Annotated in this window: 31 protein-coding genes and 1 pseudogene (3 of these 32 only partly in view); 23 read left to right on the top strand and 9 right to left on the bottom strand. The window is 71.8% G+C overall.

Annotation, left to right across the window (positions count from 1 at the left end):
- A protein-coding gene (locus CW359_RS00735; protein ID WP_105967695.1) for a cytochrome P450 crosses the window boundary here: on the bottom strand, window positions 1–9 show its beginning. Its footprint begins 1,245 nt before the window's first position; 9 of the gene's 1,254 nt are visible here — the first part of the coding sequence; the start codon lies at window positions 7–9; its stop codon lies beyond the left edge, outside the window.
- Window positions 1–1,528: the 5' portion of an FAD-dependent oxidoreductase gene (locus CW359_RS00740; protein WP_105967696.1), read on the bottom strand. The gene continues 2 nt to the left of window position 1, outside the view; the window shows 1,528 of its 1,530 coding nt (coding positions 1–1,528); the start codon lies at window positions 1,526–1,528; the stop codon is cut by the window's left edge — 1 of its three bases falls inside, at window position 1. The genes CW359_RS00735 and CW359_RS00740 overlap by 11 nt, the downstream gene beginning before the upstream one ends.
- 166 nt (window positions 1,529–1,694) lie before the next feature.
- Window positions 1,695–5,384 (bottom strand): annotated as a pseudogene (locus CW359_RS00745) (type I polyketide synthase); the annotation flags it as partial.
- 722 nt (window positions 5,385–6,106) lie between these two features.
- Between CW359_RS00745 and CW359_RS00750 the strand changes: the two are divergent.
- The gene (locus CW359_RS00750; RefSeq protein ID WP_105967698.1) at window positions 6,107–6,772 is read left to right on the top strand and encodes an O-methyltransferase; all 666 of its coding nucleotides are present in this window, start codon (window positions 6,107–6,109) and stop codon (window positions 6,770–6,772) included.
- Window positions 6,773–7,434: 662 nt separating this feature from the next.
- The gene (locus CW359_RS45070; RefSeq protein ID WP_157968445.1) at window positions 7,435–7,593 is read left to right on the top strand and encodes a hypothetical protein; all 159 of its coding nucleotides are present in this window, start codon (window positions 7,435–7,437) and stop codon (window positions 7,591–7,593) included.
- A 451-nt stretch (window positions 7,594–8,044) separates the two neighbouring features.
- Here the strand turns inward: CW359_RS45070 and CW359_RS00760 are convergent, their stop codons facing one another.
- The gene (locus tag CW359_RS00760; protein WP_105967700.1) at window positions 8,045–9,322 is read right to left on the bottom strand and encodes an MFS transporter; all 1,278 of its coding nucleotides are present in this window, start codon (window positions 9,320–9,322) and stop codon (window positions 8,045–8,047) included.
- 688 nt (window positions 9,323–10,010) lie between these two features.
- Here CW359_RS00760 and CW359_RS00765 point away from each other — a divergent pair.
- From CW359_RS00765 to CW359_RS00800, 8 genes are all read left to right on the top strand, one after another.
- Window positions 10,011–14,873 carry an SDR family NAD(P)-dependent oxidoreductase gene (locus tag CW359_RS00765; RefSeq protein ID WP_157968446.1) on the top strand — a complete coding sequence of 1,621 codons (4,863 nt, stop codon included), beginning with the start codon at window positions 10,011–10,013 and terminating at the stop codon, window positions 14,871–14,873.
- A gap of 24 nt (window positions 14,874–14,897) precedes the next feature.
- Complete coding sequence (locus CW359_RS00770) at window positions 14,898–15,752, top strand: 3-hydroxyacyl-CoA dehydrogenase family protein (RefSeq protein WP_105967702.1); 855 nt, start codon at window positions 14,898–14,900, stop codon at window positions 15,750–15,752.
- Window positions 15,753–15,797: 45 nt separating this feature from the next.
- Window positions 15,798–16,073, top strand: a complete 276-nt coding sequence (locus CW359_RS00775) for an acyl carrier protein (protein ID WP_105967703.1) — start codon at window positions 15,798–15,800, stop codon at window positions 16,071–16,073.
- Window positions 16,070–17,179, top strand: a complete 1,110-nt coding sequence (locus CW359_RS00780) for an acyl-CoA dehydrogenase family protein (protein WP_105967704.1) — start codon at window positions 16,070–16,072, stop codon at window positions 17,177–17,179. The genes CW359_RS00775 and CW359_RS00780 overlap by 4 nt, the downstream gene beginning before the upstream one ends.
- 13 nt (window positions 17,180–17,192) lie before the next feature.
- A complete protein-coding gene (locus tag CW359_RS00785) occupies window positions 17,193–18,266 on the top strand; it encodes an HAD-IIIC family phosphatase (RefSeq protein WP_105967705.1) in 1,074 nt (357 codons plus the stop codon).
- Between the two features lie 864 nt (window positions 18,267–19,130).
- Window positions 19,131–20,864 (top strand): 2-isopropylmalate synthase, encoded by a 1,734-nt coding sequence (locus CW359_RS00790; RefSeq protein WP_105967706.1) that lies wholly within the window; start codon window positions 19,131–19,133, stop codon window positions 20,862–20,864.
- Between the two features lie 52 nt (window positions 20,865–20,916).
- A complete protein-coding gene (locus tag CW359_RS00795; RefSeq protein WP_105967707.1) occupies window positions 20,917–23,700 on the top strand; it encodes a helix-turn-helix transcriptional regulator in 2,784 nt (927 codons plus the stop codon).
- A gap of 170 nt (window positions 23,701–23,870) precedes the next feature.
- Complete coding sequence (locus CW359_RS00800) at window positions 23,871–24,134, top strand: hypothetical protein (RefSeq protein ID WP_105967708.1); 264 nt, start codon at window positions 23,871–23,873, stop codon at window positions 24,132–24,134.
- Here CW359_RS00800 and CW359_RS00805 read toward each other — a convergent pair.
- Window positions 24,131–24,967: an endonuclease/exonuclease/phosphatase family protein gene (locus CW359_RS00805; RefSeq protein ID WP_105967709.1), complete on the bottom strand. Its 837-nt coding sequence runs from the start codon at window positions 24,965–24,967 to the stop codon at window positions 24,131–24,133. The two genes, CW359_RS00800 and CW359_RS00805, sit on opposite strands and share 4 nt — an antisense overlap.
- Window positions 24,968–26,034: 1,067 nt before the next feature.
- On the opposite strand from CW359_RS00805, the gene CW359_RS00810 reads away from it, so the two are divergent.
- Complete coding sequence (locus CW359_RS00810) at window positions 26,035–26,403, top strand: effector-associated constant component EACC1 (RefSeq protein WP_232838143.1); 369 nt, start codon at window positions 26,035–26,037, stop codon at window positions 26,401–26,403.
- A 2-nt stretch (window positions 26,404–26,405) separates the two neighbouring features.
- Window positions 26,406–28,805 (top strand): caspase, EACC1-associated type, encoded by a 2,400-nt coding sequence (locus tag CW359_RS00815; RefSeq protein WP_105967711.1) that lies wholly within the window; start codon window positions 26,406–26,408, stop codon window positions 28,803–28,805.
- Window positions 28,806–29,330: 525 nt separating this feature from the next.
- Here CW359_RS00815 and CW359_RS00825 read toward each other — a convergent pair.
- Window positions 29,331–29,855 carry an SRPBCC family protein gene (locus CW359_RS00825; RefSeq protein WP_105967713.1) on the bottom strand — a complete coding sequence of 175 codons (525 nt, stop codon included), beginning with the start codon at window positions 29,853–29,855 and terminating at the stop codon, window positions 29,331–29,333.
- A gap of 137 nt (window positions 29,856–29,992) precedes the next feature.
- On the opposite strand from CW359_RS00825, the gene CW359_RS00830 reads away from it, so the two are divergent.
- Entirely contained in the window at window positions 29,993–30,892 is a 900-nt protein-coding gene (locus CW359_RS00830; protein ID WP_105968180.1) for a helix-turn-helix domain-containing protein, read from the top strand.
- 167 nt (window positions 30,893–31,059) lie between these two features.
- On the top strand, window positions 31,060–32,034 hold the full coding sequence (locus CW359_RS00835; protein WP_198655024.1) for an SMP-30/gluconolactonase/LRE family protein: 975 nt from the start codon (window positions 31,060–31,062) through the stop codon (window positions 32,032–32,034).
- Window positions 32,035–32,039: 5 nt separating this feature from the next.
- On the opposite strand, the gene CW359_RS45075 is transcribed toward CW359_RS00835, so the two are convergent.
- The 3 genes from CW359_RS45075 to CW359_RS46190 form a co-directional block, all read right to left on the bottom strand.
- Window positions 32,040–32,357 carry a hypothetical protein gene (locus CW359_RS45075; RefSeq protein WP_157968447.1) on the bottom strand — a complete coding sequence of 106 codons (318 nt, stop codon included), beginning with the start codon at window positions 32,355–32,357 and terminating at the stop codon, window positions 32,040–32,042.
- Window positions 32,358–32,617: 260 nt separating this feature from the next.
- Entirely contained in the window at window positions 32,618–34,513 is a 1,896-nt protein-coding gene (locus CW359_RS00850; protein WP_105967716.1) for a ThiF family adenylyltransferase, read from the bottom strand.
- Between the two features lie 105 nt (window positions 34,514–34,618).
- Window positions 34,619–35,473, bottom strand: a complete 855-nt coding sequence (locus CW359_RS46190) for a helix-turn-helix transcriptional regulator (protein WP_232838144.1) — start codon at window positions 35,471–35,473, stop codon at window positions 34,619–34,621.
- A 782-nt stretch (window positions 35,474–36,255) separates the two neighbouring features.
- Between CW359_RS46190 and CW359_RS46195 the strand changes: the two genes are divergently transcribed.
- The 9 genes from CW359_RS46195 to CW359_RS00900 all read left to right on the top strand — a co-directional run.
- Entirely contained in the window at window positions 36,256–36,528 is a 273-nt protein-coding gene (locus CW359_RS46195; RefSeq protein WP_232838145.1) for an acyl carrier protein, read from the top strand.
- Window positions 36,525–37,019, top strand: a complete 495-nt coding sequence (locus CW359_RS00865; RefSeq protein ID WP_105967718.1) for a 3-hydroxyacyl-ACP dehydratase FabZ family protein — start codon at window positions 36,525–36,527, stop codon at window positions 37,017–37,019. The genes CW359_RS46195 and CW359_RS00865 overlap by 4 nt, the downstream gene beginning before the upstream one ends.
- Window positions 37,016–38,158 carry a beta-ketoacyl synthase N-terminal-like domain-containing protein gene (locus CW359_RS00870; RefSeq protein WP_105968182.1) on the top strand — a complete coding sequence of 381 codons (1,143 nt, stop codon included), beginning with the start codon at window positions 37,016–37,018 and terminating at the stop codon, window positions 38,156–38,158. Before CW359_RS00865 ends, CW359_RS00870 begins: the two co-directional genes overlap by 4 nt.
- Window positions 38,155–38,694 (top strand): beta-ketoacyl synthase N-terminal-like domain-containing protein, encoded by a 540-nt coding sequence (locus CW359_RS00875; protein ID WP_105967719.1) that lies wholly within the window; start codon window positions 38,155–38,157, stop codon window positions 38,692–38,694. Before CW359_RS00870 ends, CW359_RS00875 begins: the two co-directional genes overlap by 4 nt.
- Complete coding sequence (locus CW359_RS00880) at window positions 38,691–40,127, top strand: class I adenylate-forming enzyme family protein (RefSeq protein ID WP_105967720.1); 1,437 nt, start codon at window positions 38,691–38,693, stop codon at window positions 40,125–40,127. Before CW359_RS00875 ends, CW359_RS00880 begins: the two co-directional genes overlap by 4 nt.
- A gap of 12 nt (window positions 40,128–40,139) precedes the next feature.
- A complete protein-coding gene (locus tag CW359_RS00885; RefSeq protein WP_105967721.1) occupies window positions 40,140–48,275 on the top strand; it encodes a type I polyketide synthase in 8,136 nt (2,711 codons plus the stop codon).
- Window positions 48,272–55,795, top strand: coding sequence for a type I polyketide synthase (locus CW359_RS00890; protein WP_105967722.1), 7,524 nt, complete (start codon window positions 48,272–48,274; stop codon window positions 55,793–55,795). The genes CW359_RS00885 and CW359_RS00890 overlap by 4 nt, the downstream gene beginning before the upstream one ends.
- Before the next feature lie 74 nt (window positions 55,796–55,869).
- A complete protein-coding gene (locus CW359_RS00895) occupies window positions 55,870–57,429 on the top strand; it encodes a class I adenylate-forming enzyme family protein (protein ID WP_105967723.1) in 1,560 nt (519 codons plus the stop codon).
- A 16-nt stretch (window positions 57,430–57,445) separates the two neighbouring features.
- On the top strand, window positions 57,446–57,671 hold the start of the coding sequence (locus CW359_RS00900) for an LLM class F420-dependent oxidoreductase (RefSeq protein ID WP_105967724.1). The gene runs 605 nt beyond the window's last position; only the first 226 of its 831 coding nucleotides appear in the window; the start codon lies at window positions 57,446–57,448; its stop codon lies off the right edge, out of view.

The following is a 57,671-nucleotide window of genomic DNA, read 5'->3' on the forward strand; positions in this document are numbered from 1 at the left end:
AGAACGCATGACTTTCACCTTTGCCTCCGGGAATCAGTCGGGCTTCCAGCACTCGCTCGAGACGATCGAGTTCAGCCGCGGTCCTGCCGGTCGCGGCGACGTAGCCGTCCGGGCGCAGCAGCATGAATCCGGTCCTGCCGCGCGGCCGGTGCTCATGGGTGAGCACGGACGGTTTCCGACGTGCCGTCTCCCGCGCCCTGGTCGCCAGCGCCGTCGTCGCGGCACCGGTGGTCAGCAACCGGAGTCCGCCGGTGACCGCGGACCGCTGTGCGAGCACGTCGTGCGGCGTCCGCGTACCCGGCCGCGGCAGCCGGCGGAGCGAGACACGGCGTCGCGAACCACGGGCGCCGATCGGGTCCGGGCCGAGCAGCACGTCCGGGTAGCTGGTGCGCCAGCCCGCGAGCCGAGGGATGAGCCGGCGCCGCAGTGTGCCCGTGGCCTGCAGCGCGTCGCACACCACATTGCGTACGCGAGCGACGAGCGGGCCGACGGTGAGGAGCGCGGCCCCCTGATGGATCATGCGCACGATCTGCCCGGCCGCCTGGCGGCGTTCGGCGTCGTAGGTGTCGAGGACGCGTGGGTCGAGCCGTCCTTCGATGACTCCGGCGAGCTTCCACGCGAGGTTGTGCACATCCTGGAGGCCGAGGCTGAGTCCTTGACTGCCCAACGGCACATGGGTGTGGGCCGCGTCGCCGACGAGAAAGCATCGGCCCTCCCTGAAGGTCGCCGCGACGCGCTCCGAGCTGCCGAAGGTGGTCACCAGGTCCAGCTCCTCCACGCGGAGCGCACCCGGCCCGCGCTCGTCGAGGATTTCCTGGACGGTCTCCCTGTTCAGCGAGGTGTCTCGGGGTATGGCGCAGGCGATGCGGACCGTGTCGCCGGGCATCGGCACGAACACCGCCGAGCCGGTCCGGCCGAGGAAGAAATGGGCACTCGCACGGTCGTACCGCCCGGCCACCCGGCCTTCGGCGATCATGAGGGTCATCGGTACGCGCTCGCCGGGGAATTCGATGCCCAGTTGTTCGCGCACCACGCTGTGCACGCCGTCGGCGCCGATCAGCCACTCCGCCTCGATCAGCTCCACTCCGTCGGGTCCGTGCGCCTTGACGGAGACGGAGCCGGGGCCGGATTCGAGGGCGATGACTCTCATGGAGCGCTCGACGCGACCGCCCAGCCGCTCCAGTGCCTCTTCCAGCAGCAGGCTGGTCTGCTCCTGCGGGAGGATGAGCGGTTCGTTCTCGTCGCCGAGCACGATGCGCAGCCGACGTCCTCCGGCGAGGTGGTACTCGTTGGCCTTGATGCGCACACCTCGTCGACGTGCCTCGGCGAGCACGCCGACCCGGTCGAGGACCTCCAGGGCCGGGGGCCACAGCTGGATCGCGCGTGTTCCGGCGGCCGGCTCCGACTCCTTCTCGAGCACCCGCACGGGGACGCCCAGTTGAAGCAGTTCGCAGGCCGCCGCCAGGCCGCACGGCCCGGCTCCGACGATCACCACGGGTTTCTTCTCGTTCGATGTCACAGGGTCCATGGACGTGTCCTCAGAAGTCGTGCGGCTCGGGGGCGTTCGCGGGGTGAAGCCGCTCGTACGGGCAGAAGGTTGGGCCGAGGTCGGCCGGCGAGCCGGCGGCATCGACAGCCGCGGGCGGGTCCTTCATGGCGGAGAACGGGTGCGAGACGAGTACGCGCCGGGTCGGTCAGCTCGACGGCACGCTCGGCCGGGGAAGGAGGGAGAGCCGAGCCGCCGGGTCGTGTTCATTCGGGACCGGGCGATGAGGGGCACCCGCGATGGTCCGGGCGGGGGGCCGGGAAAATGTCGCACCGGGAGTAGGGAGGGCTTCGGTGGAGAGGGGTCGGTGAGCGAAGGAGCCGATAGTGATCACCGTCTGTCCGAACTCGTCCGTCGCGGCGAGAGCGAAGCCACCACGGTCGTCGGGCGTGAGGCGAACCCGCAGTGTCCTCGCCCCCGTGGCGTGAAGGGTGATTGCCGACCACTCGGTCACCAGCGGAGGGTGGCCGAGCCCTGCCGACGGCCCGGTCGCGAGGCGCGCGGTGTTCAACGCGGCGTCCAGCAGGGCCGGATGCAGTCCGAAGGAGGAATGCTCGTCGGCGGTGTCGCGCAGGGCGACTTCGGCATACACGTCCTGCCCGCAGCGCCACGCCGCGCGCAATACCGCGTATCCGCCGACGGGACCCGCGAGGACCGGCCGGAGTTCCTGTGCGGTCACCGGTGTCGCCGCCGGCGGCGGCCAGTCGGCCGGTTCGTGTTCGAGCCGGTCGGCGGATCCGTCCGATCGCCCGTGCTGTACGGATCCGTCCGATCGCCCGTGCTGTCGCGACCCGAGGACTCCGGTGGCGTGGCACGTCCAGGTCGCGGTTCCGTCGGGCCGGGAATGTATCGCCAACCGCCGCCCGGTCTCCCCCATCGGCCCGATGGAGATCTGCAGGGCCGCCGTGCCTCGGTAGGGAACGGCGAGCGGTGCGTGCAGCGTGAGTTCCTCCACGCCGGCGCAGCCGACTCCGTCGCCCGCCTGCATCGCCAGTTCCGCCAACACCCCGGCCGGGACAGTGTGCGTTCCGGCGACACGCGGACCGAGCAGCCACGGATGGACGGCGGGCGCGAGCAGGCCGGCCTGGAGCGTGCCACCGGTCTCCACCAAGGACACGGTGGCACCCAGCAGGGGATGACCCACCGGGTCGAGGCCCGTCGACGCGACCGCGCTGTCGCCCGCCGATGCTCGAAGCCAGTAGCGGCGACGCTGAAACGCGTAGGTCGGCAGGTCGACGCGGCGGGCGCCACGTTCCTCGAAATCGGCCTTCCAGTCGATGGGGGCGCCGTAGGCGAACGCATCGGCCATCGAGAGGCCGAACCTCCGCATGCCGCCGTCGTCCTTGCGGAGGGAAGCCACGGCCGCCACCCGAATGCCGGCTGTCCCGCCCGTCTGCTCGACAGCCGCGGTCAGGACGGGGTGCGGGCTGCATTCGACGAAGAGCCGCTGCCCCTGCCGCAGCAGTTCGCCGGTTCCCTGTTCGAACAGGACGGTCTGCCGGAGGTTGGTGTACCAGTACTCCGCGTCCAGGGCGCGGGTGTCCAGCGCCTGCCCGGTCACCGTCGATATGAAGGGGATCTTCGCGGTGCGCGGGCGGATGTCCGCGAGGTCCTTGAGAAGACGTTCCCTGAGCTTCTCGACATGGGCTGAATGGGAGGCGTAGTCGACAGGGATCCGCCTGTACCGGATCCTCTCCGCTCGCAGCTCTCCGCCGAGTCGGTCCAGCGCGTCCGCGTCGCCGGAGAGCACCACCGACGAGGTGCCGTTCACGGCGGCCAGCGACAGTCTGCCTTCCCACGGCACGAGCAGTTCTGCCGCCTTGTCCGGCGACAGTTCGACGGCCAGCATGCCGCCTCCGCCGACCAGTTCGTCCGCGATGGCGCGGCTGCGCAGCGCCACGACTCGTGCGGCGTCCTCCAGCGACAGCGCGCCGGCGACGCACGCCGCGGCGATCTCGCCCTGTGAATGGCCGATCACCGCCGAGGGTTCCAGCCCGTGGTGACGCCACAGCTCCGCCAGGGAGACCATGACGGCCCACAACACGGGCTGGACGACGTCGACCCGATCCAGCGCCGGGGCGCCGGGCGCTCCCCCGGCGGTCTCCAGCAGGTCCCAGTCCGTGAAAGGGGCCAGCGCCTGCGCGCACTCCTCCATACGGCGGGCGAACACGGGCGAGGACTCGAGCAGGCCGCGCGCCATACCGGGCCACTGCGAACCCTGCCCCGGGAAGACGAACACCGCGCCGGAGGCACGCGATGCCGCGCTCTCGACCAGGTGCTCCGCGGCGCCGCCCGCAGCCAGCGCGTTCAATCCGGCCAGGAGTTCCGTCCGGGTCTCGCCCACCACGACGGCGCGGTTCTCCATGAGCGCACGGGAGGAGACGAGCGAGTAGCCGATGTCCAGCGGTTCGAGCTCCGGGATGGCGGCCACGTGCGACACGAGCGCCGCTGCCTGGGCGCGGAGCGCTTCGCGGGTCTTGGCCGAGAGCAGCCAGGGAACGGCGGTGCCGTCGGCTCGGCGGGTGTTCTGCTCGGTCTCCGGCTCCTCGGCCACGGGGGCCTCCTCGATGATGACGTGCGCGTTGGTGCCGCTCATACCGAAGGCGGACACTCCCGCGCGGCGTGGCCGGTCTCCGGCGGGCCAGGCGACCGGTTCCGTGACCAGTTCCAGCGCGCCCGCCGACCAGTCGACGTGCGGTGTGGGCTCGTCGACGTGCAAGGTGGCGGGCACGGTGTCGTGGCTCAGCGCGAGCACCATTTTGATCATTCCGGCGGCGCCCGCCGCGGCCTGCGTGTGGCCGATGTTCGACTTCAGCGAGCCGAGCCGCAGGGGGCGGTCGGCGGATCGGCCGCGGCCGTAGGCGGCGATCAGTGCCTGCGCCTCGATGGGGTCACCGAGGGGGGTGCCGGTTCCGTGGGCCTCCACCACGTCCACCTGATCGGCTGTCAGCCGCGCGTTCTCCAGCGCCTCGGCGATGACCCGCTGCTGGGCGAGCCCGTTGGGCGCCGTCATTCGGCCGCTCGCGCCGTCCTGGTTGACGGCTGTGCCACGCACCACGGCCAGTACGGGATGGCCGAGGCGCCGGGCGTCCGACAACCGCTCCAGCGCCAGCACCGCGACGCCCTCGGCGAACCCGGTGCCGTCGGCCGCGGCCGAGAACGCCCGGCACCGGCCGTCCGGCGACAGGGCTCGCTGGGTGCTGAATTCCAGGAAGGCCTCGGGCGAGTGCATCACGGTCGCGCCACCCGCCAGGGCCATCGAACACTCCCCACGGCGCAGTGACTGGACAGCCAGATGCACCGTCACCAGCGAGGAGGAGCAGGCGGTGTCGACAGTGAGCGCGGGCCCCTGCAGACCGAGAATGTAGGAGATACGGCCGGAGGCGATGCAGTTCGAGGTGCCGATACTGAGGTAGCCGGCCACCTCCTGGGGGATGCCGTTGAGGCGGCTGCTGTAGTCGTTGTACACGATCCCGAGGAAGACGCCGGTCCTGCTTCCCCGCAACGAGGTCGGGGCGATACCCGCGCGTTCGAGTGCCTCCCACGAGGTCTCCAGCGCCAGCCGGTGTTGCGTGTCCATCGCGAGAGCCTCGCGCGGGCTGATCCCGAACACGGAGGAGTCGAAGTCCGCCGCGTCGTGCAGGAACCCGCCCTTGTGCGTGCAGCTCTTCCCCGGCCTGCCCGGCTCCGGATCGTAGAGGTCGACGGGCCAGTCGCGGTCCGTGGGAAAGTCCGAGATCTCCTCCCCGCCCGCCTCGATCACCCGCCACAGATCCTCAGGACTCGCGACACCTCCGGGAAGCCTGCAACCCATCCCGACGATCGCGATCGGCTCAGCCTCCCGCCGCTCGACCTCGGCCAGCTGCTGCCGGGCCTCACGGAGTCCCTCCGTGGCCTTCCTGAGGTAGGTCAGCAACTTCTCTTCGTTGTCCATGGGGTGTCACCTCGACGGGTTCCTCGATGTTCCAGGCGGGCAGGAGGGCGCAGACGTCCCAAGACGTACGTCGGCGTCGAGCCGCGGATGCGATCGTCGGCGACAGGATCCGTTCACCGCCTCGCACTGATCACACCGAGGATTGTTTGTGAACCACACCCACGCGACAACCCCTCAATGAGATCGCGGGACCCCTAGAAATGAGGGGTTGCCGACGGGCAGGTCCGCCACCCACTGTTGTCACGTTCTCTGACGGCTCCTCCGCCGCGGTCTCGGCATATGGGTGCCCTCCGTCCCGAGTGCCTGGTGAACCCCGTATGACGGAATTACGGCGCTCATGTCGCCGCGCCAAGAATGCTCGCCAGCCCATTCTCCCGAGCGGCACGCCTGATTTGTCACAGGCAATTCTGGTAAGCCGACTCGGCACTGTCGAAACGGTATTTTCCGCTGCCAAAATTGGCTGAGCCGTCCTTTGGCAATTTCTGGGACCACGACGGCGCCCGCGGACATCAGCGTGTGGTGCGGCAGCACACGGACGTCGCGCCGCCGAGCCCTGGCCACGACCTCGGCGAGGTCCTGACCGACACTCCCGCCCGACCCGACCCGACCCGACCCGAAGGAGCACCGTGGCTGACCAGATCGACGTCACCCCCCGCCTCGCCGAGTACGTCCGCGAGGTGTCCCTGCGCGAGGACGACATCCTGCGCGAACTTCGCGAGGAGACCGCCGGCCTGCCCGCCGGTGTGGCCATGCAGGTACTCGCCGAGGAAGGCCAGTTGCTCGGGCTGCTCGCCGGTCTCGTCGGCGCCCGCTCGGTTCTGGAGATCGGTACGTTCACCGGCTACAGCACCTTGTGCCTGGCCCGGGCACTGCCCACGGGCGGGCGTGTGGTCACTTGCGACATCACCGACCGGTGGCCGTCGATCGGTGCCGAGTACTGGGCGCGGGCCGGTGTGGCGGACCGCATCGACCTGCGAGTCGGCGACGCCCGGGAGACGCTGGCGCAGTTGCTGGCGGAGGAGGGCCCGGACGGCTTCGATCTCGTCTTCATCGACGCGGACAAGGCCGGCTACCCGTCGTACTACGAGCTGAGTCTCCCGCTGGTGCGGCCGGGCGGACTGATCGTCGTGGACAACACGCTCTTCTTCGGCCGGGTGGCCGACCCGGCGGCCCAGGACCCCGACACCCAGGCGATCCGGGAGCTCAACGCCTGGCTGCACACCGACGAGCGGGTGGACATCAGCATGCTCGCCGCGGCCGACGGCATCACGCTGCTGCGCCGCAGGCCCTGATACCGGCAGCCGACGCGCCGCGGCAAAGTGCATGCCGGTCAGGACACCCGGTCGGCGACCGCCAGGAGCCGCCGACGGCTCGCGGCCGGACGCGGTGATCGGTGATCGGTGATCGGTGATCGGTGATCATGCCAAGGCAGCGCAGAACGGTGCGCCAGTCGGTGCTGTCGGGGCCGCGGCCGGCCGGGTCGTCGTGCGCGCGGCCCCGGGCCGCGCGCACGGCCAAGCCGCCGAAGCGCAGTTCGTCGAGGACTCGCTGGGGACTCGCCGGAGATCCGCCGGCCGACGTGCGACAGCGTCGAGCCGGTGGTTCGGCCTGTGCGTCAACCGCGATTCCACGACGCGCAGCGCCAGCAGCAGCCGGGCGCACGCAGGCACGCGCGGCCTCGGGCTCCGCATCGGTGCGATCACGGCCGATGACACGCGCGAGCAGCTCAGGGCACGCCACGGCGTCGAGTGTGCCGAGCCGGGTCGTGCGCGACCGTTCCAGGCCGACGAACTGGTATCGGCTGCTGACCAGGACCGACTCCCACCGCTGCCGGGCATCAGCGGGGCGACCCGCGACCCGCATGTGACGTCGTCGAGGACGACAAGCACGCGACGCTGGGCGTTGACGGAGCGGTACTTGGCGAACCGATCCGCGTGCTGCCGCTCGGGATGGCATGCTCCAGTACATCGAGCCCGGCGAGGAACCGGTCGGCGGCCTCGGCGAGTTGGGTGTGCCCGATGCCGTCGTAGAGCTGACCGTCCGGGAAGTCGGGGCGCGGCATGGGCGACGCGCGGCAGCAGGCTCGTCATGCTGGCTCCTGGCCCACCGGTGATGACGGCGGCGGGTGCGGTGCGGGATGCGCTCCGGCCGCGCGGGGCGAGGCCGACGGCACCAGGAGCTCCCGGGTTTCCGCGTCGCGGGCCGCAAAGTCGTGCACCGTGGGCGGCGACTGCGCCGGCAGCGGCACCTGCGTCTCCTCCCGGGACGGGCAGGCGTCCGCGCTGCCGGTCCGTGATGTGCGTGTGCCGTCGGGTCTACGTCACGCGCAGTGTGCGTGTACCGGGCGGTATGTCGTCCCGCCGCTGCCGGCTTCGGTGATGGCCTGGCCGGTCCCCGCACTGCGGACGGCTGGCGAACTGTCACGTCCCGGGTTTCCCGTGCTTTCCGGCTCGATCTGTTCGGCGCCGGGGCACACTGCCCGAACAACGTCCCGACAACCGTGCCGCACCTTCAACGGATCGGGTCGGACGTGGACTTGTCCCGTTGCTGGCTGTCGTCGCCCGTCACGCCGGAACGTCGAACGCGATGTCGCGCCGCGTGTCGGACGCCCGCCCCGGATGGTCGGTCAGGTCACGCAGGCCTCTGACGGGCGAGAAGGCCAGGATGAGCGTGGCCGCCACGACGGCGACGCCCGAGGTCAGCAGGGCGACCTCGCTGCCGTAGAAGCCGGCGAGTGCGCCGAAGGCCAGGCCTCCCACCGTCACAGCGCCCCAGGTGACGAACCGGACCGTCGCCATCACCCGGGACAGCAGCTCGGGTGGGCTGGCGACCTGGCGGTAGGTGCGGGTGACGATGCTCAGCAGAACCAGACCCCCGTTGAAGAGCGCGCTGCCGACGGCGAAAGACAGGTAACCCGTTACGCCGCTGCCCAGTGGCAACAGGACGGCGCCGACGATGCACAGGGCGCCGGAAACCAGCAGCACCCGCGCCGAACCGAACCGGCCGGTGAGCCGCGGCGTCATCGCCGCGCCGACCAGCGAGCCGACGCCCTCGACGGCGAGCAGGACGCCCACCAGTCCCAGCGGAGCGTGCAGGGTACGCACCAGGTGCAGCGGAACGAGCGCGATCTGGGCGCCGCAGGCCACGCAGAGTGCCGTCGCCGACCATGTGCACGGCGCCATGACCGGGTGCCGGGACACAAAGCGCCAGCCCTCGCGGATCATGGCACGGACCGGCGGCCGGCTTTCTGGCTTGCCGGTGGCGACGGCGGGGAGAGATCGCACCAGCAGGGCCGATCCCAGATAGCTGAAGGCGTCGACCAGAAGCGTCGGCACCGCACCGAGAAGCTGGACGGCCACGCCACCCATCGGCGGGCCGCTGACCTGTGTGACGGCCAAGGTGGCGGAGTGGATGCTGTTGCGCGACTCCAACTGGTCGCGCTCGACCACGTTCGGCAGGAAGGTCTCGCTCGCGACGTCGAAGAGCACCGTGCCGAAGCTGATCACCAGGGCGACGACAACCAGATGAACGAGGGTCAGACGACCCCACCACCAGGTGAGTGGAACAGAGATCAGAGCGACGGCACGGACCAGGTCGGTGATCACCTGAATCTCGCGCAGCGGCAGGCGCTGCACGATGACACCGGCAGGCAGCCCGATCACGAGCCAGGCGACGCTGCCGGCGGCCGAGATCACTCCCATCTCGAACGCGTTGGCATTGAGCGCGATCAGCGCGGTCAGCGGAAGCGCGATCGCGGTGACGGCGGAGCCGGTCGCGCTCACCGCGCTGGCAGCCCACCATCTCCAGAAAACTCCGGCGCTGTGTCCCTGTCCCTGAGTCATGACTGGCAACAGTGAGTGCCGGACCCGCCCGTCGACAACCCCTCATTTCTAGGGGTCCCGCAATCTCATTGAGGGGTTGTCGCGTGGGTGTGGTTCACAAACAATCCTCGGTGTGATCAGTGCGAGGCGGTGAATGGATCCTGTCGCCGACGATCGCATCCGCGGCTCGACGCCGACGTACGTCTTGGGACGTCTGCGCCCTCCTGCCCGCCTGGAACATCGAGGAACCCGTCGAGGTGACACCCCATGGACAACATGGACAACGAAGACACGTTGCGGCGCACCGCTGGGACTCGGCCGCGGTGGCGGGCATCGCCGCCCGCCACGGCTGCGCTGGATCCGCGAACGCGTTCCCGAACGCGTTAGCCGCGGGCGGGCCCAGGGCCTGCCCGGCCGGTCGCTCGCGTGAGGGCTGCGCGAACGGCGCAGCGAGAGGACTGGGTGCCTCGCCGACCCGGCCCGGCACCGGCTGACCCGAGGCGGGCCGGCGGCGTTCTCCGCCAAGAAGTCGGCACTACCGGCGGCCGGCCACGGTATCCCCGCAGCGCCTGCGGGCCGCGGGCCTGCTCAGTGCGCTGCTCCGGCTGTACGAGCCGGAGCCCGCAAGCCGTTCCCGTCGCCACGGCCGCGACGGCGTCCAGCACCGTGAACGTGAACGACCTGGTCCACATGGCACTTGGTGACGGCCGTGACCGACCAGTCCGACGAGGAGAGGACCGCCATGGCGGCAGATCAGGTTGTCGAGGCACTACGCGCCGCACTTCCGGACAACCAGCGGTTGCGGCAGGAGACCGGAGTGCGCACCGACGGCCCGGTCGCGTGGGTGCTGTCCGCGCACACCCGTGCCGCGCTGCGCGAGCGGGCCGCCCGGCTGCACACCCACGTGAACGCCGATCCCGGCCTGCACCCGGCCGACATCGGGCTGTCCCTGGTACAGGGCAGCTCCCGCTTCGCCGAGCGGGCCGTCGTCGTCGGCGCCGACCGCGACGAGCTGCTCGCCACGCTCGCCGCCGTGTCCCGCGACGAGGTCATGCCTCCCGACAGCGCGGGCACCGCGGTCGTGCTCGGCACCGCCCCGGCGAAGCCCGGCAAGGCCGTGTTCGTCTTCCCCGGCCTGGGCGCCGAATGGCCCGGCATGGCCCGTGAACTACTGGACAGCTCACCGGCGTTCGCCGCGCGGATGGCCGACTGTGAGCGTGTCCTCACCGCGCACCTCGACTGGTCCCCGGTCGCCGTGGTGCGGCAGGACCCCGGAGCGCCCTCGATCGAGGACGTGCGGGTCCTGCAGCCAGTTCTCTTCTCCGTGCTGGTGTCACTGGCCGCGGTGTGGCAGGCCCACGGGATCGAGCCGGCCGCCGTCGTCGGGCACAGCCAGGGCGAGGTCGCCGCCGCCTGTGTCGCCGGGATCCTGTCGCTGGAGGACGCCGCCACGATCGCCGTATGCCGCAGTCGCGCCCTCGCCACTCTGGCCGGGAACGGCGGCATGGCCACCGTGATGCTCGCCGCCGACGAGGCCGAGGAGATGATCGCCCCATACGACGGCCGGCTCTCCGTCGCCGCCGTCAACGGGCCTCGTACCGTGGTCCTCGCCGGTCAGGCCCCGGCGCTCGACGACTTTCTCGCCGAGTCGGGCGTGATGGCGTTCCGGACCTCGGTCGACTACGCCCCGCACAGCGCCGACATCGACGCGGTCCGCGAGTCCCTGCTGGCTGGGCTCGCCGGTGTGCGGCCCCGCCAGGGCACCGTCCCGATGGTGTCCACCGTGAACGGCGCATGGGTGGAGCCGGCCGCGCTCGACGCCGGGTACTGGTTCCGCAACCTGCGGCAGACCGTGCTGTTCCACGACGCCACGCGGCTGCTGTTCGACGCCGGCCACCGCACGTTCGTCGAGGTCAGCCCACACCCCACGCTCACCTTCAACATGCAGGACGCGGCGGCCGACGCCGGTTTCGCCGACCTCGCGCTCATCGAGACGCTGCGCCGCGACGACGGTGGCGGCGTCCGCTTGCTCGCCTCGCTCGGGCAGGCGTACGTGGCCGGGCTGAGCGTCGACTGGCGCCCGGCGTACGAGGGCACCGGCGCCCGCAGTGTCGACCTGCCCACGTACGCGGCCCGGGCCGGGGGCGACCCCGCGTCCATGGGCCAGAGTGACCCCGGCCACCCGCTGCTGAGCGCCGCCGTCGAGCTGCCGGGCACCGGCGGCACCGTGTTCACCGGTCGGCTGTCGGTCGCCGGACAGCCGTGGCTCGCCGACCACACGATCCATGGCGCCGTCCTGTTGCCCGGTGTTGCGTTCGTCGAGATGGCCGCGCACGCCGGCGGGCAGCTCGGCTGCGCCCTCGTCGAAGAGCTGACCCTCGCCGCCCCGTTGCCGCTGCCCGGCGGTGACGACGGCGTGCAGCTGCGCCTGACCGTGGGCGTCCCGGACCACACGGGACGTCGTACCGTCGAGATCCATTCCCGGGCCGAGCAGGGCGGCCCCCACGCCGAGTGGACCGGTCACGGCCTCGGCGTGCTGGCTCCGTCCGCGGCGCAGCCGCCCGTCCCGGAAGCCACCGCGTGGCCGCCGGACGACGCGCGCCAGATGCGCGTCGGCGAGCTGTACCGCCTGCTGCGGGAGCGCGGGGTGGAGTACGGCCCTGTGTTCCGCGGTCTGCGCACGGCCTGGTCGCGCGGCGACGAGATCTTCGCCGAGGCGGTGCTGCCGGAGACAGGCGAAGACGGTTTTGCGGTGCATCCGGCGCTGATCGACGCGTTCGTGCAGACCGTCATGCTGCGGGACGTCGGCGAATGGGGTGACACCGGGCAGCGGGCCGGCGCGACCGGGTTGCCGCTGCCGTATGCCTGGGAGCGGGTGCGCCTGTGGACCGGCGCCCGGGCCGGCCAGGTACTGCGCGTCGTGCTGCGCCCGACCGGCCCGGACGCCGTCTCGCTGCGTGTCACCGACGGGGACGGCCGCGCCGTGCTCACCGTCGGCACGCTCACCATGCGCACCGCGTCGTTCGACTCGCTGCGCCCCGCCACCGACTCGCTGTACCGGATCGAATGGGACACGCTCGACGGCGCCGCGGGGATCCCCGGGTACGGGTTGTGGGACCGGCTCGGCCCGGACGACCCTCGTCTGATCCCGGCCGATACCCCGGAAGCCGCCGGTGAGGTCGCCGGCCTGGACGCGGTGCTGCTGGCCTGCCCGCCGGCCGCCGACACCACCGCCGCGTCGGTGCACGCGAGCACCACCGCCGTCCTGCGACACCTGCGGGCATGGCTGGAGCGCCCGGCCGACTCCACGCCGCCGCTCGTCGTGCTCACCCGCGGCGCGACGGGCCTCGGCGACGAGCCCCTCGACGTGGCCGGTGCGGCCGTGCACGGCCTGGTCCGCTCCGTGCAGCGGGAGTATCCGGGCCGCATCGTGCTGGTCGACTCCGACGACCCGGCCGCCACCGCGGATCTGCTGCCCACCCTGCTCGCCGACGACGAACCCGAGGCGGCGCTGCGGGCGGGCCGGATCCTCGTGCCCCGGCTGCGCCAGGCACCGCCCCCCACCGACGGCGACCGCGACCCCGCGTTCGACGGCAGCGGCACCGTGCTGATCACCGGCGGCGTGCTCGGCGGCGTCATCGCCCAGCACCTGGTGCACGAGCACGGCGTCCGTCACCTGCTGCTGCTCAGCCGCCGAGGACCGGCCGCGCCCGGGGTCGGCGAGCTGATCGCCGAACTCACCGCCGCCGGGGCGCAGGTCATCGCCGAGCCGTGCGACGTGACCGACCGGGCCGCGCTCGACGCGGTTCTGGCGGGCGTCCCCGCCGAGCACCCGGTGACCGCGGTCGTGCACACCGCCGGTGTGATCGACGACGCGCTGTTCGCCGACGTCACCCCGCAGCGACTCGGCGGCGTGCTGGCGCCCAAGGTGGACGGCATCTGGAATCTGCACGAGGCGACCCAGGGGCTGCCGTTGCGTGCCTTCGTCGTCTGCACGTCGGCGGCCGGGCTGTTCGGCGGGCACGGCCAGGCGGCGCACGGAGCCGCGAACGGTGCCGTCGACGCGCTGATGAGCGTCCGGCAGCGCGCCGGGTTGCCCGGCACGTCGCTCGCCTGGGGACCGTGGGAGCAACGCGGCGGCCCGGCCGAGGCGCTGGCCGACGTCAACGGGACGACCCGCGGTGGTGTCCTGCCGCTGACCGCCGCGTCCGGAACCGCGCTGTTCGACGCGGCGATGAACCGCACCGACCCGGCCCTCGCCCCGGTCGCGCTGGACCTGGCCGCGTTCAGCGACGCGCCGGTGCCGCAACTGCTGCGTGCACTGGCGCGCAACGCCGACGCCGACACGACCACCGATGCCGGCACGACCACCGTGGACCCTCAGCTGCGCGAGCGGCTCGCCACCGCGAACTCCGACGAACAGCTCGACATCCTGCTCGAAGCCGTCCGCACCCACTCCGCCCATGTGCTCGGACACGTCGACGCCACCGTGGTCGGCGCCGACGACGTGTTCCTGTCGGTCGGCTTCGACTCGCTCACCGCGCTCGAACTACGCCACCGCCTCGCCGCGGTCACCGGGCTGAACCTGAGCCCGGCCGTCGTACTCTCCAGTGGCACACCCGCGAAGCTCGCCGAACTGGTCCGTACGGAATGGGCGTTGACCGCCGCCACCGAACGGCCGGCCGCCATACAGCCCGGCATCCAGCCGGCGGCTCCGGCGCCGGCCGCTTCCGACGGCGACCCGGTCAGCACGCTGTTCCGGCAGCTCACCCGGCACGGCAAGCCGGACGAGGCGATCGACCTGCTCAAGAACGCCTCCGCCCTGCGTACCGAATTCCGCGACGCCGCCCAGCTGCGCGACTCGGCGCAGCCGCCGCAACTGCTGCGCGTCGCCGTGCACGACGACGCTCCGGAACTGGTCTGCTTCGGCTCGCTGGTCGCGCTCGGCGGCGGCCACCAGTACGCCCGGTTCCTCGCGCCGTTCCGCGGCACCTACGGCGCCAGCGCGGTCTTCGCCCCCGGGTTCACCCCCGGCCAGCTGGTGCCGGCGAGCATGGCGGCGCTGCTCGAGTACCAGGCCGAGGAGATCGTCGCGCGGCTCGGCAAGGACCGGCGGCTGGTGCTGCTCGGCTCGTCCTCCGGTGGCATCGCCGCCCACGGTGTCGCCGCGGAACTGGAGAAGCGCGGCATACGGCCGGCCGGCGTGGTGCTGCTCGACACGTACCTGGCCACCGACAAGGCGACGACCCGGTTCAACAGCGCCCTGCTGGGCGGCATGTTCGACCGTGAGGAACAGGCCGTGCCGATGGACGGCGCCCGGCTCACCGCGATGGGCAAGTACTTCCGCATCCTCGACGCCTACCGGCCGCCCACCGTCGCGGCACCCACCCTGCTGGTCCGCGCGTCGAGCCCGCCCGGAGAGGCCGCGCCGTCGTTCGGCGACTGGCAGTCGCGCTGGCCCGGCGCGACCACGGTCGTCGACGTGCCCGGCGACCACTTCTCGATGCTCGAGCAGCACGCCGGCACGACCGGCGACGCGGTCTCCGCGTGGCTCGACCAGATCCTGTCCTGACCATCACTGAGAGGCTGACGCGACATGAACACAGAACCCGGTGAGCGGATCACCGTGGTCGGCGCGGGCGTCATGGGGGTCGGCATCGCCACCCTCGCGCTCTCCCGCGGCCTGCCCGTGCTGCTGATCGACGTGGACCACGTTCGGCTCAAGGACGCCCGCACCCGCATCGAGGGCGAGCTGCGGATAGCCCAGCTTCTGGGCGGACTGCCCGAGAACGCGGTGACCGGCCCACTGGAGACGGCCACCACGACCGACGGCGCCCGCGACGCCACTGTCGTCATCGAGGCCACCACCGAGGACCTGAAGACCAAGGCGAAGGTGCTGGCCGAACTCTCCGCGACCGTACGCCCGGGCACACCACTGGTCTCCAACACGTCGTCGATCCCGATCGACGAGCTGGCCGGGTACGCGCAGCGCCCGCACGACGTCGTCGGCACCCACTTCATGAACCCGCCGTACCTGATCCGCACCGTCGAGGTCATCCGCGGGGCCCGCACCGGCGAGGACACCATGCTTTCGCTGAACCGGTGCCTGGCCGCGCTGGGCAGGGAGCCGATCGTCGTCGCGGACGCGCCCGGGTTCGTCACCAGCCGCGTCCTGCACCCGATGATCAACGACGCGGCCCGCATCGTGCAGGAGGGCACCGCAAGCGCCGAGGCCGTCGACACCCTGATGGAGAACTGCCTCGGTCACCCCACCGGGCCGCTGCGCACCGCCGATCTCATCGGCATCGACAACCTCGTCGACTCGCTGAAGGTGCTGCACGAACGCACCGGCGACGACGGCTGCCGCCCCTGCGACCTGCTGCTGGAGAAGGTCCGGCTGGGCCATCACGGCCGCAAGTCCGGACGCGGCTTCTACGAGTACGCCAACTGACCGGCCCACCGGCCCACGACACCCACGGAGAATGTGATGGAAGCTATGGACAGCAAAGCAGTGCAGCATGACGTGGCCGACAGCGGTCAGGTCGAGAAGGACGTTCTGGCGTTCCTGGAGGCACAGACCAAGCGCTCCTGGGATCCGCAGGTCGACCTGTTCGCCTCGGGTGGTCTGTCGTCGCTGTTCGCCATGCAGATCGTGGTGCACCTGGAGCGGACGTACCGGATCTCCATCCGGGGCGCCGACCTGCGCCTCGACAACTTCCGGACGGTCACCGGCATGGTGGCGTTGGTACAGCGCCTCCAGGGTGCGCGGTGACCGACGCACTGACCGCGGCCCGGACGATGGTCACCGGCCTGGTGGGCGAGCAGGCGGAGGGCTGGGACCGTGGCGGGGTGCTGCCCCGGGAGCTGCTGACCAAGCTCGGCAGCGCCGGATACCTGTGCCCGCAGGTTCCGGCCGCGCACGGCGGCCTGGACTGGGACAGCGCCCGCACCGGGCGGTTCACCGCACATGTCGGCAGCCTCTGCTCCTCGCTGCGCAGCGTCATGACCTCGCACGGCATGGCCGCCTGGACCGTCGACCGGCTCGGCGCCGACGGCCAGCGGGCCGCCCTGCTCGCCCGGCTCACCGGCGGCGACCTCGCCGCGGTGGCGTTCAGCGAGCCGCAGGCCGGCAGCGACCTGTCGGCGATCACGACGCGCATCGTCCGCGACGGCGATTCCGTCGTCGTCACCGGAACCAAGTCCTGGTCGACGGCCGCCGCGTACGCCGACCTGATCGTGGTCTTCGGCGTTCTCGACGACGGCGGCGCGGGAGCAGTCGTCGTACCCGCCACCGCTCCCGGCGTACGGGTCGAACGGATCGGCGATCCGCTCGGCTGCCGCGCCGCGGGCCATGCCGACGTGCACCTGGACGACGTGCGGGTCCCGGCGGAACACCTGCTGGGCGGCGGTGGGCAGTTCATGCCGCTGCTCATCACCACCGCCCTCGCGTACGGCCGGATGTCGGTGGCGTGGGGCTGTGTCGGCATCCTGCGTGCCTGTCTGACCGCCGCGGGAACGCACGCGCGTACCCGCGAACAGTTCGGCAAGCCGCTCGGTGGCCACCAGCTCGTCGCGAGGCACCTGGCCGATCTGCTCGTGGCCGAGCGGAACGCCACCCGCGCGTGTGAGCACGCCAGCCTCTGCTGGGACGAGGGTTCCCCGGACCAGGTGCTGGCCACGGTGCTGGCGAAACACGTCAGCGCCACCGAGGCGGCGCGCGGCGCCGCGATCGCCGTGCAGGTGCTGGCGTCCGCCGGCACCCGGGACGGGACCGCCGTGGCGCGCGCGTTCCGCGACGCCAAGTGCATGGAGATCATCGAGGGCAGCAACGAGATGTGCCAGCTCCTGCTGGCCGATCACGTGCTGGCCGGCGAGTGAGCGGAGGGCGGACATGAGCAGCACGGTGAAATGCCTGGTCTGGGACCTCGACAACACCCTGTGGCAGGGCACGTTGCTGGAGGACGGCGAGGTGGTGGTCGACGACTCGATCCGCAAGATCGTCATCGAGCTCGACTCCCGCGGCATCCTGCAGTCGGTGTGCAGCCGCAACGATCATGACTTCGCGTGGGCCAGACTCGAGGCGCTCGGTCTGGCGGAGTACTTCGTCCTGCCCGAGATCGGCTGGGGACCCAAGTCCGAGGCGGTCCGTCGCATCGCCGACACGCTGAACTTCGCGCTGGGCACGATCGCGTTCATCGACGACCAGCCGGCCGAGCGAGCCGAGGTGACCTACCACCTGCCCGAGGTGGCCTGCTACCCGGCCGAAGCGGCCCTGACCCTGACCGACCTGCCGGAGTTCACCCTCGCCAGGAGCACGGTCGACTCCCGCCGTCGCCGGCAGATGTACCAGGCCGGTTTCCGGCGGGACACCGAGCGTGCCGGGTACGGCGGCACGGACGAGGACTTCCTGCGCTCGCTCGGCCTGGTGTTGCGCATCGATCAAGCGACCGACGAGCAGTTGAGCAGGGTCGAGGAACTCACGCTGCGCACCAGCCAGATGAACGCCACGGGCGTGCACTACTCGGACGAGGCGCTGCGCGGACTGATGGATGATCCCCACCACGACGTCCTCGTGGCGTCGCTGACCGACAGGTTCGGCCCGCACGGTGCCGTCGGGGTGATCCTCATCGAGAAGTACCCCGACGTGTGGCACCTGCGACTGCTGGCCACCTCCTGCCGAGTCGTCTCGTTCGGCGCCGGTGCGGTGCTGCTCGCGTGGCTGGCGGACCAGGCGGCCCGTTCGGGAGCGCACTTCCTCGCCGATTTCCGCCCCACCGACCGCAACCGCATGATGGAGATCGCCTACCGGTTCGCCGGTTTCGACGACGAGCCGTGCCAGTGCCGGGGCTCCCTGGCCGATCCCGATTCCCCGGACATCCAGCGGCTGCACGTGACACCGCAGACATGGGACGGGCCGACCACCATGCGCCTGGACGCCACCGACCTGACGCCTGCCACTCGCTGAACCCGACCGTCCCTTCCGGCGCGGCGGTCCTGCGGGGTCGCCGCTGGAAGGAGGCACGTCATCAGGTTCGGCGACGCCCCGGCAGCTCTTCGATCTTCACCGTACGTAACTGATCAAAGAGTCAGCTCAGCGGTGGGTGCCCACCGAACCCGTCGGCCGGCGGCGTCGACCGTGCGCCCCGGCATCAGTACCGTCGGGCCTGGCCGGTCCGCGACCGGTTCCGGCCGCAGGCGACGGCTCCGGTCAGCGCCGATGAGCGTCGTCACCACGGTTCTGCCCGAGCAGAACGCGGCCAGGATCCCGGCGTAGGCCCGAATCCCTTCGGCGGCCAGTACACCCACGGCCCGGCCCGCCCCGCCTCAGTCCCGTCAGGCGGGCACCCTCATAGGTGATCGCGTCGGGCCTCACGCGGACCGCCTCCCAGCCCGGGTGCCGTGTGCGGACCGCGCAGAGCCGTGCGTACGGCGCCTCGCCCTTCAGGCCGTTCATTTCCTCACTCCGGTTGAACTGACGGAGTCCATGGGGCGTGCCAACGAGCAGGAATGCGGGAGAGGGTGCGCCTTGAGGCGGCCGGGACGACGAGTTCCCCCTGAGTGCCCGCGATATGGCTGGAGGTGGAAGGTGGCACTACTCCTTTCGATACCGGTCGTGAGCCTATCTGTCATCTCTGGTGGTACAAGCGCATAGTTCGCCTTGTTCGCTGTTCAGGACGGTAGTTAGCGTGAGTGCCGGAAAGCCAGGCGGAATTCCCTCCCGGAGTTCTCCCGGAGATCACCTTCTCCGTTACCTGCCGCATGTCACACATCGGCATAGCCCTGGATTTTCCGCAGGTGTTCCACGACGCGAAAACGAAAGGTCTATGCCATGCAGCATGTAGGCAACCACCGGCGTTATGACGCGTTCACTCCGATCGTTCTCCGCGACCGTACCTGGCCGGACAGGGCCATCAGCGCGGCTCCGCGCTGGCTCTCCACGGATCTGCGAGACGGAAACCAGGCCCTCGCCAATCCCATGAGCCCGGCCCGGAAGCTGGCGATGTTCGACCTGTTGGTCGACATGGGCTACAAGGAGATCGAGGTCGGCTTTCCGGTGGCGAGCCAGGACGACCACGACTTCGTACGGGCACTGATCGAGCAGGACCGAATCCCCGACGACGTACGGATATCGGTGCTGGTACAGGCCCGTGAAGAGCTGATCAGCCGCACGGTGGAGAGTCTGCGGGGAGCGCGCAAGGCCACGGTCCACGTCTACAACGCGACGGCCCCGCTGTTCCGGGACGTGGTGTTCGGGATGAGCCGCGGGGAGGTCAGGGACCTGGCCGTCCAGGGCACCTCGTGGATGATGAAGTACGCCGAGAGGACACTCGCCGACTGCGACCTGGGATACGAGTACTCCCCCGAGCTCTTCAACGAGACCGAACCCGAGTTCGCGGTCGAGGTCTGCGAGGCGGTCATGGACGTCTGGCAGCCCGAGGAGGGTCGGGAGATCGTCCTCAACTTCCCCTCCACCGTGGAGCGTTCGCTGCCGCACGTATTCGCCGACCAGATCGAGTGGCTGGACCGCAATCTGTCCCGCCGGGAACACCGCTGCCTGTCCGTCCACCCGCACAACGACCGGGGCACCGGGGTGGCCGCGACAGAGATGGCCCTGCTGGCCGGCGCCCAGCGGGTGGAGGGCTGCCTGTTCGGCAGCGGAGAGCGGGCCGGCAACGTCTGCCTGGTCACCTTGGGGATGAACATGTTCACGCACGGAGTCGACCCGCGCATCGACTTCTCCGACATCGACCGCGTTCGGCGCACCGTCGAGTACTGCAACGAGATGCCCGTCCCGCCACGGCACCCGTACGGCGGCGAACTGGTGTACACCGCCTTCTCCGGCTCTCACCAGGACGCCATCAAGAAGGGTTTCGACGCGCTGGAGCGCAAGGCCGCCGTCGCGGGTTCCCCCGTCGACGACCTCCCCTGGGAGATGCCCTATCTGCCCCTCGACCCCAAGGACGTGGGCCGCAGCTACGAGGCCGTGGTCCGCATCAACAGCCAGTCGGGGAAGGGCGGAATCGCCTACGTCATGAGCGCCTGGCACGGTATGAACCTTCCCCAGGAGCTGCGGGTCGAGTTCTCGCGGACGATCCAGTCGGTCAGTGACCGTACCGGCAGGGAGATCACTCCCGACCGTCTCAAGGAGCTCTTCGAGCAGGAGTACCTGACGGCCACCGATCAGACACAGCCCCTCCGCCTGCGCCGTGAGCCACTGGTCACCACACTCTTCATCGACGGGGCCGGAGGCCGGACGGCCTCCGCGGATCCGGGGACGTACACCGACACCTACGGAGATCTCACGGCGACGCTGGCGCCGTGGGGTATCGAGGTGAGCGCGGTGCACCGTACCGGCACGACCGATACCGGGACGGTGTCCGGGGACAGGGTCACGGTGTACGCACGGTGCGGCGTCGACGGCCGTGTCTTCTGGGGCTGCGGCATCAGCAGTGACCCGCACGCTGCCGCCTTCTCCGCAGTCAGGGTCGCGGCCACCCGGGCGGGACAGATTCAGGCACCCAGCACCCCTGCCTCCTCGGGTCTCCTGGCCGAACGGCTGTAGTGACGCCGCACCACCGCTCCCGGGCACGTCCCGGGAGGAAGGACGAACGAACATGTCGCTGGTCGAACGCGATGAGTTGCTGGATCTCCTGTCCGGGCTGCTGGCCGACGCGATGCGGGGCCGGGGCCGGACCGCCCTGGTCGGCGGCGCGGTGGCCGTCGGCAAGAGCGCGCTCCTGGATGCCTTCGCCGACGAAGCGCTGAAGGCCGGCGCCCTGACGCTGGTCGCGGCGGGGTCGGAGTCGGAGTCGGACATACACCTGGGCGTCATGGAACAGCTGCTGCAGGACGCACCCCTGACAGCCGAGGAGCGGCTGAAGACCGACGGGCTGTTCTCGGCCGAAGCGGACAGCCACCCCGTGGCCCACGAGTCCCCGGTGGACCCCCGCGCCGCTCAATCCCTGTGCGCGGCACTGCTCGCTCTGTCCGTGAGGCAGCCACTCGCCATCGTCGTCGACGACGCGCACCACGCCGACCAGGCGTCCCTGGCATGTCTGTCCTACCTCGTACGACGCATACGCACCGCCCGGATCGTGGTGTGCGTCGGCCACTCGGAACAGGCGCCGTACCGGCACACCGGATTCCGGCTGGAGTTGCTGCGCCGGCCCGGCAACCACAACATCCAGGTGCCCCTGCTCACGGGCGAAGGTGTCGCAGCCGTCGCGGCGTCCCGGCTGGGCGGCGAAGCCGCCGACCGGATCGCCGCCGACTGCCATGCCGCCAGCGGAGGCAACCCGTTGCTCCTCGATGCCCTGCTCGCCGACCACCGGACCGCCACGTACACCGTCGCCGCCTCGGGCACAGCGCCCAGGGCAAATGCGGCCGACCTCGTGGTGGCCGACGGATACGGACATGCCGTGGTCTCCTGCCTGCGCCGGAGCGGCCCTCGGACACTGGCAGTGGCTCACGGCCTCGCCGTACTCGGTTCGCCCGATGCGATCGACCGGCTGCTGGGTGTCGATGCCGAGAGCGTCGCGCAGACCTTGGACGAGCTGACCACGGCAGGGCTGCTCACCACCGGGAACTTCCGTCATCCCGTGGCCAGGTCCGCCGTGCTCAGGGAAATGGATTCCCGTCGGCGGGCGGAACTGCACCAGGAGGCCGCGGCGCTGACCTATGGGGACGGTGCGCCCGCCGCAGTCGTGGCCGAGCACCTGGTCGCCGCACCTCTCACCGCGGCGCCCTGGGTCCTTCCGGTGCTGGAGCAGGCCGCGGAAGTGGCCCTGTCCGAGGGCCTGGTCGAGCGCGCCGTGGAATACCTCAAGCTGGCCTGCGGTACCTGCTCCGACGAACGGCGGCTCGCCAGGCTCAGAACCGCACTGGTCAGGGCGGAATGGCGGGTGAATCCCGGCACGCCCGCTCCGCACCTAGCCGACCTCGTCGACTCGCAGCGCCTGGGTCATCTGCGGGGCGACGACGCTCTCGTACTGGCCAGGGCACTGCTGTGGCACGGACGGTTCGAGGACGCGCGGGACGTCCTCGTCAGACTCGGCCAGACCGGTGAGACGCGGGATCCCGAAACCGCGAGCGAGCTGCGGACCACCCGCCCGTGGTTGCACTGCTCGTACGCGCCGTTCCTGGAGTACATGCCGGAGACCGCCCCGGAACAGCACGGTCGGGATCTTCCGTCGTTCGCGGCCGACCACCGGCTGGAGGCCGCCGTCACCCTGGACTCGGTGCTCAGCACGGCGCCGTCGGAACAGGTGCTGGCCCGGGCCGAGCGCGTACTGCGCAGAACGCGGCTGGACGAGGCGGGCATGGACACCGTGGAGTCCGCGCTGCTGGCACTGACCTACGGAGAGCGCCCCGGCCGTGCGGCCCCCTGGTGCGACGGACTCATAGAGGAAGCGGTCGCGCGCCAGTCCCCGGGCCGCCAGGCCAGACTGCTGAGCATTCGGGCCGAGATCAGCCTTCGTCAGGGGGACCTCGCCGGAGCGGAGCGGCAGGCGCGGCAGGCGCTGCGGATCATCCCCGTGAGCAGCTGGGGGGTGCCCGTGGGATCAGCGCTGGCCAGCCTTCTGCTGGCGCTGACAGCCATGGGCAGGTACGAGGAGGCGGCCGATCAGCTCGCCCGGCCCGCGCCGGACACCATGCTGCAGAGCCGGTACGGCCTGCACTACCTCCATGCCAGAGGCCGCTACCAGCTCGACACAGGGAACCTGGACGCCGCGCTCAGCGACTTCCGTACCTGCGGCGATCTCATGGTCCGGTGGGGCCTGGACGCACCCGGGTTCATCGCCTGGCGCAACGAGTCGGCGGAGGCCCTCGTACAGCACGGCAGTCCGGACGAGGCACGGCGGCTCCTTGAGGAGCAGCTCGCCCTCTGCGGGACCACCGCAGCACGCGCGCGGGGAGCGGCACAGCGGATACTCGCGGCAACAGCCCCCCTCCGGCAGCGTGCCCCTCTGCTCAGGCAGGCCGTGGACCTGCTTCAGCACACCGGTGACCGCTACGAGCTGGCACGGGCGCTGACGGACCTCACCCGGGTCCATTTCCGCCTGGGGGAACTACGCCTCGCCCGCCTGGTCGGCCGCCGCACGTGGGATCTCGTCCAGCAGTGCCAAGCGCGCCCCCTGGCCCTCACCCTGGAAACCTCCCTCGGCAAGGACACGCCCGTGGCGGAGGAGGAGCCGACGGTCGCCGGAGCCGAGTCGGCGCTCAGCCAGGCGGAGCGGCGGGTCGTCGAGCTGGCCACCCGCGGTTGCACCAACCGGGAGATAGCCAAACGGCTGTACGTCACCGTGAGCACCGTGGAGCAGCATCTGACCAACGTCTACCGCAAGTTCAGTGTCACCCGGGCCGAACTGTCCTCCGTACTCCCCGTCCTGACGGGTTGACCTCGCGGGCAGGGCAGCAGTCGGCCGACGTCTGTCTCGCAGCGTCAGAGAGTCGTCGGAAGTTCACGGCGGGCTGTGACGGACGACGCGGACCGGGCTGCGCGGGCCGCCGGGTGCGGTGTACTGACCGCCGGCGTCGACGCGGGCGACGCCGAGTTCGTCGAGCGCGTGTGCACCCACGATGGGCGCGCGACCGCACGGGCCGCGACTGGCCGTACATGCGCCGGGCCGAGAATGTCTTCCGCGCCCGCGAGGCGGACGTCCTGATCGCGACTTCCACCGACCTCGTCTCCGGCGGATCGGCAAACGCCTACGAGTACGGCGACGGCGACCCGGTCGACAACTACGGCCTCGACGGCAAGAGCTGGCGGCGTATGGCTCTGAGGCGAGGAGCCGTCAGCGGAGGCGTTGTTGGACCGGTTTTCCGCTTCTAGGCCGGGTCGAGGTCCGTGTACAGCAGATGGTGGTCCGAGTAGTCGGTGGGCTGTACCCGGCGCAGGAGCGGAGCGATGCCTCGCAGGAAGACGTAGTCGAACTTGCTGTTCCAGTCGGTGGTCGGCTCACACGTGCCGATGGACGAGGTTTGGCATCGGGTGTCTGTGTCCGGGGCCTGTGCCCACATCGGGGCGAGTTCGGGAGCGTCCGGCACCGCGTTGAAATCGCCGAGAACGATCGCGCGCTCCTGCCGGGCGACAGCCGCGGCGAGCACCTGGACCTGCTTCGCCCGCACCGCTTCCTGACGTCTTTGGGCGAGGTGCGTGTTGAAGACCCGGACAGGGCGGCCCCCGACCACGGTGGTCACCGCCACGTACCCGCGGTCCTCGGAGCCGCCGTCGGGGTATTCCACGGTGACGCGGTCCGTCATCGGTGCCGCGGACAGGATCGCCTGGCCGAAGGCTCCCGGACTCCACGGCACTCCCCCGCAGCGGCCCCAACTCTCAAGAACCGTCCCGTACTCGACGTGGTAGACCAGCCCGTGAAGGTTCTCCAGGTAGTCCCGGATCGCCTCGACGTCACGCACGCACGCTTCCTGCAGGCCGATGACCTGGGGCGCGTACTCCGCGATCTGCGCTGCCCGGTCGACGTTGCTCGTCTCGCAGGGGTTGCAGATGTTCCACGTCATGACCCGGTTCGGAACGACATCCCTCACGGCGTCGACAGACAGTGCCCTCCCGAACAGGGCGTCACCAGGCGCACTGGGGCCCACAACCACGAGGCAGGCCAGCGTCAAAGCGCCCGCGAGAAACTGCGTGCCCCTACCGAGCATCGTCGCCTCCTCACCTCGCTCCACACAGCATCTGACCTGTCCCTGCACGAGATTAGACGACAAGGTCGTGAGCAACCCGCCCTCGCGGCCCTCCACCCGTCCACACCAAAGAACACGAAGTGGAAGCTCGGCCCGTCCCCGCCGGGACGGTACCCGCCGCCGGATCCAGGTCGGAACCGAACGCCATGGCGGCACTTCTGAGTGGTTCGACCTGCACGAGGTGGAGTTCACCGACGCGGGACTGACCACTCCTGCGGTCGAAGAAATCCGCCGGCCGCGCACCACGCGGCGGCCCATCGGCGTGCATTCGTCCAGTGCGCAGCAGCAGACCCGGTCGACCGTACGGCCGACCGGCGAAGGGACCCACGGCATACCCCCGCACGGAGATCCGCCGCTGGCTGAACCAGGCGGAAGAGGTGACACACGGCGGGGCAACCGCCGACGAGAACGGCCTGATCAGGGCAGCAACAGACGCGCTGCTGAGGCTGGAACGAGCAGTCGGCCTGCATATGTCGACGCGTCAGGTCCGGGATCTGCTCGGCGAACGTCCGACACTCGCGGGTGCCGTTACCGCACACACGACGACGTGCCCGCAGATCGAGGATCACCTGACGACCAGCGACGGGACGGTCCGCCAGACACCGCCGGTAGTAGCAGTGCACACACGAGGATCTCCATCCACATCCCGGACAAGCCACCGACCCCACCATGGACCGCACAGTAGGCCGGACCTCAGTGCCCCCCGGAAGAAGAAGGTCGACGAGGCGAACCACATCCCCCCACGCCTGGGTGATGCCCATCTGCTCCTGATCCTCACGCACCCCCAAATCAGCGACAGAGCCCAGGAAGTGAAACCAGAGCCACGACTTCACTGACAGAGCCACCGATCCCTTCATGAACCGGTGGTCCCGAAACCGTTAGGCCCGATTCACCACCGCCTGTGGCCGAATGGCGTCACACTGTGCAGCAGCAGATTCTTGGACGACTCGCCATCTGGGGGACACATGGCCGAGGGCATACCGGCAAGAGGCGGCGGCGGGGATCGGCGAGCGGCCGGTGCACGGGACGTGAGGGTGGTCGTCGCGCCCGATCCGGAGCTGGATCCGGAGGCGGGCGAGCGGGTGGTCCGACGGCTGCGGACCGAAATCGCCGCTCTGGACGTCGAGTCGGCGCGCTTCGAGGCCGCCGTCCCGGCTCCGCCCGGCGCGAAGGGCACCGACGCGGTCACCCTCGGGGCCGTCGTCGTGGCGCTGAGCGCGTCCGGCGGGGTGTTCACGGCGCTCATCGACACGGTGCGCGACTGGCTGGGCAGGAACTCCGCAGGGCATCGGGTATCGGTGACCATCGACGGTGACACGATCGAACTGGACCGGGCGTCGGACGCCGAGCGCGAGGCCCTGATCGACGCGTACGTCCGCCGGCACACGGACGGTTGACGATGGGACGCCGTATCGCGCTGCTGATCGCCACGTACGAGTACCAGGACCCCGGGCTTCGGCAGTTGACCTCTCCGGCCCACGATGCGGAGGCGCTCGCCGAGGTGCTCCGGGACCCCGCCGTCGCCGGGTTCGAAGTGAAGACCCTCCTCAACCAACCGCATCACGTCGTCGGCGAGGCCATCGGTGACTTCTACCGCGACCGCCGCGGCGACGATCTCGCCCTGCTCTACTTCACGGGCCACGGCCTCAAGGACGAGGAGGGCCGGCTCTATCTGGCGATGTCCAACTCCCGGCGCGACAGCCTGCTGTTCACCGCGCTGTCCGCCGAACAGATCGACCGGGCGATCGAGGGCTGCGTCTCCCGGCAGAAGGTACTGATCCTCGACTGCTGCTACAGCGGCGCGTTCGGGGCCCGGGGCACCAAGGGAGACACCTCGGTCCAGGCTCTGGAGCGCTTCCAGGGCCGCGGCCGTACCGTGCTGACCGCCTCGGACGCGACGCAATACTCGTTCGAGGGCGACCAGGCGCACGGCCACGCGGCGCAGTCGGTGTTCACCCGCTACCTCGTCGAGGGCCTGCGCGACGGCAGCGCGGATCTCGACGGCGACGGGGACATCACCCTCGACGAGCTCTACAGCTACGTCCACGACCGGGTCGTCGAGGAGATGCCGCAGCAGCGGCCCAAGAGGCAGGACAACGTCGAGGGCCGCACGGTCATCGCCAGCAACATCAACTGGACGCTCCCCGGCTACCTGCGCAACGCCGTCGCCAGTCCGCTGGCCAACGACCGGCTCGGCGCCCTCGACGGACTCGCCCACCTGCACCGCATCGGCAACGAACGGGTGCGCGCGACCGTTGTGGAGGAGCTGCGCCGGCTCACCGAGGACGACAGCAGGCTGGTGTCGGGGGCGGCGGGTGAGCGGCTGCGGGGGCTTGTCGTACGGGCGGATGCGGACGCGAGGGAACAGGGGCCGGGGCCTGCGGCAGCGGAGCAAGCGCCGGTGCCGAGGCCGGCTCCGCCCGCGCCACCGGAGCCGACTCCGACTCCGACGCGGGCGGAACCTCCCCCGGCACCCGAGCCCCCGCCCGAGCCACATCCCCATCCCGCGCGGCAGCCACGGTCACGGGCAGGTGCCGCCCTCCCGTCGTCCACGCCGCCACCCACCCCGGCCCCGACGCAGGTCCCGAACCGATCGACCGCACCCACGCCCTCCTCAACGCCCGCGAGGTCACTCGTCCTCCCCCGCAGCCGCCGGGCCAGGCTCGTCATCGCGGGTGCAATCGCCCTGGCGGTGGCGGTCACTGTCGTCTCCGTGGTCCTCGCCAACACCGGAGGAAGCTCCGACTCGAACGACTCCGATCAGGCGGCTGAGGGCGGCTCGATCACGCCCGCCAAGACGCTCAGTGCAGCCGGTACGCAGATCGAGTTCAGCTCCGATGGCAAGACGCTGGCCACGGACGACGGTCATACCGTACGGCTGTGGAGCGGGGCCATGACGAAGCCCGCCGCCACGCTCAGCAAGCAAGAACTCAGGGGGTTCAGCCCGGACGGGAAAACCGTCGCAACCCAGGGCGGTAAATGGACGCCGAACGATGTCGAGGTTCGCCTGCGGAACCTGGCCACGGGCAAGACCGCCGGCGTCCACGCCAGCGGGGGCAACGTCGTCACGGCGTTCAGCCCCGACGGCAAGACCCTCGCCACGGCGAGCACGATCGTCGCCAGGGAGTCCGGCCGTGACGTGCCGGTACAGGTCTGGAACGTCTCCGACGGCAGACTCCGCGCCACCCTCACGGGCCACACCAACGGTGTCGAGAGCATGGCCTTCGCGCCCGACGGAACCCTGGTCACCGCGAGCACGGACAACACGGTGCGGCTGTGGAACGTGACCACGAAGAAGGCCACCAAGACCCTCGGCGGTGGCGACGACCTCGACGTCTACGACATGGCCCTGAGCCCCGACGGCAAGGTGATCGCCACGTGGGCCGGTGACAAGCAGCCGGTCCGCCTGTGGAACACGGCCACCGGCCGGCTGATCACCACTCGCAGCGCCCTCAAGCCCGGGGGCGTGTTCAGCCCCGACAGCAGGTTCTTCGCCTACGCGGACGCCACCGGCGTACAGCTTTGGGACGTCACCGCGGGAAAGGTGGCCAGGATCCTCAACGGTGTGGGTCCCCTCCGGTTCGGCCCGGACAGCAAGACGCTAGCCGCGGGCACATGGCACACCCCCTCGATGGTGGTGCTGTGGGACGTGAGCACAGGTAAGGAATCAGCCGTCCTGCCGGTGCCGGGCGTGACCGACGCCTTGACGGACCTCGCGTTCAGCGAAGACGGCGGAATCCTCGCCACGGCCGACGCGAAGGACACGGTACGGCTGTGGAACATCTCCTCCAGCTCATGACCCCGCAAGCCCGATCTCGGCCCACTGGCTACGACCGGGTCCTCCCAGAGCGTGTCCTCGGCGAACAGGCCGGCTGGCCAGCGCCTCCGGGTCGCTGTTCGCATACCCGTTGATGTACGCCTCAAGGACACTCTCCATCCTCTCCTCGGACACGGCCATGGCACTGCTCCTGCTCTTCACACAAAGGGTGGAACACGCGCCCCGCACATTGCGGTGCAACGCATTCCTCCATCCCAACAGCGCGGCCCCCTCGCAACCAGGGGCGAAACGCTCGACCACCTTTGCGATCGACTCACCCCACCGGCTGCGGGCACGCCGTCAGCGCGCAGCGCTCGGCGACCGGCCCCGCAGCCACTTGAACGCGGTCACCAAGGAGGACTCGTCCCTCCCCGATGAGGACCACCATGTCCTCCACGTCCGACGAGCACGCAAGAGTCGTCGTCAGCGGCGACCGGAGCCGACAGGGCCGCCGTCCCTGGTGCACAAGCTCGTCGGCCACGCGGGGCGAGGTTCATGTCCTGCGAGTCACCGAGGACGGTGGCCCGCGATCCACTCCGCCAGGGAGAGCAGGGTGGTCTCCGCGCTGTCGGCCATGTGATCCCGCAGGGCATGGAGGTCCTCGGGTGTATCGCCCAGAACCGGGTCGGTGCGCAGCAGCCGCCAGCTCTGCTGGACGATGCTGCCGGTGCCCTGCTCGGAGAGGTGCCAGGCCCAGCGAACGATGCCGTGCTCGGCTCCGCCGACGACGAAGGCGAACGCGTAATCCGGATCGGCCTGAACCACTTCGGAGTGGGTTATCCATTCGCGCCCGTCACGACGGTTGCGGCCGCTGAAGCGTGCGCCGACCCATGGGCCGTCTCCCGGCTCGTAGCTCACGGCGTAGGCGCTCAGGCTCCACGTCTCGATCAATGACACGTCGCTGATGAGGGGGTATACCGAGGCCGTCGGCAGGTCGACCCAGCACCGCCTGGTGAAGGTGAAAGGTGTCAGGTCGAGGCCGGCCGGCGAAGTACGCGGACCTGGGGCGGCGCTCTGGGGCTGGGTGTTCATGGGCTCTCCCGAAGATGGAGTCGACATAGGGGGATACGGCTCATCGTGGAGGCCGGTACGGAGAGCAGCCAGACCCTGCGGATCCGCACCCCGGCAGGGTGAGGCACGGTCCGGCGGTGCTGCGCATACTCGATGTCGTGAACAAGTACGCGCAGCTCGCCGACTTCCTCCAGGCACGCCGGGGCCTTCTGCACCCCGAGGATGTCGGGTTGCAGACCTACGGCGAGCGGCGCCGGGTGCCGGGGTTGCGGCGGGAGGAGCTGGCGATGCTCGCCGGTATCAGCGCGCCCTATTACGCCCGGCTTGAGCAGGGCCAGTCGCGCAACGCCTCGCGCGAGGTGCTCGACGCGATCGCTACTGCCCTGCGTCTGGACGAGTCCGAGCGGGCCCATCTGCACGAACTCGCCCGTGCGCCGAAGCGGGGCAGAGCAGTTCCTCGTCCTCGTCCCGAGCGGATCACCCCGGCCACCAGCGCGTTGCTGTCAGCTCTCGAAGGCACACCCGCCATCGTCATGGGCCGCAGCAGTGACGTCCTGGCCTGGAACACGCAGGGGCACGCGCTGTTCGCCGGCCATGTCGACCAGGACAGCCCCGCTGAACCGGGCCGTCGGCCGAACATGGCGAAGCTGGTGTTCCTGGACGCGCGCACCCGGGATCTCTATACCGATTGGCCGGCCAAGGCCAGGGCCGTGGTCGGCAATCTGCGGCTGACGGCCGGGCGGTATCCGCAGGACCCGCTGCTGGCCGGACTCATCGGCGAACTAGCCATACGCAGTCCGGAGTTCGCGGCCATGTGGGCCGATCACCGGATTGTGGCCTGCGACGTCGCCGACTACGAGATGCACCATCCCACGGTCGGGATCCTGACCGTCACCCAGCAGACACTGCAGAGTCCGCAAGGAGACGGGCCTGCCGTGGTGATCACCACGGCCGCTCCGGGATCCCCCTCCGCGACAGCCCTCAGTCTCCTCAGCCACTCGGGACGGCCGAGCGAGACAGCCCACCCTCGCGAGAGCGTCGGGTCCCGCGCTTCCTGACCTCCGCAACCTCAAAAGCCGTCTCACCAAACTCTTTTCACGGTCGAGGACACCCGAAGCGTTCGTAGACGACCCCGCGTCTCGACCCCATCTGCGGGGCTTCGTACACCTCCGGCCCACCACCTGGCTGCGGCATGCCCGCATGCCTGAAAACGAAGAAGGTACCCATGCACAAGCGAAACAGCCTCCTGGCAACAGTTGTGGCGGTGGCCGCAGCGGCCCATGCATCGGCGGGCATCCCGGCCGCCGCCACCCCGGCGGCCCCGAACCCCCTGCACCACGTTCGGATCACCAACCACTTCGACCTGGCCGCCGGCCAGATGCCCGAGAACATCGCGCTGCTGCCCGACGGCAAGGTCAACGTGACCTTCGCAGGCAGCCGCCAGATCGCCCAGATCACCCCCGGGGGCAACACCCGCATCCTGGCGACCCTGCCCGCGCCCGACGACGGCGGTGTCAAGACCCCCGCCCTCGGATTCCCCCTCACCACCGGCATCGTCCAGGCTCCGGACGGCAGCACGTACGCGCTGTACGCGACCGGCACCGCCGATCTGACGGGCCTGTGGCGGCTGGCCCCCGGAAAGGCCCCGAAGCGTATCGCCGCGCTCCCCGCCAACGGGCTGCCCAACGGTCTGGCGCTCGACCCGCACGGCAAGCAGCTCTACATCACCGACTCGGCACTCGGCACCGTGTGGACCGTCCCCCTCTCCGGGGGTCGGCCCACCGCATGGTCCACCGCACCCCAGCTCGCTGCAGCCGGCTTCCTCGGAGCCAACGGCGCGAAGGTGCACGACGGCGCGCTCTGGGTGAGCAACCTCGACCAGGGCACCCTCCTGCGCATCCCGATCCGTCACGGAAACCGGGCGGGCATTCCGCAGGTGAGAGCAACCGGACTGGCCGGTGTCGACGACTTCGCCTTCACCGGTCGCGGCGACGAGGTGCTCGCCACCCTCGACGCCCCCAACAAGGTCGTACTCATCCAGCCCGACGGGACCAGCAGCACCGTTCTGGACACCGACGACGGACTGCAGAACCCCACCTCCGTCGCACTGCGCGGCAAGGAGGTGTACGTCCTCAGCGCCGCCTACATCACGGCGAAGGACCCCAACCTTCTGCTCGCCCGTCTGCAGGGCCACCGCTGACGAGCTCACGCACTGGTCATCAGCAACCGGCGGATCACTGGCCTGGCGGCCGATGTGATCGCTGAACTCATCGCCGCGGAAAACCCGTTGTGGCGCGAGCGCCACCAGGCCAGGTTTACCCCCTGCTGACGGTGGCCTTCGTAAGCGGTTCTGATCAACATTTCGGGATCGCCCGGAGTGACGGTTCGCGGGGTGAGCAGGATGCGACGTCGGAGCAGGTCGGAGTCGGCCCGTCCGTTGCTTTGTCGCTTGAGGAACATGACTCGGTTTACGTGTCCTTCGACGGTGCCGGTGCGGTACGGCAGGGTGGGGCCGACGGTCACGGCGTCGAGGTCTTTGGTGAGGTTACGGGTGAAATCGCGCAGGGGCGGCAGGTCGCTGCCTTCGGCGGCCTTGACCCAGCGGGCAGGTGGTGGCCGTCGAAGTTCTTCATCATCGTGGCGAACGATGCGATGTGCCGTCGCGGGTCGGTGAGTTCGGCGCGGCGGGCCGTGATGTGCCCCAGGCGGAGCTGCTGGATCTCGCCGAAGTGCCGTCCGTTGTCGGTACAGCCTTCCCGCCTGCGCATGTTGAGGCCCTTGCTCTACCCAGCCCACCGCACAGATCCCTCGACCGGGCAGCGCATAATGCGGTGAGGCGGTGCGGCCGTGGCCCGTCCCGTGCGCAGGATCGCCAGGATGCCGTTGTCGCCGTCGGAGGCGAGTCCGGCCGGCGGGCGGCCGAACTCGCCCCGCAGGGGCTGGGCCGCGTATCCGGCCTCGGTCAGGGTCAGCCAGATGTGCATCAGCGCGGCTCCCGCTTCCAAACGGTCGGCGACGGTCCGGCGTGGACCGCGCAGGACGAGCACGGCTCCGGAGTTGCGCAGCCTCCGCGCCTGTCCTTTCGCCGCCGCCGAGCGCAGCGGGCGGGCCAACGCGGCCTGTACCGTCTCGCCGTGAAGGGCCCGGGCCAGGGACCCGGGCAGGCCGGAGCCGTCGAGCAGGTCGCTCTGGTCTCCGAAGGAACTCCGGCCCTTCGCCGTCCGCGCGCGTTCGCGCAGCCAGGCCCGGAGTTCGGCGTCCCGGGCCGGATCGGCGGACATGGCCGCGTCGAACTCCGTCCGGGCCAGCCGGGCGAGGGCGGTGGGGCCGGTGACCGTGTCCAGGGTGAGGTTCCGCTCCGCGCACAGTAGTTCGATCCGCTTCGCGGTGGACTGGTCGAGAGGGGTGCGCAGCAGGTCCTCGCGATGGGTGGCGCGCAGGCCGAGTACTCCCTGCCGGAGGAGGACGTCGTCACGGAGGCGGTCGCAGTGGAACCGGCCGACGGGGCCGAGTGCCTCGGTCTGGCCGGGCGGCCGGGGCTCCCACTCGCCGTGCGCCAGGTAGGTCATGGCGCCCAGCGCACAGCCGAGGCTGTCCGCCCAGCCCAGCGGGTCCCGGTCGGCGGCGGGCCAGCGCGCCGGGTCGGGTGCCGGCAGGACCGTACGGTCGTCGAGGAGTTCGAACCGCCATGGCTGTGCGTTGTAGGCGGACGGGGCGAGCCGGGCGCCGTCGAGCAGGGTGGCGAGCCGTTCGGGCAGTGGGCGCGGTGGTTGTGGCGCGGTCTCCTTCGGGCGCGGGCCACGGCGGGTGGCGGCGCGCAGGGCCCGGCGGGTCTTGAGGAGTTCCACCGGCATCCGCGCGCGGTGCAGCAGGGCGGCCGGGCGGGTCATGACCGCGGCGTGCACGTCCATGGTGACGACGTGCCGCGTCCTGCGGTTCATCAGCAGGTCCACGACCGCTCTGGTGGTCAGTGTGGCGAGGCCGAGAACGCAGTAGCCGATCTGCGGCCAGGTGCCCCCGTTGGCGAACCGGTCGGCCTGGACGGGCAGGAAGTCGCTGGGGACATGGGTGCTGCCGGTCCACCGCATCGATTCCCAGAGGCGGTTCTCACGGTGCGCCTCGGCGCTCGCCCTGCCGTAGAAGGGCACCGGATTGCGCCGGTAGTCGAAGACGTACAGGGTCGGCTTCCCGCCGAAGTCCATGCCCGCCAGGACGGGAATGCCGCGCCGGGCCGCCCTTTCGTGCAGCTGGTACTTGACCCAGGCCGACATCGTCGGGTCGATTCCGTCGAAGACGATGTGGGCGCCGTCGAGCGCCTCGTCGAGGTTGTCCAGGGTCAGGCCCTGGGGGTAGACCGTCACGTCGGCCGACGGGTTGAGGGCGCGTACGCGGTCGGCTATCGCCTCGGGCTTGGAGCGGCCCACGTCGGCCTGGGTGCAGGCCTGCCGGTTGAGGTTCGAGACGTCGAAGCGGTCGGGGTCGGCGAGGCGGAAGCGCAGCACGCCGAGCCGGGTCAGTGGCTCGACCACTCCGCCACCGCCACCGCACCCCGCGACGAGCACGGTCGCGGCGCGTAAGGCCGCCTGCTCCCGTGGGCCGATGATGTCGGCGTTGCGGCTCACGGCCTCGGCCCCGGCCGCCGCCACGTCGACGTCCGCCCGGTGGGTGTCAGCGTCCATGGCCGGCTCCCTTCGCCTGGTGTCCGTCGCGGGTTCCCGCCGCGACGGCGGTGGGTCGGGGCCTCGTACGGCGGTGGTGGGAGGTGGATCGGAGGTGTGTCCGGTTCATGGGCGTTCCTGTTCCGGGCTGCCGGCGCCGTCGGCGGGCGTCGGTGCGGGAGGGCGGGTCTCGGTGAGGTCGCCGGACCGGTGGGGAGCGGGGATCCGGGTGCGGTCCGCCGCCGGAGCCGCTGCCGCGTAGGCGGACGTGCCGGCCTGGAACCGTGCCATGTACTGGGGCTTGACCCTGGGCGGCCAGCAGTGCGGGACGAGGATGTCCAGCGCGTAGGCCCGGGCGACGAGCGCGGAGCGGTTGGGTGCCTTGAGCTTCTTCAGCATCGCGCTGATGTGGTACTCGACACCGTGGCTGCTGAGACCGAGCCGTGAGGCCAACTGCTGGGTGGACAGTCCGGCGGCCACCCCCTCCAGCACCCGGCCGGGCACCTCGGCGAGCGCCGCGGGGGCCGCGGCCAGCACCACCGGGGGGTTGTGGACGGTGTCCGGGACGATGAGCGCGATCGCGGCGCACTCGGTGCAGTAGACGTGCAGGACGCTGTTCAGCGCGATGCCCGTGACCAGGCAGTCCCGCTCCCTCCGGTTCCCGTCCACGAGCGTCATGGGGACACTGAAGTCACCGTGCTGCCCCGCGACGAGCCGGGAGAAGTGCTCCTGCAGCCTCGCCCCCGCCGCCGGCGGGAAGAACTGCGACAGGGACATTCCCCGCACCTCGGCGGGAGTGAGCCGGAGCTGCTCGCAGAACGCGATGTTGGCCTCCCTGACCCGGAGTTCGCTGTCGAGGTGGACGATGCCCAGGATCGCGGCGACGGCCGGAGGGACGCCGGGTGCCGACAGGTCTCCGGGTTTCCCCGGGGCGGGCGCTGGGTCGGGGTCCAGCATCGTGACCTTGGGCGAAGTGGACAAGGCAGTACCTCTTTCGGGGAACGTGACCGGAGGGAACCGGGGTGGGCTGCGGCTCGGCAGGACCCGGTGGCCTCCCGGTACAGCGGCGTTCTCGTCTCTTCCGTCATCTGGGGAAACGGAGCCGTGTGAGGGAAACGGTGGTGCACCGGGGCTATCGGCCCGCCCGAACGTCGTTCCGCGATCCCCGTGAACGCGCTTCGGACGGAGGCGGGGGAAAGCCGTCCGGTCGGTGTGGGGACGCAGTCATGCGAGGTCTCCTGGTCGTGCTGGGGGCCGTCGTGCGGATCACGGTGTCGTGTCCGTGGGCCGCCGGCGGTCCGGACGTCCGGCACCAGGGCTGCGGGGCCCCGGTGACAATCGCTTTCGGACAGGGCAGAGGCAACCGTGCCGACGCTGGTGTGTGGCTGGGGGGTGACGCTGGTCCAGTTTGCCTTGCTGGAGCGGTAGTTGGTCAAGAGTGTCACTGAGCACAGGAAGACGTACTGCTCGGTATACCTCTGCGGCGCGTCGGCCCTTGGCGCACGACGGCATTCCATAAACCTAACCGGCGGTAAATTCGAATTTGTTACGAACCTGAAAGTCGCTCGCCCCATCAGGGGCCAATGGACCGATTTAGGTTATTTTGCCAACGGAGACTAAGGATTTCCGTAGTCGCCGCCCACTACTTGAAGCTTGTAGAGTCGCATCGCTCCCGCCGGAGAGGTCCGCTTTACGACCACTCGTGCGGGCGTCGGTCAAGCCGTTCCCCGGCCCGCTCCGTTCAGCAATCCTGGAGACCGCCCGTGAGCATTGACAAAACCCTCAGGAAAATCTTGGTCGACGACCTTTTCGTGAGCGTTCCACAAGCCGAGATCGGCCTCGACGACGGCCTTCGGGATATCCTCGGTCTCGACTCGCTGGGATTCACCGAACTCCGCACCCAGTGTGAGTACGCCTTCGACATAACGATCTCGGACGAGGACTTCGTACCGGAGAACTTCTCCACGGTGCGGGACCTGGCCAGACTGGTGACACGTCTCAGCGAGCCGGTCCCGGACGAGGTCGGCAGCCGATGACCGAGGTGAGCGACGTCAAGGAGCGCCAGCCGAGGACCATGGGGTTCACGGAACTCAAGGGCTGGCTGCGGCACCGTCACCCGATGGTGTACCTCGACCGAATACTGGATTACGAGCCCGGTGAATACGTCAAGAGCCTCATGGCCGTCTCAGGTCAGACGGACGCCATCTCAGGCCATTTCCCCGAACGTGCCATCTTCCCGGCCAGCCATATGATGCAGGCGATCGCCCAGTCGGCAATTATCCTGGTCCAGCTGTCCACCTCGCCGCTGGCCGAAGACGAAATCACCCTGATCGGGTCGGTCAAAGCACGGTTCACCCATGTCGTCGTTCCCGGCGACCAAATCATCTTCAACACGACCTGCGAGAAACTTCGCGGAAATGTCCTCAACTTCGCCTGCCGGGCGGAGGTTTCGGGCAAACCCGTCGCCATGAGCAGAGGCAGCCTGGTACGCACCAAGGTAGCCGACCTGGGTACGCAACTGTGGTGAACCCCGATTCCCGGATCTGGGTCACGGGAATGGCCTGGACCACAGCGCTGGGGTCGGCGCTGGACCCCGTATGGGAATTACTTCTCGACGGCGCCTCGGGCATCGGCGACGTCGTCTCCCCGATGCCGCTGCGCAGCACCCGCGCGGCCGTCGTGCCAGGTGTTCCGCAGGACGCGCCCGCGTCGCACCGCCAGCACGAACTGACCCGCACCACGCTTTCCGAGGCCCTGGCGGACGCGGGGATCGAGCCGGACGACCCGGCTCTTGTGCCGGTCCTCGGGACCAGTTACGGCGCTCATCTCGACCTGGCGGAAACCGCTTCCCTCTCCCAGTGGTCGGCGGCGGCCGTGCGCGGCGCCGGACTGACGGCCGAACCCGTGACGGTCACCACCGCCTGCTCCGCCGGATCCGACGCGATCCTGACCGGTCTCGCCCTTCTCCGGGAAGGCGCCGCGGAGTTGTGCGTGTGCGGTGGGGCGGACGTCCTCACCCTCGGCAAGCGGCTGGGGCACTCACGCCTGGGCACCATGTCCCCCGTCGCGCTGCGCGCCTTCGACACGCGGCACGACGGCACGGTTCTCGGGGAGGGCGCGGCCTTCCTGGTCCTGGAACCCGAGGAGCGGGCACGGGCCCGGGGCGCCCGCCCGCACGGCATCCTCGCCGGCGCGGCGTCGTCGAACGACGCGGCCAGCGCCGTCGCCCCCGACCCGTCCGGCGCGAACGTCGTCCTCGCCGTCGAACGCGCCCTGCGTACGGCCCGGATCACCCCGGCGGACGTCTCCGTCGTCAACGCGCACGGCTCCGGAACACCGGTGAACGACACCGTGGAAGCCCGCGCCTACACCCACCTGTTCGCCGAATCGCCCACCCCACCGGTCGTGTTCGCGACCAAGGGCGCCTTCGGGCACACCCTCGGCGCGACCGGCGCCATCGAGGCCGTCGCCGTGCTCCAGGCCCTCGCCACGTCGACGGCGCCCCCCGTCCACGGCCTCCGGGAGCCGATCCCCCAGCTGGGGCTGCCGGTCGCGGCCCGGCAGCCCATGAAGGTCGACCAGGGATACGGCATCAGCGTGACGCTGGGCTTCGGCGGCTTCAACACCTGCCTGGTCCTCCAGGGGCCGGGGAGCACGACGCCATGAACGCATCCGTTGCCCCGCACACGTACGGCATGAAAGCCGTCGGCGAAGGTGTCGCCGTCGCCCCCGACCTGTCCGCCGCGCCGAGGCGGAGGGCTTCCCTGTACGCGGACCCCCTCTCCTGGCTCGTGCTCGACGCCGTGGAACAGGCGCTCGGCGCCTCGGACTTCACACCCGAGGACGCGTCGGCGAAGGAGGCCGTGGGACACATCGCCATCAGCGATCAGTGCACCCTGCACACCATGCGGCAGCTGGCCGAGGCGATTCCGGCGGGCCGTATCTCGCCGCTGCGCTTCTCCGGGGCGAACCCGGGCTCGATCTGCACCCTCCCCTCCCAGTTCCTCGGATTCAGCGGACCCACCATGACCCTGTCGATGCCCCCGGAGAAGGGTCTTCCACCGGCGCTGGCCGTGGCCCGCGCCTGGCTGCGCCAGGGCTGCGCGACCCACGTGATCGTGACGGCCCACCGGGCCGACGCGTCCGGTCACCGCGTCACCAGCACGGTCCTCACCGCTGACCCGACGGCGGGACCGAAGTGAGGACCGTCGGCGCCCTTGAGGCGAGCGCCGTCCAGCACTTCCTCCACCACCTCGTCGAGGCCGACCGGCCCGGGGCACGGCTCCCGGCGCTCCACTCCGTGGCGGAGGAACTGAGCGCACTCGGCGTCCGGCCCGGGCGGACCGTCATGGTGGCGATGCCGAACGGCGGGGCGTTCACGGCCGTGGTGCTGGCCCTGTTGAGCCATGGCGCGGTTCCGGCGCTGCTGCCACCGTCGGCTCCGCCGTCCAGGATCGAGCGGATGGCCAGGGCTCTTGGCGCGGACGCCCTCGTGGCGCCGCGTATCTCCGCCGAGCTGCTGGGCGGCGAAGTCCCGCACCCCGTCGGCGAGTTGGCGCAGTTCGCGACGCTGCCCGGCGTGACCGGCCAACCCCGCCGCCCCGGCGAGATCATCCTCCTCACCTCCGGCACCTCCGGGGTGTTCAGCGGCTGTCTGCACCACGTCGACTCCCTGCTGCGCAACGCGGCCCGGCACGCGGGGTCCATCGGCCAGACCGCCGACGACACCGTCCTGATCAACCTCCCCATGCACTACTCGTACGCCTTCGTCGCCCAACTGCTCGGCACCCTCGTCTCGAGCGGCAGGGCGGTGATCGCGGGCCCGCCGTTCACCCCGGCGAGCTACCGGCGGACCGTCGAGGAGTACGGGGTCACGGTGTCCTCGCTGACGCCGGCGCTGGTCGAGACCTGGCGCCGGACGGGCCGCCCGCTGCCCGCACCCCTGCGTCGGCTCACCGTCGGGGGTGACGCCTTCGGGGCCTCTTCCGTGGCGGACCTGCTGGCCCGCAACCCCGGTCTGGAGCTGTATCTCACCTACGGGCTCACCGAGGCGGGCCCCCGCGTCTCCACGCTGGCCGCCCACCTGGAGCCGCCCCGGCGTCATGCCTCGGTGGGGCTCCCTCTTCCCGGTGTCGAGGTCCGCCTGCGCACGGACGGCCCGGGTGACCGGGTCGGTGAGCTGATCGTCGGGACCGACACGGCGATGCTGCGCAGGGTCGGGCGGCGGGAGCCGGACGCGGAGCCCGGCCGAGGCGGCACCACGGCCGGCCCAACAGGCCTCGTGAGGACCGCGATCAGTACCGGCGACCTCTTCGAGATGGACGACGACGGTTACCTCTTCTTCCGCGGCCGACGGCCGAGCTATGTCATCAGCCGGGGCGAGAAGGTCTCGCTGCGGTCGATCTGCGAGATAGCGGAGACGCTGCCCGACGTACAGGGAGCACAGGCGTGGACGCACGAGAACGACGCGGGTGAGGTCGTCTTCACCCTCGACGTCTACTGCGCGGACGACTCCGTCGACGACCGGGAGATCCGGCGGCGGCTCGCGAAGGTCCTGCTCCGCAGCGAACAGCCGGCCCGTGTGCTGGTCCACCCGGCCGCCCAACTGAGCTGGCGCAAGTCCGTTGCCAAGTAGCGAAGGCTGACCATGGAACTGCACAACCCACCCCTGGTGGTCTCCGGCGACTCCCCCCAGGCGCTCGCGGCCGAGGCCGGCCGGCTCCGTGCCGAGGTCGAGGCGGTGCCGGACGAGGCGCTACCGGCCCTGGGACACCGTCTGCTGACAACGGCCCACGCCGAGCACCGCGGCGCGCTCCTCCCCACGGACCGGGCCGGGCTCCTGCGCGGACTCACCGCCCTGGCCCAGGGCCGCCCCGCCCGGGGCGTCCTCACCGGAACCGCCGCCACAGCCGCGCGACCGGTCCTCGTCTTCCCCGGCCAGGGCGCCGTCCGACCCGGCATGGCGACGCAACTCCTCACCTCCTCCCCCGAGTTCAGAGACCGTGCCGAGCACTACGGAAGGGCGCTGTCCGCCCGCCTGGACGGCTGGGACCCGGCCGCCGCGCTCGCCGCCGGAGAGGAACCCACCAGGCTCGGCACCATCCAGCCGGTCCAGTTCGTCCTGTCCTCGGCGCTCGCCGACTCCTGGCGTGCCCACGGACTCGCGGAGGCGGCGGTCGTCGGCCACTCCGTCGGCGAGATCGCCGCCGCCCACGCCTGCGGCGCGCTGGACACCGAGGACGCCACCCGGCTGCTCGTGCTGTACGGCACGGCCCTGACCCGTATCGAGGGCCGGGGCGCCATGGCGTCGGTCGCCGCGTCCGTCGACAAGGTCGGTCCGCTCATCGACCGGTGGAGCGGACGGCTGGGTGTCGCGGCCGTCAACAGCGCCCGGAACGTGACGGTCAGCGGCGACACCGACGCCGTGGAGGAACTCCTCGCGGAGCTGACCGCGCAGGGCGTCTGGGCCTGGCGGGTGCCGGGCATCGACGTCGCCGGCCACTCACCGCAGGTGGACGGCTTACGGGAGCTGATGGCCGGGGAGACGCCGCACGCGCCGTCCGGCCCGTCGCGCGCCGCGTTCTACTCCACCGCCACGGGTACGCGGCTCGACGGCGCGAGCCTGACCGGCGACTACTGGTACCGGTCGATGCGCGGAACCGTCCTGTTCGAGCGGGCCGTCCGCGCACTCGTCGACGACGGCCACCGGCTCTTCATCGAGGTGAGCGCCCACCCCACGCTCACCACCGTCATCGGCGAGACCCTCCGGGCGGCGGGCGTCACCGGTGCGGTCATCCCCACGCTGGACCACCGCAGGAGCGACCGGGAAAGCTTCCTCCAGGCGCTCACCCACGCCTTCGTCAACGGGGTGCCGGTCAGCTGGGAGACGGCATACGGGCGTCTCGTCAGCCGGCCCCAGGTGACGGTGACTCACCCGGACGCGGACTCGGACTCGGAGCAAGCGGAGGCAGCTCAGCAGCCGACTCCCGGCATCGAGCCCACCGGACTTCTCGACACCACCGCCCTGCGCGACGCCTCGCCGGCCGGACAGCGCGACACGCTCGTCGGCCTGATCGCCACGGAGACCGGCAGGGTGCTGGGGCACGGCTTCGCCGCGGGCACCCAGACCTTCCTGGAGATCGGTTTCACCTCGCTCGGAGTGGTCGAACTGATCGCCGGCCTCGCGGCGGCCACCGGCCTCGACCTGCCGACCACCCTCGTCTTCGACCACCCGACCCCGGCGGCGCTCGCCGAGCATCTGCGGTACGAACTCGGTCTCACGTCCGAGGACACGGCGGCCGGAGCGTCGGCGGCCCGCAGCCGTCGAGGTCCGTCGGACGAGCCGATCGCGATCGTCGGCATCGGTTGCCGCTACCCGGGCGGGGTGACCGACCCGGAGTCCCTCTGGGACCTGGTCGCGGCCGGCCGTGACGTGATCGGCGAACACCCCGCCGACCGGGGCTGGGACACGGACGGCCTGTACGACCCCACCCCGGGGGAACTAGGGAGGATCTCCTCCCGCAACGGCGGATTCCTGTACGACGCCGCGGAGTTCGACGCGGGCTTCTTCGGGCTCTCGCCGCGCGAGGCGACCGCGATGGAACCGCAGCAGCGGCTGCTGCTCGAAGTGTCGTGGGAGGCGATCGAGCACGCCGGGATCGACCCCGCCACCCTGCGCGGCACGAGCACCGGGGTCTTCGCCGGGGTGATCGCCCAGGAGTACGGCCCCCGCCTCCACCAGGCCTCGGACGACGTGGCCGGCCATGCCTTCATGGGCACCGCGCTGAGCGTCGCCTCGGGCCGGGTCGCGTACACCCTGGGGCTCGAAGGGCCGGCGATCACCCTCGACACCGCCTGCTCCTCCTCCCTGGTGGCGATCCACCAGGCCTGCCAGGCGCTCCGCGAGAACGACTGCGAACTGGCGCTGGCCGGCGGGGCGACCGTGATGTCCGGCCCCGGTGTCCTCGTCGAGTTCTCCCGGCAGCGGGTCCTCTCCCCCGACGGCCGCTGCAAGGCCTTCTCCGCGTCCGCCGACGGCATCGGTCTCGCCGAGGGCGTCGGCATGGTGGTGCTGGAACGCCTGTCGGACGCCAGGGCCAACGGGCACCCCGTCCTGGCGGTGATCCGGGGCAGCGCGGTCAACCAGGACGGCGCCTCCAACGGCCTGTCCGCGCCGAGCGGTTCCGCGCAGCGGCGGGTCATCCGGCACGCCCTGGCGAACGCCGGGCTGACGCCGCAGGACGTCGACGTGATCGAGGCCCACGGCACCGGAACCCGTCTCGGCGACCCCATCGAGGCCCACGCGCTGCTGGCCACGTACGGCCGCGATCGGCCCGAGGACCGGCCGGTGCTGCTGGGGTCGGTGAAGTCCAACATCGGCCACACGCAGGCCGCCGCGGGCGTGGCGGGCCTGATCAAGCTGGTGATGGCCCTCCGGTACGGGCAACTGCCGCGCAGCATCCACATCGACGCGCCCTCCCCGCACATCGACTGGTCCTCGGGCGCCGTGCGGCTGCTCACCGAGCAGCGGGACTGGCCGGACGCCGACGGCCGTCTCCGGCGTGCCGCCGTGTCCTCCTTCGGGGTCTCCGGCACCAACGGCCATCTGATCCTGGAACAGGCACCCGACCCCGTCGATCCGCCCGCCGAGCGTGGCGCCGACCCGTCCACCGAGGTGATGTGGACCGTCTCGGCGAAGACCGGGACGGCGCTGCGGGAGCAGGCCGCCCGACTGCGCCGTCACCTTCTCGACCGGTCCGGCCTCGCCCCCGTGGACGTGGCGCACGCGCTGGCCACGAGCCGGAGCGGGTTCGCCCACCGGGCCGTGGCCTGGGGCCGCTCTCGCGACGAACTGCTCGACGCGCTGGGCGCGTTGGGCGACCAGCGGGAGCACCCGGGCCTGGTCCAGGGCGTGGTGCCCGCCTCGGGTCCCGGGAAGGTCGTGTTCGTCTTCCCTGGCCAGGGCTCCCAGTGGCCCGGGATGGGCATGGAGCTGTACGACGCGTACCCGGTCCACCGGCAGGCCCTCGACCGGGCCGACGAGGCGCTGCGGCCGTACACGGGCTGGTCGGTCGTGGACGTGCTGCGCGGCACGCCGGGCGCGCCCGGCCTCGACCGGGTCGACGTCGTCCAGCCCGCGCTGTTCGCGGTGATGACGTCGCTCGCCCGTCTCTGGCAGTCCTTCGGTGTCGTCCCGGACGCCGTCGTGGGGCACTCCCAGGGCGAGATCGCCGCCGCCCACATCGCCGGTGCCCTCACCCTGCCCGACGCGGCCCGGCTGGTCGCCCTGCGCGCCCAGGCCCTGGTGGAACTGTCCGGCACCGGCGCCATGGCCACGGTCGGGCTGCCCGCCGACCGGGCCGACGCCCTCCTGGCCGGGTACGGCGGCCGGATCGGCGTCGCCGCCGTGAACAGCCCCGCGTCCACCGTCGTCGCCGGCGACACCGACGCCGTTACCGACCTGCTGCGCCACTGCGAGGCCGAGGGCATACGGGCCCGGCGCATCGACGTCGACTACGCCAGCCACTCCCGGCACATCGACCCCCTCCGCGACGGCCTCCTCGAACGGCTCGCCGACATCACCCCCGGGCCCACCACCGTCGCCTTCCACAGCACGGTCGACGGCCGCCTCCAGGACGGCCCGCTCGACGGCGGCTCACTGGACGCGGCGTACTGGTACGCCAACCTCCGCGACACCGTCCGCCTCACCGACACCCTCCGGTCGCTGGCCGGGCAGGGCCACCGGACCTTCGTGGAGTGCAGCCCGCACCCGGTCCTGGTGCCGCCGATCGAGGAGACCCTCGACACCACCGCGCTCGTCACAGGCACCCTGCACCGCGACCGGCCCCAGACCGGCACCCTCACCGCCGCCAGGGCACGTCTGCACACCCACGGCCACGCCCTGGACGGCGACACCGGGCACCCGACGGCCGGTCATGTCGACCTGCCCACGTACCCCTTCGAGCGCCGCCGCCACTGGCTCACCGCCGCACCGCCGACGGACCCGGCGACCACGGGGCAGCGCGCCTCCGAGCATCCACTGCTCGGTGCGGTGATCGACCTCCCCGACGGCGAGGGGCTGCTGCTGACCGGCCGGGTCGGCCTGGACACCCAGCCCTGGCTCGCCGACCACGCGGCCACCGGGGTCGTCCTCGTCCCCGGCACCGCCTACGTCGACATGGCCCTGCACGCGGCCCGTCTGACGGGCAGCCCCCACATCGCCGAACTGACCCTCCACGCCCCGATGGTGCTGACCGAGCACGACGCCCTGGACCTGCGACTGCGGACCGGACCGGCCGACGAGCACGGCCACCGGGCGCTGACGCTGCACGCCCGCAAGAGCGGTACGGACGAGGCCGACCCGCCCGTCTGGACCCTGCACGCCACCGGCCGACTGACCGAGGAACCGTCCGGGCCGCCCCCCGGGACGGGCCCCGCCTCCTGGCCGCCCGCCGACGCCGACCCGGTCGACCTGGCCGCCCTGCGCGCCGGTCTCGCCACGGCCGGCTACGACTACGGCCCGGCCTTCGGCGGTCTGCGCGCCGTCTGGCGCCGGGGCGAGCGCTTCTACGCCGAGGTCCAGCTGCCCGAGGGCCTGGCGACCACCGGCCATGCCCTGCACCCGGCGCTGCTCGACGCCGCGCTGCACCCCATCGCCGTACCCGACACCGCGGCCGGCCCGGCCGACGGACGGACCGGGCCGAGGCTGCCCTTCACCTTCGCCGGCATCACCCACACCGGGACCCCCACCACCCGGCTGCGCGTCGAACTGCGCCTCGTCAAGCCCGACACCGTCGCCGTGACCGCCACCGACGACACCGGCGCCCCCGTCCTGAGCGTCGAGGCACTCACCCTGCGGGCCACCGCCGGTGACCATCTGCGCCGACTGCTGCGCACCGGCCCCGGGCACGACCTGCTGCGCCTGGAGTGGACCGCGCTGCCCGCCGCCCGGGCCAGCGCCCGCGACACCCGTACCCGGGTGCTGCTCGACCCGGACACCGAACTCGCCGCCGCTCTCGGCGACCTGCCGCACTACGCCGGTCTGTCCGCGCTGACCGCGGCCCTCGACGCGGGCACCGCACCGCCCGGGACCGTCGTCTGGGCGCTGCCCGCACCGGACCCCGCCGACACGAAGGACCTGCCCGAGGCCGTACGCGCCCGGAGTCAAGAGGTCTTGGACTTCCTCCAGGCCTGGCTGGCCCACGACGGGCTCACCGGGACCGTGCTGGCGGTCGTCACCCGGGGCGCCGTCGCCACCGGCACCCACGACCTGCCGAGCCTGGTCCACGGCGCGGCGTGGGGACTGCTGCACAGCGCCCAGAACGAGAACCCCGGCCGGATCGTCCTGATCGACACCGACGGTCACCCCGGCACCCCGGCCGCGCTGGCCTCCGTACTGGCCGCCGGTCACCCGCAGACGGCCGTCCGGGGCGGACAGGCGTACGTCCCCCATCTGGCGCGCACCGCCACGGCCGAGTTGCTTGCCCCGCCCGCCGACACGCCCCTGTGGCGGCTGGACACCACCGGCGGCGGAGGTCTCGACGACCTCTCGCTGCTCCCGGCCCCCGAGGCCGCCGCCCCGCTGCGGCCGGGCCAGGTGCGGGTCGGCGTACGGGTCGCCGGCGTCAACTTCTACGACACCGCAGCCGCCCTCGGTCTCATCGCCGTCCAGCACGACTCCGGGGCCGAGGCGGCCGGTGTCGTCACCGAGGCGGGGCCGGGCGTGGACCTCGCCGTCGGTGATCGGGTGGCAGTCCTGACCGAGAAGGCCTTCGGCCCGGTCGTCGTGGCCGACCACCGGATGGTGACCCGGATCCCCGACGACTGGTCCTTCGCCGAGGCCGCCGGTGTCCCGGTGGCCTTCGTCACCGCGTACCACGCCCTCGTGGACCTCGCCGGAATTCGGCCCGGCGAGACGGTCCTGATCCACGCCGCCGCCGGTGGCGTCGGCCAGGCGGCCACCCAACTGGCCCGGCAGCTGGGCGCGGTGCCCCTCGCCACCGCCCACCCCGACAAGTGGGACACCCTGCGCGGACTCGGCTACGCCGACGAACACATCGCCGGGTCGCGCACGCTCGACTTCGCCGAACGGTTCCGGGACGTCACCGGCGGACGCGGCGTGGACGTCGTACTCAACGCCCTGGCGGGCCCGTTCACCGACGCGTCCCTGGACCTCGTGGCCGCCGGGGGGCGGTTCATCGAGCTGGGCAAGACCGACATCAGGGACGCCGGGGAGCTGGCCGTCAGCCACCCGCACCTCACCTACCGGGCCTTCGACCGGCGGGACAGCGCGAGCCCCGAACGCACCGCGGAGATCCTCGCCGAGCTGCGGCGCCTGTTCGACGGCGGGGTGCTGACGCCGCTGCCGGTCACGGCCTACGGGATCGAGCAGGCCGCCGACGCCTTCCGGCTGATGCGGGACGCGCGCCACACCGGCAAGATCGTGCTCACCCTGCCCCGCCCGCTGGACCCCGACGGCACCGTCCTGATCACCGGCGGCACCGGCACCCTCGGCGGACTGCTCGCCCGGCACCTCGTGACCGCGCACGGCGCCCGCCACCTCCTGCTGGCGAGCCGGAGCGGACCGGACGCGGCCGGAGCCGACCAGTTGGGCGCCGAACTCACCGCACTCGGCGCGCGGGTCAGGATCGCCGCCTGCGACGCCGCCGACCCGGAGGCGCTGCGCGGCCTTCTCGACTCGATACCGGCCGGGCATCCGCTGACCGGCGTGTTCCACACGGCGGGCGTCCTCTCGGACGGCACCGTGCCCAACCTGACCCCGGACGACCTGCACCGGGTGTTCGCCCCGAAGGTCGACGCGGCCTGGCAACTGCACGAGCAGACCCGCCGTCTCGACCTGGCCGCCTTCGTCCTGTACTCCTCGACCGCCGGCACCCTCGGCAACCCCGGTCAGGGCAACTACGCCGCCGCCAACACCTTCCTCGACGCCCTCGCCCGCCACCGGCGCCGCCAGGGCCTCACCGCCACCTCGGTCGCCTGGGGCTGGTGGCAGCCGGTCACCGGCCTCACCGGCGCCCTCACCGACACCGACAACACCCGCATCGCGCGGACCGGCCTGGCGCCCATCACCGCCGAGCACGGCCACGCCCTGCTCGACGCCGCCCTGGAACTGCCGTACCCGGCGGTCGCCGCCACTCCCCTCAACCAGCGGACGCTGCGCGCCAACAGCGACCACGGCACGCTGCACCCCCTGCTGGAGCGGCTGGCCGCCGTGGGCGGTGCCCGCAGGGCGGCCACCGTGTCCGCACCGGCCTCGGATCTGCGGGCGGACCTAGCCGATCTCGGGCCCGACGCCAGGCTGCGGCGGCTGGAGTCCCTCATCGGCACGCACGCGTCCGCCGTCCTCGGCCTCGACGCGGCCACGCCCCTCGCACCGGACCAGCCGTTCAGGGAGTCCGGCTTCGACTCCCTCACGGCGCTGGAGCTGCGCAACCGGCTGGCCACCGCCACCGGGCTCCAACTGCCCGCGACCCTCACCTACGACCATCCGACCCCGGTCTCGCTGGCCGGTCGGCTCGACGGAGACCTCTTCCCCGACTCCGGCGGCGACGGGGCCGAGGCGCCGGAGGACTCCCGGATCCAGGAGGCCATCGCCGCCATCCCGCTCGCGCGCCTGCGCGAACTCGGGCTGCTCGACACCCTCCTGAGGGTCGCGGGCATCGAGACGGACCCCGGCGACGACCACGACAGCGACCAGGAGATCAGGACGGCGAGCCTGGACGAACTCGTCGCGATGGCGTTCTCCGCGGAGGACGCCGAATGACGCCCGGGCCGCAGCACGGACCCGCCGGTGCCCAGCCCTCGGTGAACGACGCGACGGAGACGACCGTGCCCCAGCCCGACCTCGCCGAGGCGCTGCGCCGCAGCCTGCTGTCGAACGAGCAGCTCAGGCGCAGGAACCTCCAACTGGTCGCCGCCGCGCGGGAACCCGTCGCGGTGGTCGCCATGGCGTGCCGGCTGCCCGGCGGTGTCCGGTCGCCCGAGGAGCTGTGGCGGCTGGTGGCCACCGGGACGGACGCGGTCGGGGACTTCCCCGGCGACCGGGGCTGGGACCTCGACCTGTTGACCGACCCGGACGACGGCCGCGCCTGGCAGGGCGGGTTCGTCGAGGACGCGGCCGGTTTCGACGCCGGGTTCTTCGGCATCTCCGACCGGGAGGCGCTGGCGATGGACCCGCAGCAGCGCCTGTTGCTGGAGACCGCGTGGGAGACGGTCGAACGGGCCGGAATCGTCCCGGCGGCACTGCGCGACAGCCGGACCGGTGTCTTCGTCGGCACCGCCGCTCAGGCCTATCTGCCCCCGGTCGACCAGCCCGCCCCGAGTGTCGCCGGGTACCGCCTCCAGGGCGGTCTGACCAGCATCGCGTCCGGCCGTATCGCCTACACGCTGGGCCTGAACGGACCGGCCGTCACCGTGGACACCGCCTGCTCCTCGTCCCTGACCGCCCTGCACCTCGCCGTACGGTCGCTGCGCTCCGGGGAGTGCTCGCTCGCCCTCGCCGGTGGCGCGACGGTCATGGCCACCCCGGAGGTGTTCGTCGAGTTCGGCACGCAGCGGGGGCTCGCCGTGGACGGGCGCTGCAAGGCGTTCGGCGACGGCGCCGACGGCACCGGTTTCGCCGAGGGCGTGGGCCTGCTGCTCCTGGAGCGGCTGTCCGACGCTCGGGCGAACGGCCATCCGGTGCTCGCGGTGATCCGGGGCAGCGCGATCAACCAGGACGGCGCCAGCAACGGCCTGACCGCGCCGAGCGGCCCCGCCCAGGAACAGGTGATCCGGCAGGCGCTCGCCGACGCGGGCGTGGCCGCGTCCGACGTCGACGCGGTGGAGGCGCACGGCACCGGCACCGCGCTGGGCGACCCCATCGAGGCGAACGCCCTGATCAACACGTACGGCAGGGACCGGCCCGCCGACCGGCCCCTGTGGCTCGGCTCGCTGAAGTCCAACATCGGCCACACCCAGGCGGCGGCCGGTGTCGCCGGGGTCATCAAGACGGTCATGGCCCTGCTCCACGGCGAGTTGCCCAGGACGCTCCACGCCGACGTCCCGTCCACCAAGGTCGACTGGTCGAGGGGGTCGGTACGGCTGCTGGACGGCCACCGCGCCTGGCCGGACCCCGGGCGGCCCCGCCGTGCCGGGGTGTCCTCGTTCGGCATCTCGGGCACGAACGCCCACCTCGTACTGGAGGAGGCCACCGGACGGGACGGCCGGAGGGAGGCGGCGGTCGGCCGGGGGCACGGCGAGGCTGGTCCCGGCGCCGGCCGGGGCGAGGGGCGCCACGAGCCCGTACCGGCCGGGACAGCGGGAACGGCAGGAACGGCAGGAACGGCAGGAGATCCGGGAACGGCGGGAGAACCGGGGCCATCGGGAGAACCCGTTCCGGCCCCGGCTCTCCCGATGGCCCTGCCCGGGATCGTGTGGCCGTTGTCCGCCGCCTCGGCCGACGGGCTGCGGGCCCAGGCCGCGCGGCTCTCCAGGCTCGCCTCGGACACCTCGGACGCCGGTCTCGGCGCCGTGGGCCACGCGCTGGCCACCACCCGGGCACATCTCGACCACCGGGCGGTCGTCACCGCCCCGGACCGCGCCGCCCTGCTCGACGCGCTGGACGCCCTGGCGGACGACCGGCCGGCGACGGGCCTCACCCGGGGCGTGCGTGCGGTGACCGGCCGGACCGCGTTCCTGTTCTCCGGCCAGGGCTCCCAGTGGGCAGGCATGGGGCGCGGACTGTACGCCCACTCCCCGGTGTTCGCCGAGGCACTCGACGAGGCCTGCGCCCACCTCGACCCGCACCTGTCACGCCCCCTGCGCGAGGTGATGTTCGCCGAGGAGGAGACGGGTGGGGACAGGACAGGTGGGGAGGAGACGGGCGGGGAGGCCGCTCTGCTCGACCGTACGGACTTCACCCAGGCGGCCCTGTTCGCCCTTGAGGTCGCGCTGTACCGGACCGTCGAACACCTCGGTCTCCGGGCCGACTTCGTCGCCGGTCACTCCATCGGTGAGGTGGCCGCCGCCCATGTCGCCGGGGTCATGTCCCTGACGGACGCGGCCCGGTTCGTGGCCGCGCGCGGCCGACTCATGCGGTCGCTCCCCGACACGGGCGCCATGATCGCGATCGCCGCCGGTGAGGAGGAGATCCTGGCCACGCTGGCCGGTCATGAGGAGCGGGTCTCCGTGGCCGCCGTCAACTCGCCGACCTCGACCGTGATCTCGGGCGACCACGACACCGTCATCGGCATCGCCGAGCGGTGGCGCGACCGAGGCCGCCGTGTGAACCGGCTGCGCGTGAGCCATGCCTTCCACTCGCCGCACGTCGACGCCGTACTCGGCGAACTCGCGGCCGTAGCCTCGGAGTTGAACCTCCGGCCGCCCGCCCTTCCTGTCGTGTCCACCCTCACCGGCACCACCCTGACCTCCGACGAGGCGTGCTCGCCCGACTACTGGGCCCGCCACGCGCGGGGCTCCGTTCGCTTCACGGACGCCGTCGCCCGGTTGCGGACCCAGGGCGCCACGACCTTCCTGGAGATCGGACCGGACGCCGTACTGACCGCGCTGGGGCAGGGGCAGACCGGCCCCGCAGGGGACGCCCGTTCCGGGGCGCCCGACCTCGCGTGGACGCCCACCCTGCGCAGGCGACGCGACGAGGTACGTGTCCTCGGCGCCGCGCTGGCCCGCCTGCACGTCCGGGGAGCCGCACTGGACTGGCCGAAGCTGCTGCCCCGCACTCCCCACACCGATCGGGTGGAGCTGCCCACCTATCCGTTCCAGCACCGGAGTTACTGGCTGCGCACCCCGCCGTCCCGGCAGCGGGTCAGGGCCGACGGCGCGACCCCGCTGACGCATCCCTTCCTCACGGCGGGGCTCGACGTTGCCGGGAGCGGGGAGCGGTTGTTCACCGGCAGTCTGTGCACCGAGACCCATCCCTGGCTGAGCGACCACGTGGTGGGCGGCACGGCGACGATCGCCGGTGCCACGACCGCCGAGATCGTCCTGCACGCCGGGAGCGGGCTCGGACACGGCCGCATCGACGCGCTCTCCCTGCACACGCCCTTGCCGCTGCCCGACCGCGCCGCTGTCGACATCCAGGTGCGGGTCGGCCCGCCCACAGCCGACGGCGGGCGCCCGGCGGACTTCTACTTCCGTCTCCCGGACGACCACACCGACAGCGCCAACAGTGTCGATCCGCTCGCCGACGCGGCGTCGCGGTGGACCCGCCACGCCGGCGGCGTCCTCGCCCCCGCCGACGGCTCCCGCCCCGACTGGCCCGACCTGCGGACCTGGCCGCCGACCGACGCGGAACCCGTCGACCTCGACGCGCTCCACAAACACCTCGCCGACCAGGACGTCACCCTGGGGCCCGCCTTCCAGAGGATCACGGCGGCCTGGCGGCGCGACGACGGCGTGTACGTGGAGGCCGCCCTGCCCGAGGACTCCCCCGAGGCAGGTGCCGGACACGCCCTCCACCCGACCCTGCTCGACGCGGGACTCCAGGCGAGCCTCATCGCGACCCTGCCCGCCGCCGAGGACGAGCGCCGGCCCCGGATGCTCTTCTCCCTCGGCGGCCTGACCCTCCACGACACCAGTGGCGTCACGGCCGTACGCGGCCATCTGTCGACCACGACGGACGCCTCGGCACCCGCCGGTCACAGCCGCCACACGCTCCGGCTGGCCGACGCCAACGGCCGGCCCGTCGCCACCGTGGACTCGCTGGAGCTGAGGCCGGTCGGTACCGGTACGACCGGCCGCGCCCCCCGCCCGTACCACCTGGACTGGCGCGAGTACGTGTCCGACACCAACGCGCCGCAGCGAGGCGTCCGTTGGGTCGTCTCCGAGGAAAACGCGTCCCGGGTGCGGCGCGGTCTCGCGCTCGCCGACACGGACGTGGACGCGCAGGTCTTCGGGGGCGTCCGCGAGGCCCTCGACGCCCTGGAGACCGGTCCGGACCACCATGTGACGGTCCTCGCCCACCTGGGCCGTACCGAGCGCCCCGACGCGGACATCCCGTACGACGTCCATGGCGCCGCCCAGAGCCTTCTCTCCTCCCTCCAGCAGTGGCTGGCCGACGAACGTACCCACGAGCGCAATCTGGTGGTGCTGACCCAGGGCGCGGTCGCCACCGCGGCCGGTGAGGCTGTCCCCGGGCTCGCCCAGTCGCCGGCGTGGGGGCTGCTGCGTACGACGCAGACCGAGCACCCGGGCCGCTTCGTCCTCCTCGACGTCGACGGCCGCGACGAGTCCTGGCGGAGCGTCCCGGCGGCGGTGGCGACCGCGCTCGGCAACGGTGAACCCCAACTGGCGCTGCGACGAGGTGAGTTGAAGGTCCCTCGGCTGGCCAGGGCCGATCTCTCGGCCGCGCTCGCACCCCCGGCAGGACAGCGGGCCTGGCATCTCACCCTCCGCGAACGCCCCACGGGCAGCCTCGACGACCTCGTGCTCGCCCCCTCCCCCGAGTCCGAGGCGGCCCTCTCCGCCGGGCAGGTCCGGGTCGCCGTGCGGGCGGCCGGGGTCAGTTTCCGTGACGTCCTCATCCCGCTGGGCATGTATCCCGGGCCGGGGCGGATCGGCACCGAGTTCTCGGGGGTGGTCGTCGAGGCCGGTCCGGGTGCGGACGGTCTCCGTCCCGGTGACCGGGTGGCGGGGCTGGTCCCGGGCGGGGCCATGGGCACCCTCGTGGTCGCCGACCACCGTGCGCTCGTCCGGATCCCGGCGGGCTGGACGTTCGCCGAGGCCGCCACCGTGCCCGCGGCCTTCGTCACCGCCTGGCAGAGCCTGGTGGACGTCTGCGGTCTCGGGCCCGGCGACACGGTGCTCGTGCACGCCGCCGCCGGAGGGGTCGGCATGGCCGCTGTCCGGATCGCCCGGCACCTCGGCGCGGAGGTCTACGCCACCGCGCATCCCGGCAAGCACGGCACGCTGCGTGCACTCGGTCTCGACGACTCCCGTATCGCCTCCTCGCGGGACGCCGACTTCGAGGGCAGGTTCCGGGCCGCCACCGGGGGTCGTGGCGTCGATGTCGTCCTGCACAGTCTCAGCGGCGAACTCACCGACGCCTCCCTGCGGTTGCTCGCTCCCGGCGGTCGCCTCGTCGACCTGGGCAGGACCGCGCACGGCGGCCCGGACCACCCCGACGAGCGCCGACTGCCGTACGAACTCCGCATCGACCCCGACCATGTCTCCGGCACCCTGGCCCACCTCGCCGGACTGTTCCGCGACGGCACCCTCACCCCGCTGCCCGTCACCGCCCTGGACATCCGCCGGGCACCCGAGGCCCTGCGGCTCATGCGCGACGCGGCCCACACCGGCAAGGTCGTGCTCACGGTTCCCCGCCCCCTCGACCCGGACGGCACCGTCCTCGTCACCGGCGGCACCGGAACCCTCGGTGCCCTCGTCGCCCGGCACCTGGTCACCGAACACGGGGCCCGGCATCTGCTGCTGGCGAGCCGCCGGGGTGCGGACGCCCCCGGTGCCGTGGAACTCCGGGCCGAACTGGCCGCCCTCGGCGCCGAGGTGACGGTCGCCGCCTGCGACACCGCCGACCCCGACGCCCTGGCCGCGCTCCTCGGCACCGTCCCCGGCGAGCATCCGCTGACCGCCGTGGTGCACACCGCCGGGACCGTGGACCCCGGGCCCGTGCGGGAGCTGACCGCCGGTCAACTGGCCGGTGTGCTGCGGCCCAAGGCCGACGCCGCTTGGCAGCTGCACCGGCTCACCCGGCAGCTGGACCTCGCCGCGTTCGTCCTCTACTCCTCGTCGGTGGGCGTCCTCGGGCTCGCCGGGCAGGGCGGTTACGCCGCCGCCAACACCTTCCTCGACGCCCTCGCCGCCCACCGCCGCGCGGACGGGCTGCCGGGGACCTCACTGGCCTGGGGGATGTGGGGAGAACGCTCCGCGATGGGCGAGCGGCTCGGCGCTGACGGCATCCACCAGGTCCTCGGCGCCGGGCTCGCGCCGATCCCGACCGGGGAGGGGCTGGCCCGGTTCGACGCCGCCGTCACGACCGGCGCCGACAGCCACCTCGCGTCGCTGATCCCCGCCCGGCTGCGCCTGGACACGCTCCGGGACCTGGGCCTCGTACCCCTGCTGTCGGACCTGACTGCACCATCGGCGTCCCGGTCGGCGGCGGCGCCCGGTGCGGTCGGGCGGGTCGCGGGGCTGCCGGAGGGCGAACGGCGGCGGTTCCTGCTGGAGTTGGTCACCGATCACGCGGGGGCCGTCCTCAGCCACCCCGACCCCGGGTCCCTCGCCGCCGACACCGGGTTCAGGTCTCTGGGCTTCGACTCCGTGACGTCCGTGGAGATGAGCAACAGGCTGGGCGGGGCGACCGGGCTGAGCCTTCCGGCGACCGCGGTCTTCGACCACCCCACCCCCGGCGCCCTCGCGGACCATCTCGGCGAACTGCTGGCCGACATCGGTGCACCCGTCGCTCCCACGGAGTCTGGGGCCGACCGACGCGAGCAGCCGCAGGGCGTCCTCGGCGCGCTGCTCCGCCAGGCGGTCGCCCAGGGGCGGGTCACGGAGGGCGTGGGCGTCCTGGCTGCTGCGGCGCGGCTGCGGCCGGTGTTCTCCCATCCCCCGCTGCCCGAGCACACGCCCGCCGCGACCTGGCTGCGCCGGGCCGGACGGCCCGTGCTGATCTGCGTGGACTCGTTCATCCCCGCCGCCGCCCACCTCACCTACCAGCGGCTGGCCGTCGCCCTGGAGAGCCGGTACGACATGGCGGCAGTCCAACTGCCAGGCTACCGCGACGGCGAGCCGCTGCCCGACAGCGCCGACGCCGTGGCCGAGGCCGTGGCCACCGCCGTCGAGAAGTGCGCCGGGGGCGAGCCGTTCACGCTGGTCGGGTTCTCCACCGGAGGGCTCGTCGCGCACGCCACGGCCCACCGCCTCGCGGCGCGCGGGATCCGGCCCGAGGCCGTCGTCCTGATCGACACACTGCCGCCGGGCACCCTCACCACGGCAGCGGCGACCGACATCCTGCGCGAGTGGGCCGAGGCGCAGAACGAGTTCTGGTCCCGCGACGACACCGCGCTCACCGCCATGGGCCGGTACCTCGACCTGTTCGGCAACCACTGGACACCGGTCGCCCCGGACACCCCGGTCCATCTCGTCCAGGCGGCCCAGCAGGTGCCCTCCGCGCCCGACGGGGCCTGGGCCCGGCTGTGGGACGGGCTCGCGACACTCACCACCACCCCGGGCAGCCACTTCGGGCTGCTCACCGACCACGTCACCGACACCGCCCGCACCCTCACCGGCCTGCTCGGCTCCGACCGGGCGATCCCGGCCGGCTGAACGACCATCCCCCGGCCTCGGTCCGGACCGCTCTCCGTCCCGAGGTCCCGCTCGGCGATCAACTGGAGGAACTCATGTCAATCTTCTCGGACTTCCAGCAGGTCGCGCTCCGGCAACCGGACGCGCCCGCGCTGGTCGCCCTCGACGACGCCGTGTCGTACGGGACCCTGCTCTCCCTCGCCGACCGGGTCGCCGCCGGGCTGCTGCGGGCCGGGCTGCGCACGGGCGAGCGGGTCGCGGTGCACCTGTCCAACCGGTACGAGCTGGTCTCGGTCTACTACGCCTGTCTGCGGGTCGGCGCGGTGATCGTGCCGGTGAGCCACAAGCTGTCGGCGGGCGAGGTGGATCAGCTGGTCGAGGACAGCGCGCCCCGGTTCTACATCGGCGAGGTTGAGGTCCACGAGCCGTGCGCGGCGGTGATCGAGAAGCGGGAGACGGTCGAGCGCGCGTGGATCCTCGACTCGCCGGGGACCACGACGACCGAGCCGTGGAGCGGCCTCCTCGCGGACTCCCCCTCCCCCACCGACGACGTCGGCCCGGACGAACTCGCCGCCATCTTCTACACGTCGGGGACCACCGGGCGGCCCAAGAGCCTCGTGCTGTCCCAGGCCACCCTGGAAGCAGGCCTGGACCTGACGGCGGCCCAGGGGGTCGGGCACGCCGACGCCACGTACTACATGATCAACCTGATGAACCCGTGGGGCATCCTCGTGCTGCTCACCTCGTTGCGCCGGGGCAGTCCGCTGGCCCTGACGCCGACGAACACCCCGGACGTCATCCTGCGCATGCTGCGCACCCACCGTTTCGGCTGGATCGGCGGGGCGCCGACCACCTTCCGCGCCCTGCTCGCCGAGGCCCGTGCCGCCGCCGAACCGGCGCCCGACCTGACGGGGACGCGGTGTGTGGCTGGCGGCGACGCGTGCCCGATCGAGCTGAGCCGGGACTTCGCGGGGACCTTCGGTGCCTCCCTGACCGGCGTCTACGGCATGACGGAGACCGCCGCGCCCGTGATCGAACAGCCACGCATCGACGCCGTCGACGTGCCGTCCATCGGCTGGCCGCTGCCCGGCGTGGAGGTCCGGGTCGACGCCCCGGAGGGTGAGGAGGAGGGCGAGCTGCTGCTGCGTACCCCGTCCCGGCCCGTGGGGTCGTGGAACGGGTCGGGCGTGGACCTCTTCGACCGTACGGAGTGGCTCGCCAGCGGGGACGTGGTCCGGCGGCGGGAGGACGGCTGTCTGCTGTTCGTGGGCCGCAGGAAGGACCTGATCATGGTCGAGGGCTATCCGATCTCGCCGCTGGAGATCGAGCAGGCGATCGCCGCGCACCCCGATGTCGCGGCGGCCCTCGTCTTCGGCGTACCCGACACCCTCACCGGCGAACGAGCGGTCGCCCTGGTCGAGACGGAGCCGGGGCGCACCGTGGAGCCGGCGGCGCTGCTGGAGCATCTGGCCGGGCGGATCGGCGCGTACAAGCACCCCGGCGAGATCCGTGTCGTCGAGAAACTGCCGGTGCTGCCCAGCGGGAAGCTCGGCCGGCAGCGGCTGGCGGCCGAGTACACGCCGTCGTCCCGGGCGGACACGACGGTCTCCCCGGGCACGTCGGCCCCGTCGGGCTCGTCGGCGAACTCGGACTGAGGGAGGACTGCCCGTCATGAAGTTCGGCTTCGTCATGTTCCCCACCCGGGACGCCATCGCGCCCGGTGATCTCGGTGTCCTTCTGGAGGACCGTGGCTTCGAGTCCCTGTTCGTGCCCGACCACACCCACATCCCGGCGGTCACGCCCGAGAAGGACGATGTCGCGGGCCTCGCGCCGGAGTTCAGGAACGGCATGGATCCGTTCACCGTCCTGGGGGCCCTCGCGCAGGCCACCTCGACCC

This window comes from Streptomyces geranii (assembly GCF_002954775.1).
In the GTDB taxonomy this organism is placed as follows: domain Bacteria; phylum Actinomycetota; class Actinomycetes; order Streptomycetales; family Streptomycetaceae; genus Streptomyces; species Streptomyces geranii.

Excerpts from the sequence above, each read along its gene's own strand:
- CW359_RS45070 (WP_157968445.1), top strand. The coding sequence starts at position 7,435 with ATGCTCCAGTACATCGAGCCCGGCGAGGAACCGGTCGGCGGCCTCGGC.
- CW359_RS00760 (WP_105967700.1), bottom strand. The coding sequence starts at position 9,322 with ATGACTCAGGGACAGGGACACAGCGCCGGAGTTTTCTGGAGATGGTGG.
- CW359_RS00770 (WP_105967702.1), top strand. The coding sequence starts at position 14,898 with ATGAACACAGAACCCGGTGAGCGGATCACCGTGGTCGGCGCGGGCGTC.
- CW359_RS00775 (WP_105967703.1), top strand. The coding sequence starts at position 15,798 with ATGGACAGCAAAGCAGTGCAGCATGACGTGGCCGACAGCGGTCAGGTC.
- CW359_RS00785 (WP_105967705.1), top strand. The coding sequence starts at position 17,193 with ATGAGCAGCACGGTGAAATGCCTGGTCTGGGACCTCGACAACACCCTG.
- CW359_RS00790 (WP_105967706.1), top strand. The coding sequence starts at position 19,131 with ATGCAGCATGTAGGCAACCACCGGCGTTATGACGCGTTCACTCCGATC.
- CW359_RS00795 (WP_105967707.1), top strand. The coding sequence starts at position 20,917 with ATGTCGCTGGTCGAACGCGATGAGTTGCTGGATCTCCTGTCCGGGCTG.
- CW359_RS00805 (WP_105967709.1), bottom strand. The coding sequence starts at position 24,967 with ATGCTCGGTAGGGGCACGCAGTTTCTCGCGGGCGCTTTGACGCTGGCC.
- CW359_RS00815 (WP_105967711.1), top strand. The coding sequence starts at position 26,406 with ATGGGACGCCGTATCGCGCTGCTGATCGCCACGTACGAGTACCAGGAC.
- CW359_RS00825 (WP_105967713.1), bottom strand. The coding sequence starts at position 29,855 with ATGAACACCCAGCCCCAGAGCGCCGCCCCAGGTCCGCGTACTTCGCCG.
- CW359_RS00835 (WP_198655024.1), top strand. The coding sequence starts at position 31,060 with ATGCACAAGCGAAACAGCCTCCTGGCAACAGTTGTGGCGGTGGCCGCA.
- CW359_RS00850 (WP_105967716.1), bottom strand. The coding sequence starts at position 34,513 with ATGGACGCTGACACCCACCGGGCGGACGTCGACGTGGCGGCGGCCGGG.
- CW359_RS00865 (WP_105967718.1), top strand. The coding sequence starts at position 36,525 with ATGACCGAGGTGAGCGACGTCAAGGAGCGCCAGCCGAGGACCATGGGG.
- CW359_RS00875 (WP_105967719.1), top strand. The coding sequence starts at position 38,155 with ATGAACGCATCCGTTGCCCCGCACACGTACGGCATGAAAGCCGTCGGC.
- CW359_RS00885 (WP_105967721.1), top strand. The coding sequence starts at position 40,140 with ATGGAACTGCACAACCCACCCCTGGTGGTCTCCGGCGACTCCCCCCAG.
- CW359_RS00890 (WP_105967722.1), top strand. The coding sequence starts at position 48,272 with ATGACGCCCGGGCCGCAGCACGGACCCGCCGGTGCCCAGCCCTCGGTG.
- CW359_RS00895 (WP_105967723.1), top strand. The coding sequence starts at position 55,870 with ATGTCAATCTTCTCGGACTTCCAGCAGGTCGCGCTCCGGCAACCGGAC.